The sequence below is a fragment of the Pseudomonas monachiensis genome (assembly GCF_047345015.1).
Lineage (GTDB): Bacteria > Pseudomonadota > Gammaproteobacteria > Pseudomonadales > Pseudomonadaceae > Aquipseudomonas > Aquipseudomonas monachiensis.
The window spans coordinates 4,744,116-4,801,650 of sequence record NZ_CP178857.1 but is presented as its reverse complement, the minus strand read 5'-3'; the positions used below and the strand labels follow the sequence as shown (position 1 = coordinate 4,801,650).

At 58.6% G+C, this 57,535-nt stretch carries 48 protein-coding genes (1 of these 48 running past the window's edge); 29 read left to right on the top strand and 19 right to left on the bottom strand.

The window, feature by feature from the left end; all coding sequences use genetic code 11:
• Positions 1 to 36 precede the first annotated feature (36 nt).
• Positions 37 to 522: a GyrI-like domain-containing protein gene (locus tag ACMDB8_RS21450; RefSeq protein ID WP_056725912.1), complete on the top strand. Its 486-nt coding sequence runs from the start codon at positions 37 to 39 to the stop codon at positions 520 to 522.
• A 97-nt stretch (positions 523 to 619) separates the two neighbouring features.
• Positions 620 to 1,108: a GNAT family N-acetyltransferase gene (locus tag ACMDB8_RS21445; protein ID WP_223541258.1), complete on the top strand. Its 489-nt coding sequence runs from the start codon at positions 620 to 622 to the stop codon at positions 1,106 to 1,108.
• Between the two features lie 136 nt (positions 1,109 to 1,244).
• Here ACMDB8_RS21445 and ACMDB8_RS21440 read toward each other — a convergent pair whose 3' ends face one another.
• Positions 1,245 to 1,730 (bottom strand): GNAT family N-acetyltransferase, encoded by a 486-nt coding sequence (locus ACMDB8_RS21440; protein ID WP_056725909.1) that lies wholly within the window; start codon positions 1,728 to 1,730, stop codon positions 1,245 to 1,247.
• Between the two features lie 141 nt (positions 1,731 to 1,871).
• Here ACMDB8_RS21440 and ACMDB8_RS21435 point away from each other — a divergent pair, with 141 nt between their 5' ends.
• From ACMDB8_RS21435 to ACMDB8_RS21425, 3 genes are all read left to right on the top strand, one after another.
• Positions 1,872 to 2,297: a YybH family protein gene (locus tag ACMDB8_RS21435; protein ID WP_409078368.1), complete on the top strand. Its 426-nt coding sequence runs from the start codon at positions 1,872 to 1,874 to the stop codon at positions 2,295 to 2,297.
• 72 nt (positions 2,298 to 2,369) lie between these two features.
• Positions 2,370 to 2,714: a YciI family protein gene (locus ACMDB8_RS21430; RefSeq protein WP_409078367.1), complete on the top strand. Its 345-nt coding sequence runs from the start codon at positions 2,370 to 2,372 to the stop codon at positions 2,712 to 2,714.
• A gap of 1 nt (position 2,715) precedes the next feature.
• A complete protein-coding gene (locus ACMDB8_RS21425) occupies positions 2,716 to 3,951 on the top strand; it encodes an RNA polymerase sigma factor (protein ID WP_409078366.1) in 1,236 nt (411 codons plus the stop codon).
• A 135-nt stretch (positions 3,952 to 4,086) separates the two neighbouring features.
• Here ACMDB8_RS21425 and ACMDB8_RS21420 read toward each other — a convergent pair whose 3' ends face one another.
• Positions 4,087 to 4,941, bottom strand: coding sequence for a LysR family transcriptional regulator (locus tag ACMDB8_RS21420; protein WP_056725899.1), 855 nt, complete (start codon positions 4,939 to 4,941; stop codon positions 4,087 to 4,089).
• 90 nt (positions 4,942 to 5,031) lie between these two features.
• Here ACMDB8_RS21420 and ACMDB8_RS21415 point away from each other — a divergent pair, with 90 nt between their 5' ends.
• A complete protein-coding gene (locus ACMDB8_RS21415; protein ID WP_056726323.1) occupies positions 5,032 to 5,466 on the top strand; it encodes a multidrug/biocide efflux PACE transporter in 435 nt (144 codons plus the stop codon).
• Positions 5,467 to 5,572: 106 nt separating this feature from the next.
• On the opposite strand, the gene ACMDB8_RS21410 is transcribed toward ACMDB8_RS21415, so the two are convergent.
• From ACMDB8_RS21410 to ACMDB8_RS21390, 5 genes are all read right to left on the bottom strand, one after another.
• A complete protein-coding gene (locus ACMDB8_RS21410) occupies positions 5,573 to 6,295 on the bottom strand; it encodes a TylF/MycF/NovP-related O-methyltransferase (RefSeq protein ID WP_056725897.1) in 723 nt (240 codons plus the stop codon).
• The gene (locus tag ACMDB8_RS21405; RefSeq protein ID WP_056725895.1) at positions 6,292 to 7,158 is read right to left on the bottom strand and encodes a hypothetical protein; all 867 of its coding nucleotides are present in this window, start codon (positions 7,156 to 7,158) and stop codon (positions 6,292 to 6,294) included. Before ACMDB8_RS21405 ends, ACMDB8_RS21410 begins: the two co-directional genes overlap by 4 nt.
• Positions 7,159 to 7,266: 108 nt before the next feature.
• Positions 7,267 to 8,289: a transporter gene (locus ACMDB8_RS21400; RefSeq protein ID WP_409078365.1), complete on the bottom strand. Its 1,023-nt coding sequence runs from the start codon at positions 8,287 to 8,289 to the stop codon at positions 7,267 to 7,269.
• A 146-nt stretch (positions 8,290 to 8,435) separates the two neighbouring features.
• Positions 8,436 to 8,741 carry a PepSY domain-containing protein gene (locus tag ACMDB8_RS21395; RefSeq protein WP_409078364.1) on the bottom strand — a complete coding sequence of 102 codons (306 nt, stop codon included), beginning with the start codon at positions 8,739 to 8,741 and terminating at the stop codon, positions 8,436 to 8,438.
• A gap of 208 nt (positions 8,742 to 8,949) precedes the next feature.
• Positions 8,950 to 10,077 carry a glycerophosphodiester phosphodiesterase gene (locus tag ACMDB8_RS21390; protein ID WP_056725888.1) on the bottom strand — a complete coding sequence of 376 codons (1,128 nt, stop codon included), beginning with the start codon at positions 10,075 to 10,077 and terminating at the stop codon, positions 8,950 to 8,952.
• A 211-nt stretch (positions 10,078 to 10,288) separates the two neighbouring features.
• Here ACMDB8_RS21390 and ACMDB8_RS21385 point away from each other — a divergent pair, with 211 nt between their 5' ends.
• Positions 10,289 to 10,615, top strand: coding sequence for a DUF2025 family protein (locus ACMDB8_RS21385; protein ID WP_409078363.1), 327 nt, complete (start codon positions 10,289 to 10,291; stop codon positions 10,613 to 10,615).
• A gap of 145 nt (positions 10,616 to 10,760) precedes the next feature.
• Here the strand turns inward: ACMDB8_RS21385 and ACMDB8_RS21380 are convergent, their stop codons facing one another.
• On the bottom strand, positions 10,761 to 11,084 hold the full coding sequence (locus ACMDB8_RS21380; protein WP_056725885.1) for an antibiotic biosynthesis monooxygenase family protein: 324 nt from the start codon (positions 11,082 to 11,084) through the stop codon (positions 10,761 to 10,763).
• Positions 11,081 to 11,788, bottom strand: coding sequence for a CTP synthase C-terminal region-related (seleno)protein (locus tag ACMDB8_RS21375; RefSeq protein WP_056725883.1), 708 nt, complete (start codon positions 11,786 to 11,788; stop codon positions 11,081 to 11,083). The genes ACMDB8_RS21380 and ACMDB8_RS21375 overlap by 4 nt, the downstream gene beginning before the upstream one ends.
• A 15-nt stretch (positions 11,789 to 11,803) precedes the next feature.
• On the opposite strand from ACMDB8_RS21375, the gene ACMDB8_RS21370 reads away from it, so the two are divergent.
• Positions 11,804 to 12,745, top strand: a complete 942-nt coding sequence (locus ACMDB8_RS21370) for a LysR family transcriptional regulator (RefSeq protein ID WP_409078429.1) — start codon at positions 11,804 to 11,806, stop codon at positions 12,743 to 12,745.
• 6 nt (positions 12,746 to 12,751) lie between these two features.
• Here ACMDB8_RS21370 and ACMDB8_RS21365 read toward each other — a convergent pair whose 3' ends face one another.
• Positions 12,752 to 13,282 (bottom strand): DUF1003 domain-containing protein, encoded by a 531-nt coding sequence (locus ACMDB8_RS21365; RefSeq protein ID WP_409078362.1) that lies wholly within the window; start codon positions 13,280 to 13,282, stop codon positions 12,752 to 12,754.
• Positions 13,283 to 13,408: 126 nt separating this feature from the next.
• Positions 13,409 to 14,020 carry a TetR/AcrR family transcriptional regulator gene (locus ACMDB8_RS21360; protein WP_056725879.1) on the bottom strand — a complete coding sequence of 204 codons (612 nt, stop codon included), beginning with the start codon at positions 14,018 to 14,020 and terminating at the stop codon, positions 13,409 to 13,411.
• Positions 14,021 to 14,236: 216 nt separating this feature from the next.
• Here ACMDB8_RS21360 and ACMDB8_RS21355 point away from each other — a divergent pair, with 216 nt between their 5' ends.
• A complete protein-coding gene (locus ACMDB8_RS21355; RefSeq protein ID WP_056725877.1) occupies positions 14,237 to 15,292 on the top strand; it encodes an MBL fold metallo-hydrolase in 1,056 nt (351 codons plus the stop codon).
• A 52-nt stretch (positions 15,293 to 15,344) separates the two neighbouring features.
• Here ACMDB8_RS21355 and ACMDB8_RS21350 read toward each other — a convergent pair whose 3' ends face one another.
• The 3 genes from ACMDB8_RS21350 to ACMDB8_RS21340 form a co-directional block, all read right to left on the bottom strand.
• On the bottom strand, positions 15,345 to 15,605 hold the full coding sequence (locus ACMDB8_RS21350) for an XRE family transcriptional regulator (RefSeq protein WP_409078361.1): 261 nt from the start codon (positions 15,603 to 15,605) through the stop codon (positions 15,345 to 15,347).
• 10 nt (positions 15,606 to 15,615) lie between these two features.
• On the bottom strand, positions 15,616 to 15,933 hold the full coding sequence (locus tag ACMDB8_RS21345) for a helix-turn-helix transcriptional regulator (RefSeq protein ID WP_056725875.1): 318 nt from the start codon (positions 15,931 to 15,933) through the stop codon (positions 15,616 to 15,618).
• A gap of 119 nt (positions 15,934 to 16,052) precedes the next feature.
• Entirely contained in the window at positions 16,053 to 17,018 is a 966-nt protein-coding gene (locus ACMDB8_RS21340) for a hypothetical protein (RefSeq protein ID WP_223541266.1), read from the bottom strand.
• A 118-nt stretch (positions 17,019 to 17,136) separates the two neighbouring features.
• On the opposite strand from ACMDB8_RS21340, the gene ACMDB8_RS21335 reads away from it, so the two are divergent.
• A complete protein-coding gene (locus ACMDB8_RS21335; RefSeq protein WP_409078360.1) occupies positions 17,137 to 18,927 on the top strand; it encodes a SulP family inorganic anion transporter in 1,791 nt (596 codons plus the stop codon).
• A gap of 44 nt (positions 18,928 to 18,971) precedes the next feature.
• On the top strand, positions 18,972 to 22,475 hold the full coding sequence (locus ACMDB8_RS21330) for an alkaline phosphatase family protein (protein ID WP_409078359.1): 3,504 nt from the start codon (positions 18,972 to 18,974) through the stop codon (positions 22,473 to 22,475).
• A gap of 390 nt (positions 22,476 to 22,865) precedes the next feature.
• Here ACMDB8_RS21330 and ACMDB8_RS21325 read toward each other — a convergent pair whose 3' ends face one another.
• Positions 22,866 to 23,375, bottom strand: a complete 510-nt coding sequence (locus tag ACMDB8_RS21325) for a BRO-N domain-containing protein (RefSeq protein WP_409078358.1) — start codon at positions 23,373 to 23,375, stop codon at positions 22,866 to 22,868.
• A 606-nt stretch (positions 23,376 to 23,981) separates the two neighbouring features.
• On the opposite strand from ACMDB8_RS21325, the gene dcm reads away from it, so the two are divergent.
• The 8 genes from dcm to drmB all read left to right on the top strand — a co-directional run bounded on the left by dcm (position 23,982) and on the right by drmB (position 37,931).
• Positions 23,982 to 25,412: a DNA (cytosine-5-)-methyltransferase gene (dcm, locus tag ACMDB8_RS21320; RefSeq protein WP_409078357.1), complete on the top strand. Its 1,431-nt coding sequence runs from the start codon at positions 23,982 to 23,984 to the stop codon at positions 25,410 to 25,412.
• A 58-nt stretch (positions 25,413 to 25,470) separates the two neighbouring features.
• Positions 25,471 to 25,953 (top strand): very short patch repair endonuclease, encoded by a 483-nt coding sequence (locus ACMDB8_RS21315; RefSeq protein WP_409078356.1) that lies wholly within the window; start codon positions 25,471 to 25,473, stop codon positions 25,951 to 25,953.
• 351 nt (positions 25,954 to 26,304) lie between these two features.
• The gene (locus ACMDB8_RS21310) at positions 26,305 to 27,639 is read left to right on the top strand and encodes a type II restriction endonuclease (protein WP_409078355.1); all 1,335 of its coding nucleotides are present in this window, start codon (positions 26,305 to 26,307) and stop codon (positions 27,637 to 27,639) included.
• 601 nt (positions 27,640 to 28,240) lie between these two features.
• Positions 28,241 to 29,020, top strand: coding sequence for a hypothetical protein (locus ACMDB8_RS21305; RefSeq protein WP_409078354.1), 780 nt, complete (start codon positions 28,241 to 28,243; stop codon positions 29,018 to 29,020).
• Positions 29,021 to 30,622, top strand: a complete 1,602-nt coding sequence (locus tag ACMDB8_RS21300) for a hypothetical protein (RefSeq protein ID WP_409078353.1) — start codon at positions 29,021 to 29,023, stop codon at positions 30,620 to 30,622.
• Positions 30,622 to 32,343, top strand: a complete 1,722-nt coding sequence (locus ACMDB8_RS21295) for a nuclease-related domain-containing DEAD/DEAH box helicase (RefSeq protein WP_409078352.1) — start codon at positions 30,622 to 30,624, stop codon at positions 32,341 to 32,343. Before ACMDB8_RS21300 ends, ACMDB8_RS21295 begins: the two co-directional genes overlap by 1 nt.
• Complete coding sequence (locus ACMDB8_RS21290; protein ID WP_409078351.1) at positions 32,336 to 36,016, top strand: helicase-related protein; 3,681 nt, start codon at positions 32,336 to 32,338, stop codon at positions 36,014 to 36,016. Before ACMDB8_RS21295 ends, ACMDB8_RS21290 begins: the two co-directional genes overlap by 8 nt.
• Positions 36,006 to 37,931 carry a DrmB family protein gene (gene drmB / locus ACMDB8_RS21285; protein WP_409078350.1) on the top strand — a complete coding sequence of 642 codons (1,926 nt, stop codon included), beginning with the start codon at positions 36,006 to 36,008 and terminating at the stop codon, positions 37,929 to 37,931. The genes ACMDB8_RS21290 and drmB overlap by 11 nt, the downstream gene beginning before the upstream one ends.
• A gap of 248 nt (positions 37,932 to 38,179) precedes the next feature.
• Here the strand turns inward: drmB and ACMDB8_RS21280 are convergent, their stop codons facing one another.
• The 3 genes from ACMDB8_RS21280 to ACMDB8_RS21270 all read right to left on the bottom strand — a co-directional run bounded on the left by ACMDB8_RS21280 (position 38,180) and on the right by ACMDB8_RS21270 (position 40,679).
• Entirely contained in the window at positions 38,180 to 39,427 is a 1,248-nt protein-coding gene (locus ACMDB8_RS21280) for a ribonucleotide-diphosphate reductase subunit beta (protein WP_160389719.1), read from the bottom strand.
• A gap of 526 nt (positions 39,428 to 39,953) precedes the next feature.
• The gene (locus ACMDB8_RS21275; RefSeq protein ID WP_150726075.1) at positions 39,954 to 40,229 is read right to left on the bottom strand and encodes a hypothetical protein; all 276 of its coding nucleotides are present in this window, start codon (positions 40,227 to 40,229) and stop codon (positions 39,954 to 39,956) included.
• A gap of 186 nt (positions 40,230 to 40,415) precedes the next feature.
• On the bottom strand, positions 40,416 to 40,679 hold the full coding sequence (locus ACMDB8_RS21270; protein ID WP_409078349.1) for a DUF2790 domain-containing protein: 264 nt from the start codon (positions 40,677 to 40,679) through the stop codon (positions 40,416 to 40,418).
• A 483-nt stretch (positions 40,680 to 41,162) separates the two neighbouring features.
• Between ACMDB8_RS21270 and acs the strand changes: the two genes are divergently transcribed.
• The 6 genes from acs (at position 41,163) to argR (ending at position 47,996) form a co-directional block, all read left to right on the top strand.
• Complete coding sequence (acs, locus tag ACMDB8_RS21265; RefSeq protein ID WP_409078348.1) at positions 41,163 to 43,118, top strand: acetate--CoA ligase; 1,956 nt, start codon at positions 41,163 to 41,165, stop codon at positions 43,116 to 43,118.
• 639 nt (positions 43,119 to 43,757) lie between these two features.
• Positions 43,758 to 44,534 carry an ABC transporter substrate-binding protein gene (locus ACMDB8_RS21260; RefSeq protein ID WP_056724133.1) on the top strand — a complete coding sequence of 259 codons (777 nt, stop codon included), beginning with the start codon at positions 43,758 to 43,760 and terminating at the stop codon, positions 44,532 to 44,534.
• A gap of 91 nt (positions 44,535 to 44,625) precedes the next feature.
• Positions 44,626 to 45,315 (top strand): ABC transporter permease, encoded by a 690-nt coding sequence (locus tag ACMDB8_RS21255; protein WP_015096506.1) that lies wholly within the window; start codon positions 44,626 to 44,628, stop codon positions 45,313 to 45,315.
• Positions 45,312 to 46,010 carry an ABC transporter permease gene (locus ACMDB8_RS21250; protein ID WP_056724135.1) on the top strand — a complete coding sequence of 233 codons (699 nt, stop codon included), beginning with the start codon at positions 45,312 to 45,314 and terminating at the stop codon, positions 46,008 to 46,010. Before ACMDB8_RS21255 ends, ACMDB8_RS21250 begins: the two co-directional genes overlap by 4 nt.
• A 37-nt stretch (positions 46,011 to 46,047) precedes the next feature.
• A complete protein-coding gene (locus tag ACMDB8_RS21245) occupies positions 46,048 to 46,812 on the top strand; it encodes an ABC transporter ATP-binding protein (RefSeq protein WP_056724137.1) in 765 nt (254 codons plus the stop codon).
• Between the two features lie 203 nt (positions 46,813 to 47,015).
• Entirely contained in the window at positions 47,016 to 47,996 is a 981-nt protein-coding gene (argR, locus tag ACMDB8_RS21240; RefSeq protein WP_056724139.1) for a transcriptional regulator ArgR, read from the top strand.
• 17 nt (positions 47,997 to 48,013) lie between these two features.
• Here the strand turns inward: argR and ACMDB8_RS21235 are convergent, their stop codons facing one another.
• Complete coding sequence (locus ACMDB8_RS21235; protein WP_409078347.1) at positions 48,014 to 53,035, bottom strand: dermonecrotic toxin domain-containing protein; 5,022 nt, start codon at positions 53,033 to 53,035, stop codon at positions 48,014 to 48,016.
• A gap of 309 nt (positions 53,036 to 53,344) precedes the next feature.
• Here ACMDB8_RS21235 and ACMDB8_RS21230 point away from each other — a divergent pair, with 309 nt between their 5' ends.
• From ACMDB8_RS21230 to astD, 4 genes are all read left to right on the top strand, one after another.
• Positions 53,345 to 54,565, top strand: a complete 1,221-nt coding sequence (locus ACMDB8_RS21230; protein WP_056724143.1) for an aspartate aminotransferase family protein — start codon at positions 53,345 to 53,347, stop codon at positions 54,563 to 54,565.
• Positions 54,566 to 54,778: 213 nt separating this feature from the next.
• The gene (gene aruF / locus ACMDB8_RS21225; protein WP_046042322.1) at positions 54,779 to 55,798 is read left to right on the top strand and encodes an arginine/ornithine succinyltransferase subunit alpha; all 1,020 of its coding nucleotides are present in this window, start codon (positions 54,779 to 54,781) and stop codon (positions 55,796 to 55,798) included.
• Between the two features lie 79 nt (positions 55,799 to 55,877).
• Entirely contained in the window at positions 55,878 to 56,903 is a 1,026-nt protein-coding gene (gene astA / locus ACMDB8_RS21220) for an arginine N-succinyltransferase (protein ID WP_056724145.1), read from the top strand.
• Positions 56,900 to 57,535 carry the 5' portion of a succinylglutamate-semialdehyde dehydrogenase gene (gene astD, locus ACMDB8_RS21215; RefSeq protein ID WP_409078428.1) on the top strand. 834 nt of this gene lie beyond the right edge of the window, so 636 of the gene's 1,470 nt are visible here — the first part of the coding sequence; the start codon lies at positions 56,900 to 56,902; its stop codon lies beyond the right edge, outside the window. Before astA ends, astD begins: the two co-directional genes overlap by 4 nt.

Here is a 57,535-nt window from a genome sequence, read left to right as displayed (position 1 = left end):
CAGCCGAACCCATTTTTATGCGTCAGGAGTCGAGCCATGGATGAGCAAACACGCGTCGAAGTGACGGAACCACGCTTTGAACACGGACACTTCCTGCTGATCGCAGGGCTTGGCGGACGGTTTACCCAAGAGACCACTAAAGACATTCCCGATCTCTGGGAAAAGCTCGAGCCCCACATTGGGAACATTCCGGGCCAAAAAGGCGAAGTGACCTACGGCGTCTGCTGCAATTTCGACGGCAAGGGCGGCTTCGATTACATCGCCGGAGTCGAGATCAGCAAGCTCGACGACTTGCCGGAAACCTACCGCTGGGTAGAAGTTCAGCCACAACAGTACGTGGTGTTTGAACACAAGGGATCGCTGGACACCCTGCCGCAAACCTTCCAGTACATCCATGGCACTTGGCTGCCGCAGTCCGGCCACGAGCTATTGGCGGCCCCGGAGTTCGAGCGCTACAGCGAAGACTTCAACCCCAAGCTCAACACCGGCAAGCTGGAAATCTGGCTGCCGATCAAGGCATGACACCTGCACGAGAGGCGGATCGGCCGATTCGTCTCTCGATGTCCCACAGCGGCTGATTTATTATCCCCAGCCTTTCCCATGCTGATTCCGAGCTGCCATGAACACCGTCATCCGCAACGTCACTCCCGCCGATCTGGACCGCTGCTTTGCCATCGAAACCCTTGCCTATGAAGGTGACGAGGCCGCGACCCGCGAGAAGATCGCCACCCGCATCGCGACCTGGCCCGAGGGTTTTATCGTTGCGGAAGTGGACGGGGTAGTCGCCGGATTCATCAATTCCGGTGCGGCGTTCCAGGTGGAAATGTCGGACGAAGCGTTCAAGGAACTGATCGGTCACGACCCGGCCGGACCGCACGTGGTGATCATGTCGGTGGTAGTGCACCCGGATTATCAGGGGCGAGGCTTGGCCAAGCGACTGATGGGTGAGTTCATCGAGCGCATGCGTGGGATGGGCAAGGTCACCATCAACCTGATGTGCAAGGAGCGGCACATTCCGTTGTATGCCGGTTTCGGCTTTGCCTATATCAAGCCTTCGGCGTCCGACCATGGCGGCATGGCGTGGCATGAGATGGTGCTCGAACTCTGATCCGACGTAGATTCCCTGTGGGAGCGAGCTTGCTCGCGATGGGGGCGTAACATTCAACAGAGATGTCGACTGATCATCCGCTATCGCGAGCAAGCTCGCTCCCACAGTGGTTTTGTGGTGTTGGTGGGGGCCGTGTTCAAAACACCAACCCCATCCGCCGCTCATAGCCGATCCGGCCCTTGTATGCCTCGCCGCTGTCGACAAAGCCAAACCTGGCATACAGAGCGATGGCGGCTTCGTTATCGGCATCCACCGACAACTCCAGCCCCCTGATTTCCGGCCAGGCCAGGCGCGCAGCCTCGGGCAGCGCCTGCAGACAGGCCTTGCCATAGCCCTTGCCCTGGGCGCGTTGATCGACTTGCAGCGCATGCAGGGTGGCGCTGTGTTCATCGGCCCAGGCCGGCAACACCGGCGGGCGCTTGAGCAGCAGGAACGCGACGGGCACATCCTCGGCCAGCAGGGCGAACCCCTTGACGCCGGGTCCGGGCCTGGACAGCAGCGTGTGCAAGGCGCCGTGGATGTCACCCGAGAACTTGATTTGCTCCGGATGCACTTCGATGGCCTCGACCTGTTGGCGCTGCAGCGTGTTCAGGCTTTCATAAGGCACGAGTCGGGCTGTCACTGGCGTGTCCTGTTTCCAACTGAAAATGAGTCTCGGATTCTAGCGAGTCTGGCGTTATGGATTATTTTTATTTCTTCTGTCGATTCGCCGGATCGCCAGACGACTAAGGGTGTCTTCCAATAAAAACCACGGAGAACCACCATGAACTCGCAAACCCAGATCCAGAACCTGATCGAAACCTATCGTCAGGCCGTAATGGCCAAGGACGTGGATAAAGTCATGACCCTGTATGCCGACGACATCGTCTCCTTCGACGCGGTCAAGGCCCTGCAATTCAAGGGCAAGGAGGCATACCGCGCGCATTGGGAGGACTGCATGAAAATGTGCCCCGGCCCGCACATTTTCGAGTTCCAGGACATCCGTATCGAGGCGTCCCAGGAGATCGCCTTCGCCCATTGGCTGGCCCATTGCGGCGGCACCAACGACAAGGGCGAGACCCAGTCCTGCTGGATGCGCGGCAGTGCGTGCTATCGCCAGGAAGACGGGTTGTGGCAGATCGTCCATGAGCACTGGTCGGCGCCGTTCGACATGCAGACCGGCGCGGCGCTGTTCGACCTCAAGCCCTGAGTTGTTTTATCGAAAGCTGCGCCAAAGTGCCGATTCGCGGCCATAGTTGATCCGTTCAATAAGGAGAGCGTGATGAAGTACTTATGCCTGGTCTACAGCGATGAGCGCCTGCTGCATTCGCTGCCGGAAAGCCCGAAGGACGAAGAGTGCATGGCCTACGCCGAGTCGGTCCAGGGCAGCGGCCGGATGGTCGCTGCCGAGGCGCTGGAGTCGGTGCAGACCGCCACCACGGTGCGCATGCGCAACGGCAAGATGTCGATCACTGACGGCCCGTTCGCTGAAACCAAGGAGCAGTTGGCCGGTTTTTATCTGATCGATGCCAAGGACCTCAACGAAGCCATCCAGGTCGCCGGCAACATTCCGGCGGCCCGGGTCGGCAGTGTAGAAGTGCGCCCCGTTCGGCAGTTGAATCCCTAAGATGCCTGGGCTGCCGGTTCAGGCGCGGGTCGAGCAGGTCTATCGCGAGGATTCGCGGCGAATCCTCGCAACCTTGATCCGCCTGCTCGGCGACTTCGACCTTGCTGAAGAGGCCTTGCACGAGGCGTTTTTCATCGCGGTCGAACGCTGGCAGCGTGACGGCGTGCCGGACAATCCACGGGCCTGGCTAGTGTCCGCGGGGCGCTTCAAGGCCATCGATGCCTTGCGCCGGCGTGCACGTTTTGCCGCGTCGCAGCCTTTGCTGATCGCGCAGCTGGAGGAACTGGAGCAGGCCGACTGGAGTGATGAAGACGTGGAAGACGATCGCCTGCGGCTGATCTTCACTTGCTGCCACCCGGCCCTGGCGGCGGACGCACAAGTGCCGCTGACGCTGCGCGAAGTCTGCGACCTGACCACTGAAGAAATCGCCCGGGCCTTTCTTTCGGCACCGGCCACCATCGCCCAGCGGATCGTGCGCGCCAAGGCGAAGATCCGCGATGCGAAAATCCCCTATCAAGTGCCGACACTGGCTGAGTTGCCCGAGCGTCTGGACAGCGTATTGCGGGTGATTTACCTGGTGTTCAACGAAGGATACTCGGCGTCCATCGGGGCCGAACTGATCCGCGAGGATTTGACCCGCGAAGCGATCCGTCTCGGCCGGTTGCTGGTGGAGCTGCTGCCGGAGCCTGAGGTGATGGGCTTGCTGGCGTTGATGCTGCTGCACGAGTCGCGCCGCCCGGCCAGGACTTCGGTCAGCGGCGAGCTGATTGTGCTGGACGAACAGGACCGTTCGCTGTGGGACGCCGGGTTGATCAGTGAAGGCTGCACGCTGGTCGAACAGGCGCTGACCATGGGGCGATTCGGACCCTATTGCCTGCAAGCGGCGATCGCGGCGGTACACGCCGAAGCCCCGACGGCGGGGGAAACCGATTGGCCGCAGATTGTCGGTCTGTATGACGTCTTGCTGCGAGCGGTGCCGTCGCCGGTGATCGAGTTGAATCGTGCCGCGGCGATATCGCAACGCGATGGTCCACTGGCGGGGTTGACCTTGGTCGACGCCATCCTGGAGCGGGGAGAACTGCTCGACTACCACCTGGCGCATTCGGCGCGGGCGCAGTTCTGTCGGCAACTGGGCCGCAAGCAAGAGGCGCGGGCTGCGTGGGAGCGGGCGCTGGCGTTGACCCGGCAAGAGCCGGAGCGGCGGTTTATCGAAGAGCGGCTCAAGGCACTGGATTGATGTGTCCTTGCTGGCCTCTTCGCGAGCAAGCCCGCTCCCACAGGGGCAAGTGGTGCACACAAATTTTATGACCGACACAATAACCTGTGGGAGCGGCGGTGCGGCGATCCGACTTGCTCGCGAATGGCCGCGCCGCTATTCCAGCATCTTGCCCAACAACCAGCTACCCGCCGGCCCCGGCGGATTCAGCCGCGACCACAACGCATCCACCGACACCATTTTCGGCCAGCCGCGCACCACCAGTTCCCGCAGCGTGTCGGGCCCGAACCGCTCGACCAGCCAGCGGGGTAACGGCGCCCAGCCGAATCCGCCCTGGGCCATTTCCAGCAGCATCAGATAACTCGGCGCCGACCAGACGCGGCCCTTCGCCCGACTTTCATAGGGATTGATGATGGTGGCCAGACGCAGTTCGCGGTGCAGCTGCAGTACGTCCCGGTCGACGTAGTCCAGCGTCGCCAACGGATGAGTCGGGGACACGAACAAGGCGATTTCCGTGCGCTCGTCCACCGTTGAACTGACCAGGTCCGGCGGGTAGCTGTCCTGCATTTCGGCGAAGGCAATTTGCGCCCGACCGCTTTGCACCAGGGACATCAGGTCATCGCATTCGGCAATCAGGCATTCGAGTTCCAGGTCCGGGTAACGCTGCTCGAAGGCACTGAGCGCGGCTTCGAAGCGGTCCGACTGATAGGTATCGGACAGCGCCACCGTCAGCTTCGCTTCCACCCCTTGGGACAGTTGGCTGGCGGCTATTTCCAGGCGACTGGTGGCGGCCAGGATCTCTTCGGCCCGTTGCAGCATGACGTGCCCGGCCGGGGTCAGCCCGGGCTTGCGGCTGCTGCGGTCGAACAGGGTCAGGTTCAGGTCGATTTCCAGGCTGGCCACCGCCGCGCTGATGGTCGATTGACTGCGGCCCAATTTACGCGCCGCGGCGGAAAACGAGCCTTGGGTCGCGGCTTCGACAAACGCCAGCAACACTTCGTGAGATGCCATGAACTATCGCCATGATCGATGGTTATTGGTTATGAAGTATCGGCTTGATGAAGGATCATGGCAATCATCGTCACCCAAGGGAGTTCGGCCATGAGCGCCAACAAATCCATTACTGAACGTATTTTCCAGGCCATCGGCTTCGAACTGCTGGCCATCCTGATCTGTACCCCGTTGCTGGCCTGGATCATGGACAAACCGATGTTGGACATGGGCGCTGTGACCATCGCCATGGCTGCCCTGGCCCTGGCCTGGAACGTGGTGTTCAACGGTATGTTCGACCGGATGCTCAAGCGCTTTTCCATCGTCCACAACGCCTGGGTCCGTGTGGTGCATGCGCTGTTGTTCGAAGGCGGTCTGGTCGCCCTCGGCGTGCCGCTGATCGCCTGGTGGCTGAATGTCAGCCTGTGGCAGGCGTTCGTGCTGGATATCGGTGTGTTGCTGTTCTTCCTGCCGTACACCTACGTCTACCACTGGGCGTATGACGTGGTTCGGGAGCGGATGCTGGTGACTCGCGAGGTTTGCTGAGTCGTGTTTTTGCGGTGAGGGGGCGGGTCAGAGGTCTGAGACCTGCCCTTGTGGGAGCGAGCAAGCTCGCTCCCACAGGTTGTGCATCAGATTCCAGGTCTTTGGATCAGACGTGGAAGTAACCCACGCACGAATCGAACGGCAGGCGCTTGAGTTCGATCTTGTTCAGGTCGAGCACTTCACGCAGGGCCTTGGTTTCGCCCGGGAAGTTGCGGTAGGCGACTTCGTCGAGCACCACGATCGCGCCTTTGGGCATGTACGGCAGGAAGGTTTCCAGCGCGACTTTGGTCGACTCGTACAGGTCGGTGTCGAGGATCAGCATGGCCACGACCAGGTCCGGACGAGTCTTGACCCACTCCGGTACGGTCTTGACGATGTCGCCCTTGACCAGCTCGCAACGCGGAATGCGGTTGACCGGGCGCAACAGGTCGTTGGCGTCGATCATGTCCTGGATCAGCGACTGGTCGGTGTCGGCGAACATGGTCTCGTTGACGTCGGCCGGGTCCTCTTTCTTGTCGATGCTCTGGAAGCCTTCGAAGGTGTCGAAACCCACGATCGAGCGGTTGATCGCATACGGCTCGAGAATCATCGACAGGTGCATGTAGAGCATCAGCGAGTTGCCCTTGTACACGCCGCACTCAATGATCGCGCCCGGTACTTCGGCGACTTTCTTGAACAGTTCCATACGCGACAATGCGGCGGTCACGCCAATGCGGTTGGCGAAGACGAACGGCGCGTCGGCCACGTATTCGGCATCGACCCGTTTCAGGACGTTGGTACGGGTTTCGTTGTACTGGGCTTCGGCGGGCGTGATGCGACGCTTGGTCATTGCGGGATTCCTCGGAAATTCGAAAAGTCGTGGACGTGGAAGTAGTCTTTGAAACCGGCGCCGACATCCGGGCAGGCGCTGTCGACGTTGATCGCGCCGCGCTGCTGCTTGAGGTCGTCGAGGTGCATCAGGCGAAAGTCCACGCTGAAGCGGGTTTGTTGCGTGTAATTGGGCACGGTGCCGTGCAGGTGCGAACCCGAGAACACCAGCATCTCGGCGGTGTTGCCGGCAATGCGCAGCTCAGAGGCGTTGTTGATCGCTTCGGTGGGTACCGGGTGCTGGCGCGCCTCTTCCTTGACGTTGTCCTTGGCGCGCTGGCGTTGCACGTCGATCCAGTCGGACAGGCTCCACTGCGCCGAGGTGTTTTTCACCGGGACGTCGAAGTAGGCCGGGTTGATCATCATGGTCTGCTCGGGCTGGATCGTGTAGACCGGCATCCAGGTATTGATCTGGCAGTCGACACCGCCGTACCAGGTATCGCGATGGGGCTTGTAGGCGTAGCTGACGCCAGCGTGCAGGTAGTCGTAGTTGGGCACGACACGGATGCGCGGTACGTCGAAAATGAACTCCTGCGCAGCGCCACCGATTTCGTCGGTGAAGCTGCGGATCAGCTCCTTGGCGCGCAGGCTGTTGGTGAACTGACCCTTGAGGCGAGTCACCAGCACCACGAACTCTTCCACCGGCATCAGCGTGTGCAGCGCCTGGTGGTTGGTCTCGCCATCGAAGGCGGCGGTGATGCTTTCCTGGGCAAAGGCACAGAGTTCCTTTGCCGCTTTCAGTTCGGTGTTGAGGAAGATGTCGCCAGCGTAGATCGCACTTCTGAAATCAGTGTGTTTGTGCAACTGATTGATGAATAAGTTCACGGTTCTCACCCAGGAATACTTTGGCTCTCTTAAGAGTCGGCAACGCGCGGACAAACTGAAGTGCCAACTTTGAACGAAAGCACAATGCCTTTGCCCGCCGCGGTGCGTTCAATAATCCTGCTGCTTGCGAAACGCCCAGCGCCCGGCGATCACGGTAAAGGTTGCGACCAGTGCCACCAGGATCCAGAAACCCTCCGGGTCGCCGGCCAGGGGAATGCCGCCGACGTTCATGCCGAAGAAACCGGCGATGATATTGATCGGCAGCGCCAGCACTGTCACCACCGTCAGGGTGAACAGCGTGCGGTTGGTCTGTTCGTTGATGTTGGCGGCGATCTCTTCCTGCAACAGCTTGATCCGCTCACCCAGTGCCGTGAGGTCGTTGATGATCAGCGCGAACTCCTCGGTGGATTTGCGCAACTCCTTCACGTCTTCCTTTTGCAGCCATTGCGGCGGCCGGTTGAGCAGGCGCAGCAACGAACCCGGTTCCAGCGCCAGCAACCGTTGCAATCGCACCAGCACTCGTCGATTGGCGCCCAGCTCGGCGCGGTTGGTCGATAGCCGTGAGGACAGCAATTCATCTTCGATCTGATCCACGCTCTGACTGGTCTTGCGCACGATCTGGGTCAGCACTTCACCCTGGTCGCGCAGCAAATGCACCAGCAACTCCAGCGGGGAGCGAAAGCACTCCCGGGCCTTTACCGACGAGCGCAATTTGTCCACCGAGTGCAGCGGTTGCAGGCGGGCGCTGATGATCAATTGGCTGCGGGCGCACACCCATAGGGTCGAGACATCCGAGGAGACCATGTTGCTGAGGTTGAACACCACGTCGTTGACCACCGCCAGCAATGCGGAGTCGACATGCTCGATACGTGTCGAGCGAGAGCCTTCGTGCAGCGCTTCGAAAAACTCCTCGGGCAACTCCAGATGGCTTTTCATCCAGCGCTCGCACGCGGCGTGGGCGAGGTTCAGGTGCAGCCAGAGAAATTGCTCGTCGCTTTGCGGCTGTTGCAGGTATTGCAAGGCCTCGGCGGAATTGATTTCCCGACCGGCCTCACCGGGGCGAAAGCTGAAACCGTAAAGCAGGCCGAACAGATCCGTGTCGCGATGGCTTTGATCGATGCTGTGGTTCATGAGGACTCGCAAGGGGAGGCGCCTGTCACGTTTTTACAGGTTCACGTGAGCGGCATCATCGCAAGCGCTGATGACTTTTTTGTGACGCTCAGAAAACGCAAAAGCCGCGCGATGTTCCCATCGCGCGGCTTTTATTTGTTTCGGGATTACTTGTCCTGTTTGTTTTCCAGGACCTTGCCGTTGGAGGCATCGATGTCCACATCCCACTCGACGTTCTTGGCGTCACGCAGTTCGATTTCGTACTCGTAACCGTTGAAGTGGTTGTCCAGTTCGGTCTTGGTAATCGTTGCACCCGGGTGCAGATCCAGGGCGATCTTGTTCAGGTCTTCCAGTGGCTTGATCTTGCCGTCCTTGACCAGTTGCGGGATCTGATCGACCCGCACATCGGCCTGGGCCAGGCCGGCGGTGAGGGTCAGGGTTGCAGCGGCAAACAAAGCAGTCAGGGTCTTCATGGGCTTCTTTCCTTGGGTGATCCGTTCAAGTGAGATCAGGTTAGCCTGTGTAACTTAATCCACCCTTAAAACCCCCGGCATGTCTTGCATCAATCCCTGGCGGGAGCGTGGCTTGCCCGCGAAAGCGGAGTGTCAGTCAACGTGGATGTTGAAGCTGATGGCCCTATCGCGAGCAAGCTCGCTCCCACAGGTTTTGCGCAATTGTGGATCAATACCCGTTGTTCTGTAGCACCTGCGCCACACTCGCCGCCGCCGGGCGTTTATAGAACTTCAACAACTCACTGGCGCGATTGGTGAAGATGCCGTCGACACCGGCGTCCATGACTTTGCGGTAGTCCACCGCATCGTCGATGGTGTAGACGTGTACCAGCAGGCCCTGGTCGTGGGTGTACTGGTTCATCCAGGGTTGCACCAGATCCGAGTAGCTCTGGTCGCCACCCTGGGTCAGTGCAGCGGACGGGCCGGTGCCGATGGCGCCCTGGGCCTTGGCGTAGTCGACCCATTGCTGGAATTCGGCCTTGTCCTTCGGTTGCTGTCTGGCGTAGTACGCGGCTTTATCCTGTTCGCCGGACTCGGCAAATGTCACCTTTGACTTGGGCTCGATACTGCCTTCACCGACCCACAACAGCAGGATCTTCGGCACCTTCGGCATCTCCTTTTGCAGCAGTTCGAGGCTGCTCTTCTCGAAGGTCTGCAGGATCACCTTGCCTTTGCCCTGGCCGACCGCCAGCTCGCTTTTTTCCAGTTTCGAAGCGGTCGGGCTCAGCCAGCCACGGTCCTGAAGTTTTTCCTTGAGGTCGTGTTCGATGCCGGGAAACTGCTTGGGCTCCTTGGTCTCGATGTACAGGCCGGGCTTGTGCAGGCTGTTGCCCTCGGCGATGTCGATGATTTCATCGAGGGTCAGGATCTTCAGGCCCGCGAAGGCCGGGCGTGCGCGATCCGGGTACGCGGCATTGAACCAGCTGCCCGCGTCCAGGGTTTTCAGTTCGGCCATGGTGAACGCATTGGCGGGGCTGTCCTTGCGCTCGGGGAATTTGCTGGCGACGTCGGTGGTGCGTTGCAGATTGTTGTCGTGCAGGGCGAACAGCACGCCATCCTTGCTGCGCTGCAGATCCAGTTCCAGGTAGTCGGCGCCCAGGTCGCGGGCAGTTCTGTAGGCGGCGGCGGTGGATTCCGGCGCATCGAACGACGCGCCACGGTGGGCGATCACCGCTGGATGCGGAATGCCCAAGCGGGTCGCCAGTGCCGAGGGGCCAGGTTCGCTGGCGGCCTGTGCGTGGCCGAGACCGAGCAACAGGCTCAGTAACAGGGCGCTTTTGGTAAAGGTTGCGGGCATGGTCGAGATCCTTTCGCAATAAGTGAGCGGTCCCTTTTAACAATTCATCTTTGCAGGCGCTATCGCCAGGCCGACATAAACCTGTCTAAAGCTGATTTTCGTCAGCGCTTTTGTGCGCCCGTTTGCAGTACGCTGGGGCCCTGCAATTTCCCCGACAGAGGGAAACGCAGGCCCTGCGTGCAAACCAATGATCACCATTGCGGGGTTTACCATGCGCATCACTTCCCAGCTCATCTGCCAGGCTGCCGACCAACTCAAAGGCTTTGTCGGCCTCAACCGCAAGACCGGGCACTACATCGTGCGCTTCAGCGAAGACTCGTTTGGCATGGACGTGGCGGACGACGGCATCATCCCGACCAGCGAATTCGTCTGGGCCGCGGGGCCTGAGCAAACCATGACGCTCAAACGCGAATTGATCCAGTTGTTGCTGGACCAGAACATCGATGACCGGATCAACATCACCAAGCCGTTGCGGGTGTACATGAACCGGCGGGAAGTGCCGGAGATTTCGGCGGTTCGCAGTTTGGTTCGGGGGTGAGTTTTTGCGGTGACTGTACTGGTCCCATCGCGAGCAAGCTCGCTCCCACAGTAGATCTTTGTCGCGCACAAATGTTGTGACCGACCGGGATCAAAATGTGGGAGCGAGCTTGCTCGCGATGGCGGCCTGAAGAACTCTAAATCAGTTACTGATTGAATCCGTAAGCCCGCTCAACCCGGCACACCCGCGTATGACACCGCGCATACCAGGTCGAGCGCCCACGCTCGCGAATGGCCGTATGCTCAGGATGATGCTTCCACGCCAGAATCGCCGCTTCACTGACCCAGTACGACACCGTAATCCCAAGCCCATCCTCGCCCCGCGCCGACTCCACTCCAAGAAACCCCGGCTGTTCACGGACCAGTTCCAGCATCCGTGCAGCCGCATCGGCGTAACCCTGGTCACCCTCGGTACGCAGTGAGGTGAAGATCACCGCGTAATAAGGCGCAGCTGGCGTATCGGCGATCATGACGAGCGCCCCGCACAGGCTTCGACAAAGGCGCCAACCAACGGCGGCAAGACGCCCTTGAGCGCTGCCCGCTCGGGCTGGAACAAGGTCGCGACAAAGAATGGATGATCACCGAGTTCGACCGCCCGCAGTCCGTGTTCAGAATCGTGGCCGACGGCGTGAAGTTCGCGCTTGAGCAACTCCTCTTCGAACTGCGGATTCATCCCATAACGACAGCGATAGCCTTCACGAATCTCGGCGTTTTCGTACGCTTGGGCAATCAACGAGCCTTCCTGTAAATGAATGGTATCGACGGCCTCCACCAGTGAGCACGCCAGCGGTGTCAGCAGCGCTCGCGCGGCATCGGGATTTGTCTCGCCGTGTTCGGCATCCGACCAGCCCAGTACATTGCGTGCATATTCCAGCACCGCGTGTTGAAAACCACCGCAGGTGCCGAGGAAAGGTCGCCGTTGTTCGCGGGCAAAGCGGATCGCTTTTAATGCGCCGTCCGTGCTGCGGTAAGGGCTGGCCGGTACACACCAGAAACCGTCGAATCTGTGCAGCGGTGTCTCGGCGTGGATCTCATCGGTGGCCAGCCAATGCCATTGCACGTTCAGGCCGCTGTGTTCAGCGGCCTTTTCCAGAGCTACAGGAATGGCCTGGTGGGCGGTGACTTGCGGGTCGTAGTCGCCGATCAGGGCGATGCGAATCGGGCGGGTTTCCATGTGGGGCCTCTGCACTTGTTGATTGCCGGTGCCCACTATAGATTGGCGTTCACGCACTCAATATTGGCGTTTATCCAAGTGATCAATGCAGCGACGCACTATCGACTGGACTACCCGGACCTGGCGCTGATCCTCGCCCTGGTGCGCGGCGGCTCTCTGGCCCGGGCCGCGCAACTGCTCAAGGTGGATGTCTCGACGGTGTTTCGAGCGGTGCGCCGGCTGGAGGCTGCGCTGGGCCAGCAACTGTTCGAAAAAAGCCGCGCCGGTTACCTGCCCACCACCCTGGCGCAGTCCCTGGCGGAACAGGCCGAGCGCGCTGAGCAGGCACTGGAGGCGGCGCGCATCGGTGTGGAGCAGGGCGGTGAAGTGATCAGCGGCATCGTGCGCCTGACCTGTACCGATTCGGTCCTGCAAGGTTTGCTGTTGCCGGCGCTGGCGCAGTTCATGCCGAACTATCCGGCGCTGACCCTCGAGCTCAGCACGTCCAATGATTTTGCCAACCTCAGCCGTCGGGATGCCGATATCGCCCTGCGCCTGACCCGCACGCCACCGGAGCATCTGGTGGGACGGCGGCTGGCGGATATTTCCTACCGAGTGTGTGCCAGTGAGCGATACCTGCAAACGGTCAATAGCACTGACCTGGCCTCATTGGCCTGGATCGCCCCGGATGACTTCCTGCCTGATCACCCGACCGTTACCTGGCGTCGCCAGGCCTTGCCGGGCGTAACGCCGGGCTATCGCTGCAACAGCATGCTGTCGGTGACCGAGTTGGTCAGGGCGGGGCTGGGTGTAGCGGCGTTACCGGACTTCTTGATCGGCGACGGTTTACAGCCGCTGAGCGAACCGCTGCACGGATACGACACTGCGCTATGGCTGCTGACCCGTCCCGACTGCCGCGCCTTGCGCTCGGTGGTTACCTTGTTCGATGAGTTGGGGCGGGCGCTGAAACTGCCGTGAAACCGTTCAAGCCTTCGGCTTATCCTTGCGCACGAACTGCTGGTGCATTTCCGTTGTCAGGTTTTCGATGCGCTCGGTGAGGGTCTTGGTCATCTCTGTGAGACGGGTGTTCTGCTCGAGCAACTCCAGCAGTTGCGCAGAGTTTTTCGCGGCCTCCGCCTGCCGCTCACTGTTGGCGGTCGCCAGCGCTTCGCGGTGCTGCGCATCGGCATCGGACTGGGCTTTGTCTCGCGCGGCCTGACGCGTCTGGGCCAACAGAATCAATGGCGCGGCATAGGCCGATTGCAGGCTGAAAGCCAGGTTGAGCAGGATGAACGGGTACGCATCGAAGTGGGTGAAACCGGAGAGGTTGAGGCACACCCAGATCACCACGATCAGCGTTTGTGCGCCGAGAAAGGTCGGTGTACCGAAGAATCGTGCAAAGGCTTCGGCGCGCAAGGCAAACTTGTCATTGCCAAAGGTCGGTGCGAGGTGGGCATGAGGGCGATGGAAACGCAGGTGATCGACGTGGGCGGCGGTTTCGTGGCTGGTGGTCATGATGCTCTCTGTCTGGCGCTGGGACTGAAGCTCACTATAGCCTCAGCGCCGGTTTCATTCTGAAACACATCGTGCCGTTCAAATCCGAGTCATCAATCCTTCTAACACCACCTTCGACCTTGTCATTTATTGCAACTGATAGCAGGCCAGAAACATGTCCAGCGCGGAATCCGCCACCGTGTGTTGCTCCTTGGCTGACAAGCTGGGTTGCCCCATGGAAATCTGCGGCCAGAATGCAAAAGACTTGAGCAGGCCATGGATCTGTTGAGCGGCGAATTCGGGAGCCACGGCTTTCAAGCGACCATCGGCCTGAGCGGCACGAATCCATACCGTCAGCCCTTCTTCGCGTTCGCCCATTCGCGCCACCATATCCTGCGCCCGCTCCGGGGAATGAATCGTCGCCGCTATCGCCACCCGCGCCAGGTCGAGAAAATTGTCATCGCCCAACATTTGCAGCTTGGCCATCAGCAATCCGCGCAATTGCTCGCGCAACGGCAGGTCGGGGCTGTAGGTCGCTTCCTGTTCTGCCGTCACCCGGATCCATAACTGATTGAGGATCTCGGCGAACAACTCTTCCTTGCTGGGAAAGTGGTTGTATACCGTGCGCTTCGACACACCGGCAGTGGCAGCAATCTTGTCCATGCTGGTGATCTCGAAACCGTTTTCACGGAATTCGTTGATCGCGGCTTGAATGATCGCTTGGCGTTTTCGGTCGGTGAGACGCTGTGGAGCTGTCATAAGTACGCTTCGGCAGGGGAGAAGGTGGGAATTACACTCGGTAGTTTACTTGTCATCGACTTTGATGCAACCTAGAAACTACACTGTGCAGTGTAATGTTTTGTTAACCCTGCCCAGCAAAAATAGAACGTCCGGCTGATGCGTGCGTGCCTTGGCCATTTATCGTCCCAAAACGGAAAGTCGCGCGATGCGCGGTTTTTCTGGAGTCATTCAGTCATGGCCAATTCAAACTCCCCGGCGGACAACGCCTCCACACCTGAAGCGTCCCGACAGGCCCAAGGGCAGTATCAAAACTTCACGCCGGTTCAACGTTTAAGCTTTGGCAAAACCATGGGCATCCTGTGGACCGCGCTGTTCCACAAACCGCAGAACACCCGCCCAAGCGCACCCGTGCCGGTGCAAGCCCTGACTCAAGCCGCGCTGATCGCAGCGCCCAACCACAGCGTCTATCGTCTGGGCCACTCCACGGTGCTGCTCAAGCTGCGCGACAAATTCTGGATCACCGATCCGGTCTTCGCCGAGCGCGCCTCCCCCGTGCAATGGGCCGGCCCCAAGCGTTTTCATCAGCCACCGATCAGCCTGGAACAATTGCCACCGATCGAAGCGGTGATCCTGTCCCACGACCACTATGACCACCTGGATTATCGGGCGGTGCTCAAGCTCGCGGACAAGACCAAACACTTCCTTACCCCATTGGGCGTAGGCGACACCCTGATCAAGTGGGGCATCGACGCCAGCAAAGTCCGCCAACTGGATTGGTGGCAAGGCACGGAAGTCGATGGCATCCAGTTCATCGCCACCCCGTCGCAGCACTTTTCCGGCCGTGGCCTGTTCGACAGCAACAGCACCCTGTGGGCCTCGTGGGTGATGATCGACGGCGACACACGCCTTTTCTTCAGCGGCGACAGCGGCTACTTCGACGGCTTCAAACGCATCGGCGAACAGTACGGCCCATTCGACCTGACCCTGATGGAAACCGGTGCCTACAACGTCGACTGGCCGCACGTGCACATGCAACCCGAACAAACCCTGCAAGCCCACCTCGACCTCAAGGGCCGCTGGCTACTGCCGATCCACAACGGCACCTTCGACCTGTCGATGCACGCCTGGTACGAACCCTTCGACCGCATCCTGGCCCTGGCCTGGGAGCGCAACGTATCGATCACCACACCGCAGATGGGCGAGGCGTTCAACTTGATGCATCCGCAGCGTGGTGGGGCGTGGTGGATGGCGGTGGAAGGGGAGAGTGAGCGAGTGGTGCAGAACGCGTGAAGTTGTGACCCCGGCCGGTCTGCGGACCGGCTTGGGAGTTCAACTAAATCAGTTAGCCACGCGAGTTCTTTAACTGCTCAAGGAACCCCGAGATCTTTGCCACGCTCAGGTCGCGAAACTTCCCTCGAAATATTTCGTTTAGTTCTTCGACAGATAATCCGAGCTTCTGCGCAGCATCCGTCTTACTCAGCCGGCCGCTTTCCAGCAGAAGGCCAATTTTCATAACGCAATCAGATTTGGCCCGCATATCACCAGCATCGGGAATGCCCAGTGCCTGATAAACGCAGTTATCGCCATCGTCGATTTCGTTCATCTGTTAACCCTCACTCCACCATCGCAAAATCCGCCCGCCCAACCGGATTCGGCGTCGACCCTCTCACATTCATCCCTCGACCCGGCGCAAACCCCGGGAAGAACACCAACCCTTCGGCTTCAAGCCGATAGGCCAGCGCCAGGCGCGTGACATCCCGCACCTCCTGTCGCGCCTCGAAGCGTTGAATGGCATCCACCGAGACCCGGGATTCCCGCGATAGCTCCTCCACGCTCCAGCCCAGCATCGCTCGGGCCTGGGCGCAGTGGGCCGGGGTGAATTGGAAGAGGGCGATACGTTCCAGGGTGATTTTCATCGCTTGAGAGGCCATGGTGTTCTCCGGGCTCGAGAGTGTTGGTCAAAATATACTGTGTTTTTGTACAGTTGTTTTGAGCCCGGATCAAACGCATTTTTTAATTTTTCTTTTCAGACAGACGAACGGCACTGCGCTTATTTACCCGCCAACCCCGGCGCTTCGCGAACAATAAAGTGATCCAGGTTTTCAATGTTGGCGCTGAACACCCCGAATGTCTGCTCGGGGTTTTTCTTGCTCGGCACCTGCTTCAGCTCGGGCGTTACGCCATAAAAGAAGCAGTACAACGCCCGCCCGCTCTCGATGGCGTGCTTGATCTCCTCCAGGAACGCCTTGCGCTTGCGGTAGCTGTCGATCAGTTTCTTGCTCAGGTAGACATTGACCGAGTAGGGCTTTTTCTCGAACCAGACCTTCTTCTCGAAGTCGATGCGAAAGCTCTGGGTGTAGTCCTTGATCTCCTTGACTTTGCCCCAGTAAATCAGCCCCTTGTTGTCTTGCAGGTATTCGATCTTCTTGAAAAACGACCCGTAAGGCGCGGTGTGCTCGCCAATTTTCAGCGGCACGCGCTTGAGCAAATCCTTGTCGTCGAAGTTCGACACGAAACACTCCACCGGATGGGCGAAGACGCTGGTCTTGTCCGGGGTCGACTCCTTGCTCGGTTGCTCGACATGACTAGCCGCCTTGGGCGCCAATAGTTCATCCCGAACCACATCGGCAATCACCACCGGGCTGGACGGCCTACGCACATATTCGCGCCGAGTCAGTAACAATTCCGACGGGAAATTTTCCTCGCGACTGTCATCCGTTTCCGTCTCATCCACACCCGACGTCGGCGTCTTCAGGCTGACATAAGGGCAGCCCTCGACATGCCGCGTACTCGGCAGGTTCTTGAAGTGCGGCGTGCGCACGTAATTCACGTTCTTGGCGTTGAACGTGCCCAGCTCATTGGCCGTATCGAACGCCAGGCGACAGGCATCGTTGGGGCACTGGAAGTGTTCCCTGGCGGAGTCGAAATCCATCGTCTCGTCGAAATTCAGATCCCGCACGTCGTAGATCGACAACTTGTCGTTGAGGCTGAGGCAGTAGGCGAGGTCGAATTTCATGTCGGGTTCCAAGTCCTTTAGATGAACAGCTTCCAGTGATGGCGCATTCGAAGCAATAGCTACACTGAGATCACTTCGATATCCCGGAGTTTGCACAGTCCATCAACGAGGGCGGTTCATGAGCCATTCAGATGCTTCGCCCCCTCTCCCGGAACCGGGCCGCATAGCTCGCCGCGATGAACAGACCGGTTGGCGCCGCTGGCTACCGGGGCTGGGCATACTGCGGGAATACCAACCGGAATGGTTGCGTTACGACATCGTCGCCGGCCTGGTGCTGACCACGATGCTGGTGCCCGTCGGTATCGCCTATGCGGTGGCTTCGGGCGTGCCGGGCATCTATGGCCTCTACGCGACCATCGTTCCGCTGCTGTTCTATGCCTTGTTCGGCCCCAGCCGCATTCTGGTGATGGGGCCGGATTCCTCCCTGGTGGCCGTCATCCTTGCCGTCATCATTCCACTCTCCGGCGGCGACCCGCAGCGTGCCGTCGCCCTGGCGGGGATGATGGCGATCGTCTCGGGAGCGGTGTGTATCCTGGCCGGTATCGCGCGGCTGGGATTCATCACCGAGCTGCTGTCCAAACCAATCCGCTACGGCTACATGAACGGCATCGCACTGACCGTCTTGATCAGCCAGTTGCCCAAGCTGTTCGGTTTTTCGATTGAATCCGACGGCCCATTGAGAAACATCGCGGCCATCGCCTCAGGGGTGATGGAGGGAAAGATCAACTGGACCACCTTCACGGTGGGCGGGCTCACCCTGGCGGCGATCCTGCTGCTCAAACGATGGCCGCGATTGCCGGGCATTCTGATCGCCGTGGTAGGCGCGACAGTCGCCGTGGGTGTGCTCGACCTTGCGACACGCGCCGGTGTGTCGGTCCTCGGCTCGCTCCCCCAAGGCTTGCCCGGTTTCGCCATCCCCTGGATCACCCGCGCCGACATCGTCCCGGTGCTGATCGGCGGTTGCGCCGTCGCACTCGTCTCGTTCGCCGACACCAGCGTGCTCTCCCGCGTCTATGCGGCGCGGACCCGCACCTACGTCAACCCGAACCAGGAAATGGTAGGCCTGGGCATCGCCAACCTCGCAGCCGGTTTTTTCCAGGGCTTCCCGATCAGTAGCAGCTCGTCACGAACCCCCGTGGCGGAGGCGGCCGGCGCCAAAACCCAACTGACCGGCGTTGTCGGCGCACTGGCGGTTGCCTTGCTGCTGGTGGTGGCACCGGACCTGCTGCAACATCTACCGTCCAGCGCCCTGGCGGCCGTCGTGATCGCCTCGGCCATTGGCCTGATCGAGATCACCGACCTGCGCCGGATCTACCGTATCCAGCGTTGGGAATGCTGGCTATCGATTGTCTGTACCGTCGGCGTGGCCGTGTTCGGCGCGATCGAGGGCATCGGCCTGGCCATCGTGATTGCCGTCATTGAATTCCTCTGGGACGGCTGGCGCCCGTACTCCGCGGTATTGGGCCGCGCCGACGGGGTCAAGGGCTACCACGACATCAAACGCTACCCCGAAGCGCGCCTGATCCCCGGCCTGGTCCTGTTTCGCTGGGATGCGCCCTTGTTTTTCGCCAACGCCGAACTGTTCAGTGATCGAGTGCTGGACGCCGTGGCTGCATCGCCCACACCCGTGCGCTGGCTGGTGGTCGCCGCAGAACCGGTTACCAGCGTCGACGTGACCTCCGCCGACATGCTGGCCGAACTGGGCGACACGTTGCATGCGGCGGGTATCGAGTTGTGCATTGCGGAGATGAAGGATCCGGTGAAGGACAAGCTGAAGCGGTTTGGGTTGTTTGCACGGTTGGGGGAGACGGCGTTTTTTCCAACGATTGGGACGGCTGTGGATAGTTATGTGGCGAATTATCGGGTGGATTACAGGGAGCGGGAAGATGAAGGGAACCGGTTGCCGTGAAACCCGCGAGATCGAAATAGAGACTTCATATCAAGGAGCGAACCATGGCGAACAACTGGCCCGCCGGGATTGAGCACGTTGTCGTATTGATGATGGAAAACCGTTCGTTCGACCATTTGCTGGGGGATTACACAAGCATCAATCCCGCGTGTGACGGTATCAACCGCAAGGCGCCCAGCACCAACCCGCTGAAGCTGGCCAATGGCAATTCGACGGTGATCACCCAGGCCTCGGAGTTTCCGGAGAACTACAGCCTGTGGGCGCCGCCGCCCCCTCTGCCTCCGGCGCTGCCGCCGGGCAACAGCGAGGGTTTCGACCTTGGCCACGAGTTCGTCAATGTAGAGAAACAACTGGGCGTCTCCTTTAAGACCAGCCCGGCCAACCCCACGCTCAAGGGTTTTGCCCAGGACGCCTACGACAAGGCCCGCACAGACCTGAAGGTGTACAAAACCTGGTCGCAATCCATGGCCCAACGGGCGATGAACTACATCCCGTTCGGCGCTACGCCAGCGAAGGATACGCTGCCGGCGATCCACGGATTGGCGCGTAACTTCACCGTGTGCGACCGCTGGTTTTCCTCGGTCCCAGGGCCAACCTGGCCGAACCGCTTTTTTGCCATGCTCGGCAGTTGCAATGGCCACTTGCTGATGCCCTCCACCGGCACGGTACTGGCCGGCATCAAAAGCCTGATCGCACAGTTTGGTGGCGAAAGTATTTTTTCGCTGCTGCGCAACAACGGCCATGACGCACGCATTTATTCCGACGGCGCCGTTCCTTTGGCGGCGCTGGTGAAGGGTGGTTTGCAGCACCTGAGCATCGACGACTTCAAGTCAGACGTCGCCGGCAACAAACTCCCCGAGCTGTCCTGGATCGAACCGAGTTATGGCCTGCTCAACGGTAAGCTCGGGCCAAACGTGTCCCATCATCCACCTGAAGATTTGCGCTTTGGCGATCAGTTTGTCGGTGAGGTGTTCAATGCGTTGTCGGCCAATCCCGCTGTCTGGAACAAAACCCTGTTCGTGTTGCTGTACGACGAACATGGCGGCTTCCATGACCACGTGGTGCCGCCAACTTGCGTGGCGACCGGTTCAACAGTCGATGTCCCTTGGAAGAACCCCTTCACCCGTCTCGGCGTGCGTGTACCGGCGATCCTGGCTTCGCCGTGGCTCAAGCCGGGTTTGATCCCCTGGACGGGCGATGTCCAGGCGCAGCACTACGATCACACCAGTTTGCTGGCGTTTCTTTGCGATCACTTCAAATTGCCGCGCAGTGCCCTCGGCCCACGGGTGGTCGCCGCGCAGCACTTCGGCAATGCACCCATCTGGCGTGCCGCACCGGGCGTAACGGCTGCGCCAAAATTGGCGGCCACCGTAGTGCCGAGTCGCGCCGGGTTGCCATTGATCGAGTCCGAACTGGCGACTCAAAGCCGACAGGTGGTGGACAGCGCCACCGGTTACCTAGACGGCCTTGATCCAGAGCAGATCTGGAAGAGCAGCGCGCAATGGGTCAGCGGTTTTCTCGGCAATCGCAGCCGAGCCTTGGCTGATCCGGGTCAGGCGGCACTCACGCCTGCCGCACCCAGTGCGGACAGTCTGGAGGCGAAACTGCGGCGCCTGCAGGATTTGATGGTCACCGCCCAAGGGCAAACGGTGCCTCCGGTTGCGACGCCGGCCAGCAAAGCCTTGGTCGAGCCGGGATCGGAGGTCGCGCCAACACGGCTGCGCGTCCTGTGCCTGCCCGGTGTCGGGTTCAGCCGGGCAGCAGGCGGGCAGGGCGGTATCGATGCGAACTGGCAGGAGCAATGGCGCACATTGATCCGTACTCAACTGGCACAGAGCGGGCGCCTCATCGATGACCAGGACATCGACTTTCTTTCCTTCGATGAGCAACTCAAGGAAGGACCGGACTTCGCCCAGATCACCCGAGGCCTGGCGATGCTGAGGGCCGACGCCAGGGGCAAGGCCGATGAGAATTTCGGCAGTTGGGGCCTGCCGGTCAACCAGATGTTGCGCACCACGGTTGGCGCCCTCGTGCAATGGATCGAAGACGCCGATTTGCGTACGGAGTTGACTCAACTTCTGTTGGCGAAGATCGAGGCATTCAATCCACAGATCATCTTCGCCCAAGGCCTGGGCAGCCTGATCGGCTACGACGCCCTGCGCCGTTCGGTGGCGAAAAAGGGGGCGGCGCTCAAGCGCATCGATGGCCGAGTGTTCGTCAGCTTCGGCTCACCGATCGCATTGCCGCTGGTGATGCGCGAAGTATGGGGTGGGCGAGTCCCGCGGCTGAGCGAAAACGGCCGAGGCATCCGCCGCTGGTTCCACCTCCATAACCCCAACGACGGCTTGCTGACCCGGCCAATCACCTCACCGGATTCCGCGCGAGTCGACCTGCAAACCGAATTCACCTTGCCATTGCGCGATGACCTGCTCGACCTCAATCACGCCGCCCAGGCCTACTTGTCGTCACCCACTAGCCAGACTGGCCTCTGGCCGCAACTGGCCCGCGATGTGGTGGCCGCACGGGCACTTGAAGTGCCGGCGTTCCTGTCCCGCAGCGGCCAGCGCAAACGCCGCGCGCTGGTGGTCGGCATCAACGATTACCTCGACCCGAGCGCACGCCTCGACGGCTGCATCAACGACACCTACCTGATCAGCCGCATGCTCCAGGAAAGCGGCTACGACGCCGGCGACATCCGGTTGCTGCACGACGCCCGAGCGACCCGGGCCAACTTCGTCGAGCGCCTCGAATGGCTGGTGGAAGGCGCCCGCGCCGGCGACGAGCGCGTGTTGTTCTACTCCGGCCACGGCACCCAGCTGCCGGTCTACAGCAGCAGCGGCGAAGCCGACTGCATGGACGAAACCCTGGTGCTCCACGACTTCGACTGGGACGACGACAGCACCCACTTCACCGACAAACTGTTCCGCCAGTTCTACAGCCACCTGCCCTTCGACCCGGACGGCCACGGCGCCAAACTCACCGTCATGTTCGACTGCTGCTACGCCGGCGGCATGACCCGCGGCAACGGCCGCGTGCGCGGCATCACCCCACCCAGCGACATCCGCCACCGCATGCTGCGCTGGGACCCCTACGCCGGAGACTGGGACCGCCGCGTCTACGCCGTCGACAGCGACCGCCGCGACTTCAGCGAACAAGACAACAAAACCCGCGGCCTTACCCGCACCCGCACCACCCAAGGCGCCGCCACGGGCCTTCGCCCCGAGAAAAAAGCCCAACTGCTGCGCCAGGGCAAACTCTACGGCCACCACGGCCCCTACATGCCCCTGATGCTCTACGCCGCGCGGGAGAACGAAAAAGCCAATGAGTATGAGGTGGGGTCCAACAGCTATGGCGCCTTTACCTACGCCCTGGTCGAACAACTGCGGAAATTGCATCAGGAGGATGCGACGTTGGGGTTTGATCAGTTGATTGAGCGGGTGGGGAGTGTGCTGAGCGCCAGGTCGTTGGGGCAGACGCCGGAGATTGTTGGGCCGAGTGGGGTGAGGGCGGCGGTGTGTCCTTGGCGGATTAGTGGGTTGGGGAGGTGAGATTTTAGCCTTGTTACGGGCAAAGAAAAGGGCCGCAGGAAATTCTACGGCCCTGATAACACCGACGTTCCCAAGCCAGCCGCAGACCCCCTGTGGGAGCGAGCTTGCTCGCGATGGCGTAGGTGAATATGTCGCATAAACAAAGTCCGCCACCGAGTCCCTAAGTGGACTTGCTCTGCAGAACGACTCGATTCGCAAGACCAACGCAGCAACCAAGCTAGCCACCAACCTTGTGGCGAGGGGGCTTGCCCCCGTTGGGCTGCGAAGCAGCCCCAAATACTGCAACTCAGGTGCATCAGATAAACCGAGCGGTGCGGATTGGAGGCTGCCCGCCTCAAAAAAACTGGCTGTCTGAAACTCGGACAGCCAGTTTTTTTGAGGGGTGAACAATCAGTACCCACGCATCACTCGTGAAGCCTTCCGCCACCACGATTCACGCCGATTGAATGGATCATCCGCCAGAACACACGGCATATCCCGCAACCGAATCCACGGTTCATCCTGCCAATGCAACATACAGAGCGACATCTTCGGCCAATCAAGCAAGCTCAACGTCGGGCGCTCCACCATTCGCGACGGCCGTGCATCCCGCAGTGCAGGCACCACCTGATGAGTCAGCCACTCTCGCAGCAATCGATTCTCAGGGCAGTAGTGATAAATCAACAACGCATACACACCTGACTCGCTCACCATCAAACGCTCTTTAGCGGCGCCATAGAGGTCAACATGCATCATTTGCCTCTGGTCCGCATCGAGCTTGCGTGTCACGCGCTCATCAAGGTGTTTACCCATCAGTCGCCCGAGATCATGCGCACAGAACCAAGCCTGATTCTCCAAAAGAAGGGCATGCAAGTGGACGTTGTGACGAGTGAAAACGGTAGGGGTGAGTGATTCAGGCATGGCGGGCCTCGTGGAACGGAAGCGCGTGGCTGGATCTGTGAGTACGGCGATTCACCTTCATCGTGAAGGTCGGATAGTCAGGCATTTCCTTTACCTCTGGCTGCTTTCTTAGGGCATTCGTTAAGGGTGTCGGGAGCTAAGAAACCCACCAGAGACGGGCCGGACATATTCCCCTTTCGGGTCTTGTATTCGCCCACTCCCGACATAACGGGGATTTTCTCGCAGGCGTAGAGAAACCGCAGACGAAAAAAAGCCGCATGACTGTCGGGTGCGGAGGACCGCTCTGGTTTGTAGAGTTTCTTAGGCTCTGAGACGGGAGGTTAGGAGGAATGCGGGGGAGGGTCAAGTCATGGGCTGAGTGGGGTAGGCCATACCGAGCTATTAGCCTCATCACCAATCTAATGACGCGGTAGCCTCGACAAAATTTTGAGTCGGCATATACTGTATTTATATACAGCTAATTCTGTGTGCTAGGTCACATTTATTTCGTTCCCACCATGTGGCTGTCATTTCGTGATTTAGCGAAATGATAAATTTACATTGGCTGCGCAAGGGATAGAATAGTGATCATTCGTCACAGATTTGACCCAGAGGAAAGCAGGGCTCATGAACCTTTTTGAAACCGCATTTACACAAGCCGACGAGACGAGCCCGCATTCATTTCAGCCAGATCCTCATCCGGCTCAAGACCTGGCACTTCTGTACAAACTGCTTGAGATCTACGACCAAGGTCAACTGGCCGAAAAGCTCAGTGAGATTGGTTCGCCTCACTGTCGCGAAACGGTCAACCGCTGGGTGAAGGGTAAAGCGTCTCCGAAGCTGACCCACGCTGAGTACACTCATCTGGAGTCTCTACTTCCTAAGCGGTTGAACCATAAACCTTCCTTTACATTCATTGATCTGTTCGCAGGGATCGGAGGCATTCGAAAGGGATTTGAAGCAATTGGTGGTGAGTGCCTATTCACTTCAGAGTGGAACAAATACGCCGTTAAAACCTACAAGGCGAATCACTACTGTGATCCTGACCGGCACAGCTTCAATCTGGATATCCGCTCGGTAACTCTGTCCGACAAACCAGAGGTAAGTGAAGACGAAGCCTATTTCAACATTGATCGCAAAATCCCGGATCATGACGTATTGCTTGCCGGCTTCCCTTGCCAGCCGTTTTCGCTGGCTGGTGTCTCCAAGAAAAACTCGCTAGGCCGTAAACACGGCTTTGAGTGCGAAACCCAGGGCACCCTCTTTTTTGACGTGGCACGGATCATTGCCGCTAAACGTCCAGCTGCTTTCCTGCTGGAGAACGTGAAAAATCTCAAGAGTCATGACAAAGGCAATACATTCAGAATCATCTGCGAAGCGCTTGATGAGCTTGGGTATGAGGTTGCAGACGTAAATGCCCCGAAGGGGACAGATCCGAAAGTTATCGATGCCAAACATTTCCTTCCCCAGCACCGTGAGCGGATTGTGCTGGTGGGCTTCCGCCGCGATTTGAATGTTCACCAAGGCTTCACCCTGAGTGAAATCAGCAAACTCATTCCGAAGCAAAAACCGACGTTTGGCGATTTGCTAGATAAAGAAGTAGATAGTAAATACATCCTGACGCCAAAGCTCTGGGATTACCTGTACCGCTATGCTGCGAAGCATCGTGAGAAAGGTAATGGCTTCGGTTTTGGGTTGACTCGGTCTGATGATGTGGCGCGTACACTGTCAGCTAGGTATCACAAGGACGGCTCTGAAATCCTTGTTGACCGAGGCTTTGTCGAAACTCTGGACTTCAATAGCGAATTGAACCAGATTAATCGACCTCGTCGATTGACGCCTCACGAGTGTTCACGCTTGATGGGATTTGATAAGCCTGGTGAGAGCTCCTTCATTATTCCGGTTTCTGATACACAGGCTTATCGTCAGTTTGGCAACTCTGTTGCCGTACCCGTTTTCGAGGCGGTAGCTCGATTGATGAAGGACCGTATCCTGAAAGCGAAAGAGAAAATGGCCGACACTGGGCAACCCCAGCTGGAGTTCGCCCTTCCAGCCTGATGAGGTAGCCGCGTGGGCCTTTACTCAGGAGCGCCCAGCGCTCCGTTATGGAGGTTATTTGACTGATGTAGTGGATTTAGCTACACGCTCAAGAATGATGGCTGGGATTCAGGGTAAAAACACCAAGCCTGAACTTCTAATCCGCAAAGCCCTGCATGCACGGGGCTTTCGCTTCCGTTTACATGTCAAAGACCTTCCCGGTAAGCCTGATCTGGTGTTACCGAAATACCATGCACTTGTCTTCATCCATGGCTGTTTTTGGCATGGGCATGCATGCAGGTATTTTAAGGTTCCCCAAACTCGTCCTGAGTTCTGGTTAGAGAAAATCGGAAAAAATAAGGCTCGGGACAGCCTTCAGGAAGGTGCCCTTAAAGCAATGGGCTGGAGGGTACTTATCGTGTGGGAATGTGCTGTACGGTCGATGAAAAAAGAAAAGTCCCCATTGCTTGTTGACCTGATAGCGAGCTGGCTGATAAATGGATCGGAATATTTCCAGATCGATGAAGATGCGTTGGAACTAGGATGCAGGTCTTCACACTAGGGAGAGTTGATTGTGGCTCATTGGCAGTTCCGCCCGCTAAATCCGAACGAAATTTCGGGGGCAAGCATTTCCGACGACAACTTCGCAGACGAAGAGCGCACCAGTGTTGAAGTCCGTGTCCGTGAAACTCTCCAGAACCCATTGGATGCGCGAAGCAGAGATTCGCTTGATCGATTTTCTCTGACGAATGTGGCAGAGACTTTCTAGCCAGCGAACTGATCGAAACCGATGAGCAACCTGCCAAGATGACGTTTCTTGTGATCTAGGATTTCGGAACGATTGGTCTGGAAGGGGGCTACACAGACTCCTCGTGTGAAGGCTCGTCCCCGATATCAGAAATAAGGAATAACAATGGGCTTCCATCCGGAATGGAATGATATTTCCACTTTGATCAATCAAAGTGAGAGTCTCTTCATCAAAAAACTGTCACGCAATGACACATCTTGGGCAGATAGTCCAAAGAATGGGCATCAGAATGGCTTTTTTATCCCTCGTCCTGTTGCAGAGTCTGATTTCTTTCCAAGGCTGAAGAACTCCAACCCGGACAAACCGCACATTTACGATGTCGAATATCCAACGTTCTGGCCAGCCTCTGGCGAGATAAAGACATCGATGATCAAATATTTTTCGATGCGCAATCCAACCAATAAAGAGAAAGCAAAGCCAAGGTACGAGTGGCAGCACACGGGTATACCCAAGGAGCAATTCCAGCTGCTTTCTCCAGCCTCGCTGCTCGTTATCGGAAAACTCAAACAAGATAGGTTTGGTTCCAGATATTGGTTCATCGTCGTCGATTCGGTAAGCGAAGAAGCGGAAATTATCGAGACCGCATTCGAGCTGGATGCCGATTTCCACTACGGCCTGTTCGATCCTGCTTCGCTTGCTGAGCCTGCTTCCGAAACGGATCAGCTCATTGCAGAGCTGTCGCAGGCGCTCAAGGATGGAACCTTGGAGCAATTCATTAAGCAGCAGACTCTTCCATCCCCGGAGATGCTGGCAGGAAAAGCGCAGAGCAAATGGCTTAATGAGAAGGGTTTCTGCGACATGAATCCATTCTCCCTCTCCCAGCCTGGTGACGCGGTCATGCGCATCAGCAGGGACATTGAATATTCCATCTACAAGCAGGCAGAACTCCGCTTTCGTGCAGCTCTAGTCGCCCGAATTCTCCTCCAGGGGGGAGGCGATCCTGTTGGCAATCTTGTTCGGGCATTCTCTGAGCTCGATTCGATATTCCTCAGCGCGGCGCAAACCAGAAAGAGCAGAGCTGGGCTTTCGTTTGAGCATCATGTAGCAAGGCTATTCAAGGATGGTCGAATTCGTCACGAAGCGCAGGCTGTCTTCGGTGGCCGGCGCCCGGATTTCGTTTTACCGGACGTCAAGGAGCTCAACATGAAAGGTGATGCGGTAATTGTTTCCTTGAAGACAACACTGCGCGAACGATGGAAGCAGTTGGCCTTAGAGAAGCCGCTTGGAGCAATTTTTCTCGCTACTGTTGATGATCGAGTGTCGGGTGAGGCCATTGATGAGATGGATAGGAATTCGATTTCGCTGGTTGTGCCGGAGTCTTTGAAAAAAGCTAAAGAATCTGCTTACGAGGGCTACGAAAACGTAATCACTTTCAGACAGTTTTTCGATAATGAGGTGAGATTGAAGCGCCCTTCATTGATCCTTCCGCTGTACCCCTGACTAGCTCATTAGTCAGGGGTTTGCCTCAACTCCTGCCTACCACCGTAGCCGACTTGGATGACGTTGGTGGGTGCAAAAAATGAGTGAAAACCTGTTTTTCCGTTGTTCTATTGACCTGCGGTTATTTCTCACAGGCCCAGCTTGGCAGCAGTTCTTTACTACACTCTCCTTGGCCTCACGCAGCCAGCCGTGCTTCATCGGATCCTCGAATTGATTCAATGGTGTCGAATGGCTCATTTAGCCTCAGTTGAGAACGGCCTTTAAATGTACAGCTGAGTGTTGGCTAGTAGCAGGAGGCACTATTTGAGCGCCTCGCTCTTCAAAGGATGCTTGAGAAAGTCAGGGGCGGCAGATGCGGTATTTCGAAGGGGATGTGTTACATGAGGCTGCCCCGACGTGGGTAGAAGCAGCGCTCAGTCTGGGTTATAGCTGGCGCCAGAGCTGCAATGACACTCGTCGAATCGGGCTATTGTCGATGCCGTGCGGTTCGGAGGTGGCTGGTCTCGTCGCGTTGGGGGCGCTGCGGAGCGATCTTGAGCGTGCTACAGCAAACCATGTTGATACGCACTTTGACCTACTTCTGCGGAGGTGCCGTGAGCGCATGGCTGCACTGAGGCGCGGTGACTCCACCGGGCTGCCCTCGTGGGATGTGCGCAATGTCGTCGAGAATACCTGCTGGCGGTTTGCTTCTGACAATGAGAGCCCCGATGAAATTGTGATTGAGGACAGCACGCACCAGCGGCTTATCAAGCGTGGTGGAAAACTCACTCCCAATCCGAACGGACCATGCCGCCGTTACATCAGGCGAGAAAGCGCCCTTGGCTGGCAGCTACACAATCTTCCGCTCCCACAGATAAGCCCCAGTGGATCAGCACTGGAATTGTCAATTTATAGTGCTCTGCCTGGCTGCAACGGGCCGATCATTGAAGACAACCTGCGTCGCTCCTATGACGGTCTGGTGCTGGTCGGGCAGGGCGCTGCGCGCGACACAACCTATATGCAAAAGTTTTATGCCGCGGGTTTCGCGTCCGATAATTGCCAGGTGCCGCTGGGCGAGCTGCTGACCCTGCATTCCAAGGAAAGGAAGTATATACGGCGTCTGGTTTTTTTTAATGAGCGTGCTCCAGATAATTCTGGACACGAAGCCTGGCTGGTTGTTGCCGATGGCCTGCCCGCGCTGCTCTCTGCGGAGAGACTGTTTCCTGCCAGCGACATTATCGGTGTCTGCAACCGCGATGCCGCTATCGAAGCCATCGATCAGCTAAGAGACCGGATGAACGAAATCATCCGCTACTACACCGATATATACACGGACAATTGTCTGTCTAGCGTACTGCCAGAGGGCATGTTGCTGCGCGTGCTGCAACGGAAGGCAACCTAAATGACGTACATCTCGACGACTGAGCGCATGAGTTTCCTGGCAGACAACCCTCCAGTTCAGGAGCTCCATGTGTGCGACTCGCAGCTGTTTTCAGCTATTCGTAGTCATATGCGGGCGCTGTTTGCCGCCATCTATTCGCCAGAAGACGATGCGCGACAGAATGCACCCGCACTGGCGCTGCGCATGGAGATGATGAAATGGCTGACATCGCCGTTGATACCGAATACCGATTTTCTCCAGAGTTGTGGTTTGGCCAACGAACTCCACATTCGCCACAGGTGGGGCGAGTACGCTGTGCGCGAAGTTATGGCGCTGAAAGCCCTAATCAGCCGCTACCGCGAAGAAGGCTCGGTGCTGAATAAGGAGTTCGTACAGGTATTTTGCAACCTGACAGTGGAATTTGGTCAGGACCGGCTCAAAATTTGGTGCCACCGTAATGAGCGTGATCTTTTCCGCGCGTTGCTCGAGGGGCTGGCCGAGCTTGAAGATCATGCGTTCATTTGCTCGCTTGCCGAATATCGCAGCTGTCCGCCAGTCGATGCGCTGATCAGGTTAGGGCCGCTGCGCGCCCACGGAATGGCAAAAACACCGGAGGCACTGATCACTTCGCCGGTTTACCGCAGGCTGGTCAGGTTTGTCTGGAAAGGGTTGACAGATGAGGAAGAGTTCGCGGCCGATCCTTTGGTCCCGGAACACAACTGGCTAACAACCATGCGGTCCGTGAGACACAGCGTCACCGACAGCGCTAGGGTAGGTGCATCTCTGCCGGTGGAGGAGCCAGCCGACGACATTGTTTTCTTTGCCGGAACCAAGGGCTCCGATCGAGGCATGCATCGCTGTGTACTAGTGGAATTGCCCGGTGATTGCGGGGTTCTGCTACGGCCCGGAACAAGCCAGCTGATTTTTTCCCCTCTTCGAAATGACTGCGATGCAATCGCCTACCGCCATATCATTGACGTGGAAGAAGGCGATTATCTGCTGATCCACGACGCTGATGCGGATTTTGGGGAGATCAGTGTTGACGCCGCGAAAGCGCCACTGGCGGCCGTCTGGAAAAAGGCGCTGGCCGACCTGTACAAACGACAGTCGGGCTTGTGTGTCCAGAAAATGAGGGATGCTGGCATTTCACTGCGCCATCTTCACCGCGCGGTAGAGAGCTGGATGTCGCTGAATGGCAGCGTGATTCACGCGCCTCAACGCCGTGATCATTTTCAGGCGCTGCTTACCTGTGTGATTGATCCGGAACTCATCCCTCCACGGAACCACAATGGACAAACGGTTCCAGGCTGGCGTCTGGCTTGGGCCGAAGTGGCGGCCTCACGGTCGACAGCAATCGAGCACGGTGTCATGGAGTCCGCCATCGTCAATGAGCAGCTCATTGTGGAGTTGCGCAAAGAGCTCGGCCATCTGCGGGACATGATTTCGCCCGATGGGGGTTACCACCACTTGTTGACTCCGGAGAGCGGACTGGCTGGCAGTGTGAGGTTTGATCCGGTCATCAGCATTGCACCAGGCTTTGCCGCACCGCCGGAGGAGTTTGGTAAGCCGATGAAGCTGCTGGTCGCGGAACAGTATCGATATGAATCAGGAGATGCGCTGTAATGCACATGATCCCCGTTTTCATCGATGAGTCTGCTCCGTTAGGTGAAATAGACGTGTTCCGCAAGCTGGAAAGCTCGGGACACGACTGGATCGTGATTCACTCACTCGATCTTGCTCCATACAACAATTATCGTCGCACCGAGATCGACTTTGTCATTCTGATTCCCGACGTCGGTATTCTCTGCGTTGAGGTAAAATCGCATCGTGAAATCGGGTTCGACGGCAGCCGCTGGTATCCAGACAGCGTCACTAAGTCGCCATTTCGCCAGGCACAGGATGCGCGATTCGCGCTGCGTCGTCGTTTAGTGGGCCGGCTATCCGCGTTTGCGCATGTGCCGGTCATTCATTGCTGCATTTTCCCGCGAGCGGACTTCGCCGTTCCGGCGAATGTGTCCATTCAGTCGTTCGAAGTGATGGATCGCCGCCGGTTTGCCGGCTGCGGTACCGGCGAGGCATTCTGCGACGCACTCAAGCGCATGGCACAGCTGGCCATCGGCGCCGATCCACAGATCTCCCCGCTGAAGGTGCTGTTGTCGGCATTTCATCGTGACGAGTTTATCAATTTCTGTTTTCCGATCCGTAAGCGCCGACCCGAAAAAGCTGCCGAAATACTCCATCGCGAGGCGGAGCTCGAGAAGCTACTGCGCGAGCAGCAGCGGCCGGTTCTCAGGTTGACGGACAACAACCCTAGAGTTCTGGTGGAAGGGGGAGCAGGGACAGGAAAATCCCTGATAGGCATTGAGGTCGCCCGGCGCAAGGCCGCCCAAGGGCTTCGCGTCGGTTATCTATGTTTCAACCGGTTGATCGGCAACTGGGCCGCTCGTGAGTTAGCGGCCGATAACCATCCCGATCTGATCGGCGGCTCCGCATTCAGCGTATTGATGTCGTTGACCGGGATTGACCCCCCGAATGATCCAGATGCCGATTTCTGGGCGCAGCTTCCGCTGCTGATTCAGGACCGTCTGACTGATCCAGCTTGCGCACATGATGCGCGATTTGACTATCTGGTGATTGATGAGGCGCAGGATATTCTCGCGCGGCCCGACCTTCTGGACTGTGTCCGCCTGTTGATCGACGGAGATCTGATCGGTGGTAGTTATCTGATGCTGGGTGACTTTCGAAATCAGGTGCTAACAGGAGCTGACGAACTCAAGGCGAATCTTGTCGAAGTGCGGCATCAAGCCGCCCGTTGGCTGCTCACGGAAAACTGCCGGAACTACAAGTCCATCGGGCAAGTTGCAATGACCCTGTCGATGGCTGACCGGAGCACGTATTCAGGCTATATGCGTCAGGGAGGTGGCCTGCAGACGTGGGATCTGACCATGTACGAAGACGCGAAGGATCAGGTCCGTAAAATTAGCGAGTGCATTGACTTGGCCCTGGACAGTGGTTTCCGCGATGAGGAGATAACGGTGCTGAGTTTCGGTGCAGAACAAAAATCGGTGCTGCCACTGCTGTGGGAACAGTCTCAACGACGCTTTGTTTCCGCAGCGCAGTTCGAAGCCAAGGGTATCCGGTGGTCCACTGTTTCTGCTTACAAGGGCCTTGAGAACAAGGTCATCATTATTACCGACGTGATGCCGTCCGACAGCGGGTTCAACCGCCATCGTTTTTACACGGGCATTACCCGTGCGATAGAGCGGCTTTACATCCTCTGTCACGCTTCAGGTAAGTCACAGTTGGTCGAATGGGTGGCCTTTGCGGGGAAAGATAATGAATAGGGAGCGTTCTGCCGAGATCGAATTTCTGCGCGGTGAGCTGGTGGGACCTGCGCGACCTTTGGCTGCCGGCCAGCCTGCCACCACGGTGGCCTTTGATGCGCAGCGCGCTTTCCAGGCGCCGGCCGACGCCAGCGGGACGCTGTACTGGACGCCTGAAGGTACTGAGATCCCGCAGGAGATCGTGTACTACCGCGGAGAAACTCCACTGCAGCGTTATGGTGCGGGACTGTTGCACCCGCGCAATGATGTGCCCGGGACAAGAAGCGACGAACCGGCGGCTACGCAAGCAGCAGAAGAGCTTGCTGGCGATGCGGCGGTTGAAACCGCACAGGCGGTTGTCATCGAGATAGAAGAACCGGCATTACCTGATATAGGAGGCGAGAGCGTCGATGCAGCGACAGTGGGGCTGGATGACGATTTCGAAATCGCCAATGCCGACATGTATCAGCCCTCGGTCTTGGGCATCAGTTTTTGTATCGAAGATGAGCCGGGCGATATAGTGGTGGCGCTGCCTGCGCAGAAAAAATTCTACTGGCAACTGCCCGATGCGACACCTTTCCCGGTCAATGGCCGCTATGAACGCTGTGTCAAAGTCGTACGGACGGAGGGCGGCGGCGAGCAGTCTTTCGATGCGTGGCGACGAGTGCCGGCGACCACCGCAGAGACTTGCGAGCGATTTGAGCTCGGCAAGCTGAAACCCGGTGTTACCGAATCCAGAACGCTGGATCTTCCCTGCGGATTGCGCCTGGAGATCCAGCTGTTTCCCCGGCGGATGCATGACAAGTGGCTCATCACCTGTGTACTGCGTAATCTGCAGGACGCCGGTACCCTGAAAACGCAGGAGGAGCGCATCCGCAGTGTGCTCTATCAGGCTCATTTCGAAGTGCGTGTGCAGGCCGGGGCAAAGTTCAGTCGCTACCCTGAAGGCGTCAGGCCGTTCGAGCAGTTTGACGACGACGAGCAGACCCTCGCACTGCTCTACCGCGATGCGGCCACCTGGGCGATTGGACATGGCTGTGCGGCAGGTTGGGAGGGGGGCGACACGCCGGAAGTGGTTTTCGCAGATGTGATGCCGGCCGTGGAGCTCCCTAGCATGACGCCCGACATCAGGGGACTCGATGGTCAGCTGATCACTCTGTCGATGCGTGAACTCGCCGGACTGCCTTCCTTCGCTGAGGGCGGGGCGGGCTGGCAGACACTCACACATCTCGCAAACGAGTACGCGGCGTGGATTACGGCAAGGGAGCGAGAGCGCGTAGGGTTGGATGCACATTATCAGGATGTGGCCGAGCGCCATCTTGATGCCTGCCAGCAGTGTCTGACGCGTATCCAGCGTGGGATTGCCATCCTGCAGAAGGATGAAACTGCACTGGAAGCGTTCCGGTTGGCAAATCAGGGCATGCTGTTGCAGCAGATCGCATCCAAGCAGATCGAGCGCCGCTCCCTCAGTCGTCTTGACGGTTACGTCGCGGCCGAGGAACTGGCGCTCGGTAAACCGCGCACCGCTTGGGATGTCTGGGCCACCAGCACGGAAAGGCCCGATGTAGGACGCTGGCGCGCATTCCAGGCGGCCTTCCTGTTGATGAGCATCGCTGGACTTGTCGACAGGTATTCCGGAGACCGCGAAATCGTCGATCTGATCTGGTTCCCCACAGGAGGTGGCAAGACAGAGGCCTATCTCGCTGTTGCCGCCTTCTACATGTTCCACCAGCGCCTGATTACACGCCCCGACGATGCGTTGCGCCGCGATGGAACCAACGTTTTCATGCGCTATACCCTGCGCATGCTGACTACGCAGCAGTTCCAAAGGGCGGCCAGTCTGATCTGCGCCATGGAGCAGATCCGTGTGCGCCTGCGTGCGGAAAACGCGCGTCCCCAGCTCGGAGAAAGCCGATTCTCGCTGGGGTTATGGATTGGAGGAGATGGTTCTCCGAACACTTGGGATGACGCCCGCGCGGAGATCAGGAAGTACAGCCGGGGTGAGGTGGAGGGTAATCCGCTGGTACTCACCGAATGCCCTTGGTGTCGCAGCGAGATTGGGCGCTTGGCGTCTGACCGGCCCGCCCGATATGCAAGGCGCAACGAGAACAACCTTGCCGGACTGGTCGAGTCCAACAAGCGCCCTTATCTCAAGTGCTCCGACACCCGTTGCTCGTACGGTGGCGAGCACGACAGTCTTCCCGTCGAAGTGGTCGACCAGTCCATCTACGACACGCCGCCGTCCATGTTCATCGGTACGGCGGACAAGTTCGCAATGATGGCATGGAAGCCGGAAGCCGGCGCGCTGTTCGGTTTCCATCATGGGGCTGCCGGGACAGTCACGCGTATTAGCCAGCCACCGGGTCTGATCATCCAGGATGAATTCCACCTGATCTCGGGTCCGCTGGGCACGATCTACGGACTGTATGAAGGCGTGATCGAAAGATTTTGTAGCGCGGAGGACCGTACGGGCATGATCCGACCCAAGATCATTGCTTCAACGGCCACCATCCGTGGTGCGACGGAGCAAGTGCGGGCCGTTTATGCACGCGAAGGGCTGCAGCTGTTTCCCAGTCCCGGACTGCAGATGGGCGATTCGTTTTTCGGCCGTTACGCGAAGGAGGGCGACCGGTTTGCCGAGGGGCGCCTGTACCTTGGCATTCATGCCAGCGGTTACCGGTCTTTCCTGACTACGCAGGTCCGGACATTCTCTGCGGCGTTGTTCAGGGCCTGGATGTTCGATGGTGATGACAAGGATGCGTGGTGGACCTTGCTGACGTTCTATAACAGCCTTCGTGAACTTGGTGGCGCCCGGACACTGTTCGACTCGGACATCGCGTCGCGCCTGAAGGATTACTCGTTCCGCTATGGCCTCAAGGGAAGCGAGCAACGCTATCTCAATACGGTCGAGGAACTGACCAGCCGTCGTGGCCAGGCGGAACTAGTGCAGTTGATGGACAGGCTGGCACTGGACTGGAACGAAAAGGGTTCCATCGACGCCTGCCTGGCTTCCAACATCATCGAGGTAGGGATCGACATCGACCGGCTAGCGCTGATGGCCGTCGTCGGCCAGCCCAAGTCGACCGCGCAGTACATTCAGGTGACGGGCCGTGTCGGGCGGCGCTGGAGCGAGCGGCCAGGTTTGATTCTGAGCATGTTCAATCCGGCCAAGAGCCGTGATCGCTCGCACTTCGAGCAGTTTCACAGCTACCACCGCCGGTTGTACGAGCGCGTCGAACCGACATCGGCAACCCCCTATTCGGTTGAGGCGGTGGAGCGTGCTCTCGCCGGGGTCCTGTTGGTCTGGGCCAGGCAGTGTCATGAAGCCGATTCGCCCGGCGAGGCCTTCGGTAGCTATGACGGCTACCTGCAAGATGCGCTTGATCTGCTCATTGAACGCTGCATGGCCATCATGGAGCAGCAGCCCGATGAGGCGCGTCGTGTCTGCAACGCCATGCAAAAGGTTTTCGACAGACTCCGCAGAAAGTGGCAGGGCAATCCGCAGCAATGGTGGGCCTTTCCGCAGAGGCCGGACGGCGAGTATCTGATGCTGTGGTCGGGCGAATACGCCACACCCGGACAGAAACTGAAGGGGGAGCGGATCCTCAGTAGCATGCGCAACGTCGACGGCAATGCCCGAGCGGCGATCAGCAACGATTATTTCGCGGAGGAGCAGACCGAGCATGGCCAGTGAGATTCGCTTGGGGCAACTAATTGCGCCCTTTGGCCCAGGGAGCATTTACACCGACAAGAACGGTGTTCCGAACATTATCTGCGGACTGGACTTCTGGTACCGGAAGACGGATGAGCGGGGGCAGTGGCAGGTGGGTGAAACGGCCTTGCGTAAGCATGTGATCGATGAGCCTAGGCTTTCCGCGCTGCTCAACGTTCCGCAATTTCGCCAGCCGCCGCAGTATTGTTCCGACGACCAGAACCCCGACCTTTCGTATCTACAAGTTCAGACGCATCGGTTTCCAACTTGGTATGTCAACAGCATCAGTGGAAAGCTGCGCAGGTTTAGCTTAAATACGGAGAAGCTGGCACCTCTGGAAAAGGGCCAAGGACGATGGCGGCCAGTTCGCTTCATCAGTGTCTGCGCCCATGGTCATATAACGGACTTTCCTTGGAAACAGTGGTTTGGATGTGTCTGTCCTGGTGATGAAGGTCTGGTCCTGAATGATTCGGGCGGCCCAGATCTGCGCTCTGTGAAAGTTTCCTGCAAGACTTGTTTGAAATCGAAGACGCTTGCTGGCGCGATGTTCATGGAACGCGATCTTACCAATGACACTATCATCGCTTCCGGACTTGGAAATGCAAATATTACATGCGGAGGTGATCGTCCATGGCTGGGGAGGACTGCGGGAACGTGCACCGAACACCCTGTGGCCGTGTTGGTCAACCAGTCAAACATCTACTTCGGCAAGACTATTTCCTCGATCTATCTGCCTGATCTCGCCGGTCAGCGGGAAATTGTCGACATACAGGAGATACTGAGGCAACAGGACCTGGATCTGACCACCGTAAAGATCTTCCTCAAAATGGGACGACGTCCCAACGCCCTGGAAATGCTTCGGGAGATCCTGAAACCCCATTACACGGTGCTTCCCGAAGACGATGCGATCCTGAAGGCCTTCGAATCCCTCAGTCAGGGAATCACAGCGACCACCGGCACCCTTAAACCTGTCTCTCATGAATCGGAGAGTCTGATGTTCCGGCGGGCTGAGTACAATGTCCTCCGGAATGAGGTTGGGCCGGGTAAGAGTAGTGAATTGCGTGTCATACCTAGCCAGGTTCCCGCAACCTTCACGTCGTGGCTGGGGACGGTCAACCTAGTGGAGCGATTGCGCGAAACGCGTGTGTTTTATGGATTCGAACGTCTGGTGCGGTCGAAGGATCCGCTCGAAGGCATGCCGTCATCCGCAATGGGCCAGCTTTTTCTGCATCCGCCAGAGCCCGAGTACCAGTGGCTGCCCGCCATCAAGAATTATGGCGAAGGGTTGTTCATCGAGCTGCGCGAGGAGGCAATCAGCGACTGGCTACACAGGGACGCCGATTGGCTACAAAAGCGGCTCGGCCAAGGGTTTGTGGATCGCATGGCCAACGAAACGTGGCTACTGCCCCCGCTGAGTAAGGGGTGCACGTGGCAATGGGCTGCGCGTTACCTCCTAGTCCATACGCTTGCCCATATTCTCATCAATCAATTGGTTTTCGAGTGCGGCTACTCCTCCGCTTCATTGAAAGAACGCATATTTGTGTCAAATGACGATGGCGCGCCCATGGCATCCTTCCTCATTTATACGGCTGCAGGTGATTCGGAGGGTAGCTTAGGTGGGCTGGTCCGCCTCGGTCGTCCTGAGTTGTTTGAGCCAATGGTTCGCAGGGCCGTCTCTCGTGCGTCTTGGTGTTCCGCGGATCCTGTGTGTTCAGAAGATCTGGGAGGCAATGGTTCGAGGCAGGTGAACAAGGCGGCCTGTCATGCTTGTGTGCTGTTGCCGGAAACAGCATGTGAGACGATCAACAGTGGGCTGGACCGAGCGATGGTCGTTGGGACACCGGAGGCGCCCCAAGCTGGATTCCTGTCTGATCTGATTCAGGGATTCGCCATCTGAAAGGGTTTTACACGCGAACCAAGTGGTCTTCTCACGAAGTGCAAAGTCTAGAAGTAGGCTTGTTGTTCGATTGACGAGATGTAGCCGTCTTACGTTCGAATATCGGGTTGTGCTCTCGTGTTTCGGTCTATGTCGCCAGATCTCGGTACTGATGGCCACAAAAAAGCCCTGAACACGTTCAGGGCTTTTTGAATTTTCCAATCTGCCGATTCAAATAACAACCGGCAAATCGTGGCTAGTTCCGAAAATCAATCCCAGCTCAAAGCCCCACCAGTCTGATACTCAATAACCCGAGTCTCAAAGAAGTTCTTCTCTTTCTTCAAGTCCATAATCTCGCTCATCCAAGGGAACGGGTTAGTCGTCCCCGGATACTCTTCCTTCAACCCAATCTGCGACAGACGACGGTTAGCGATGAACTTCAGGTAGTCCTCCATCATCGCCGCGTTCATGCCCAGCACGCCGCGAGGCATGGTGTCACGCGCGTATTCGATCTCCAGCTGAGTACCTTGCAGAATCATCTGCGAAGCTTCTTCCTTCATCTCGGCATCCCACAAATGCGGGTTTTCGATTTTGATCTGGTTGATCACGTCGATGCCGAAGTTCAGGTGCATGGATTCGTCGCGCAGGATGTACTGGAACTGCTCGGCGACGCCGGTCATTTTGTTGCGGCGGCCCATGGAGAGGATCTGGGTGAAGCCGCAGTAGAAGAAGATCCCTTCCAGGACGCAGTAGTAGGCGATCAGGTTGCGCAGCAGTTCTTTGTCGGTTTCGACGGTGCCGGTTTCGAACTTCGGATCGGAGATCGAGCGGGTGTATTTCAGGCCCCAGGTGGCTTTTTTCGCGACCGACGGGATCTCGTGGTACATGTTGAAGATTTCGCCTTCATCCATGGCCAGCGATTCGATGCAGTACTGGTAGGCGTGGGTGTGGATCGCCTCTTCGAAGGCCTGGCGCAGGATGTACTGGCGGCATTCCGGGTTGGTGATCAGGCGGTACACGGCCAGGACCAGGTTGTTGGCAACCAGGGAGTCGGCGGTGGAGAAGAAGCCGAGGTTGCGCATCACGATGCGGCGCTCGTCGTCGGTCAGGCCTTCCGGGTCTTTCCAGAGGGCGATGTCGGCGGTCATGTTGACTTCTTGCGGCATCCAGTGGTTTGCGCAGCCGTCCAGGTACTTCTGCCAGGCCCAGTCGTACTTGAAGGGTACGAGTTGGTTGAGGTCGGCGCGGCAGTTGATCATGCGCTTTTCGTCAACGGCGACACGGGCGGAGGCGCCTTCGAGTTCGGCGAGGCCTTCGGCGACGTCGAGGGAGTCCAGGGCGGCTTTGGCGCGGGCAACGGCGGCGGAGTCAGCGGCGGTCACGGCACGGGCTTCCAGGGCGGCGGCACCGCCGGCGCTGTCGAGACGGTCCATGTTGGCTTCGGTGGCGTGGCCAGCGTTGGCGCTCTTGACTGCTACTTCCGTGTCTTCTTTGTCGAATTCGTCCCAGCTCAGCATGACGTGTCGTCTCCTGCGTGAGGGCCAGTGTGCCCGTGTGAAATTGGATGGTCGGTTTTTCACACGGCCTTACTGGCCGCGTTGGATCTAAAGGAATCGTTTTTTGCGGCAGCTAAACGCAGGCATCAAACAGAATTTTGTACGGGGTTCCGAGAGCCACTGATGGGCGCAGCAAGCGTTGATCGCATGTGCGGGGCTTCAGACTGGCTTTTCGTCCCTGTAAGGGAATATTGCAGGCCCGTTTAAGGCCGCATTATAGGGAAGTTTTGCGTGCTGTGGTGCGGCGAAATGGCTCACGGATCGGTCGACGGGGGCCGTTTTTCGGTTGGAGTGAGGGTTTACAGGGCTTTGAAGGGCGTTGGCGGGGGAAGATTTTTTTTCCTGATTTTTTGCCCCGGATTATTTTTGTTCAAGAAATAACCAAAAAAGGCTTTTTTCACTACATCTTGTGTTTCGGTGGGGTTTTCTCAGGTTCCAGACACAACTAAGCCCGACCGAAGTCGGGCTGTGAAGTCACGCTGGCGGATCAGCTCAGGCGAGCGGCACCGACGTGATCAGCGCCATCGGCAGCGAGGCGGGCGGCACCGGTGTGGTCAGCGCCATCGGAAGCCAGTTTGCCTGCACCAACGTGATCGGCACCATCGGCGGCGAGGCGGGCAGCGCCGGTGTGGTCAGAACCGTCGGAAGCGACAGCGGCTTCAGTGGTGTAAGCCGCCGAGCCAGTGCGGTCGTAACCATCGGCGGCGAAGGTGTTGGCAGCCAGTACGGAGAGGGTCAGGGCGAGGATCAGTTGGGTTTTCATGGTCGTTACTCCAGTTTCGCAGGTGTTGTTTGTCTTGGGTTGCATTCGATACTACGCAGAATTTTTCGATTAAAAAGCGCAAAAAAATGCTTAAAAGAATCGATTTAATCGATCATTAAGGTTCGGCGCTTCATCTGCCTGATCGCGGCGGGTGGCTCGAACCTTATTGGGGGGTGAAGCAGGAGGTCAGCCGTTAGAGCAGCCGTTGCCCATGGCGCTGTAACGCAGGATGTGTCGTTGGCCGTGAGAGTCTTCGTATTCCATTTTCATCGGTACAACTTCACACACGTTCGGCGTTTCGCTCATGGAGATCACTTTGGCGATGTCCAGATGGGTGGAGTAGGTGTATTCCTCTATTGCCGGTTGTTGCTGCGCGACATCAGCCGGGACCTCGTTTGCCATGGCGGTTGCGCACAGACTGCTGAGGGCCAGAACTAATAAAGCTTTCATTTCGGATTTACCTTTTGGAGGTCGAAAGGGGGCACGCAATCTTGTTGGGATTGCGCGTGGAGCTTCGGTATCAGGGTTTTGATTAACTGCCTTCGTGGGGGCTGCAACTGGGTTAATCAGGTTGCCTTGTTGGCGTGGCTGATTTTAGGTGTACGCGCCTCGTCCATATAGCCGTGGATTTGATAAACACTTTTGACGTATTTCGTAACAATCCCCGAAAACTGGGTAATTACGCCCTGTGTAGGAGCTGGCGCAGGCTGCGATCTTTTGATCCCGTTTTTTAAGAGCAAGGTCAAAAGATCGCAGCCTGCGGCAGCTCCTACCTCGTTTGGGGGACGACGAAACGTCTGCGGTTTGGCAGGCTGGGGACCTATTTACGACATTTTGTAGGGGCTTGTTACTACCATCGTCGAATGGTTCTATAGCCCCGGCCCGGCTAAAACAGGGTCATACAAAAACAACTATTCCACCGAGGTAAGAAAGATGAGTGCGGCTTCCCTGTATCCCGTTCGTCCCGAGGTTCTGGCTAACACGCTGACCGACGAGGCGACCTACAAGGCCATGTACCAGCAGTCGGTCGTCAACCCGGACGGCTTCTGGCGCGAGCAAGCCAAGCGCCTCGACTGGATCAAGCCTTTCACCACGGTGAAGCAGACTTCCTTCGACGATCACCATGTCGACATCAAATGGTTCGCCGACGGCACCCTGAACGTTTCCTACAACTGCCTCGACCGTCATCTGGCCGAGCGCGGTGATCAGGTCGCGATCATCTGGGAAGGCGATGACCCTGCCGAAAGCCGCAACATCACTTACCGCGAACTGCACGAGCAAGTGTGCAAGTTCGCCAACGCCCTGCGTGGCCAGGACGTACACCGCGGCGACGTGGTGACTATCTATATGCCGATGATCCCCGAAGCCGTGGTCGCCATGCTGGCCTGTACCCGGATCGGCGCGATTCACTCGGTGGTGTTCGGCGGTTTCTCGCCGGAAGCCCTGGCCGGTCGTATCATCGACTGCAAATCCAAAGTGGTGATCACGGCCGACGAAGGCATTCGTGCCGGCAAGAAGATCCCGCTCAAGGCCAACGTCGACGACGCCCTGACCAACCCGGAAACCAGCAGCATCCAGAAAGTCATCGTGTGCAAGCGCACCGGCGGCGACATCAAGTGGAACCAGCATCGCGACATCTGGTTCGAGGACCTGATGAAAGTGGCCGGCACCGTGTGCGCGCCGAAAGAGATGGGCGCCGAAGAAGCGCTGTTCATCCTTTACACCTCGGGTTCCACCGGCAAGCCGAAGGGCGTGCAGCACACCACTGGCGGCTATCTGCTGTACGCAGCCATGACCCACGAGCGCGTGTTCGACTACCGCCCGGGTGAAATCTACTGGTGCACCGCCGACGTCGGCTGGGTCACCGGCCACAGTTACATCGTCTACGGCCCGCTGGCCAACGGCGCGACCACGCTGCTGTTCGAAGGCGTGCCGAACTACCCGGACATCACCCGGGTGGCGAAGATCGTCGACAAGCACAAGGTCAACATCCTCTACACCGCACCGACCGCGATCCGCGCCATGATGGCTTCGGGCACCGCCGCTGTTGAAGGCGCCGATGGCAGCAGCCTGCGCCTGTTGGGTTCGGTGGGCGAGCCGATCAACCCGGAAGCCTGGGACTGGTACTACAAGAATGTCGGCAAGTCCCGTTGCCCGATCGTCGATACCTGGTGGCAGACCGAGACCGGCGGCAACATGATGAGCCCGCTACCGGGGGCGCACGCGCTCAAGCCAGGTTCTGCGGCGCGTCCGTTCTTCGGCGTGGTGCCGGCCCTGGTGGACAACCTGGGCAACATCGTCGAAGGCGAGGCCGAGGGCAACCTGGTGATTCTCGATTCCTGGCCAGGCCAGGCACGTACGCTGTTTGGCGACCATGACCGTTTCGTCGACACTTACTTCAAGACCTTCCGTGGCATGTACTTCACCGGTGACGGTGCGCGTCGTGACGCTGACGGTTACTACTGGATCACCGGTCGCGTGGACGACGTGCTCAACGTATCCGGCCACCGCATGGGCACCGCCGAGATCGAAAGCGCGATGGTCGCTCACCCGAAAGTCGCCGAAGCCGCAGTGGTCGGTGTGCCGCACGACATCAAGGGGCAGGGCATTTATGTTTATGTCACTCTTAAAAACGGTGAAGAGCCGAGCGAGCAGCTGCGCCTGGAACTGAAAAACTGGGTGCGCAAGGAGATCGGTCCGATTGCTTCGCCTGATGTGATCCAGTGGGCGCCGGGGCTGCCGAAGACTCGTTCGGGCAAGATCATGCGCCGGATTCTGCGCAAGATTGCGACGGCTGAGTACGATGGGTTGGGTGATATTTCCACCCTGGCTGATCCGAGTGTGGTGCAGCATTTGATTGATACCCACAAGACGATGAATGTCGCGTAAGCGCGGGTTCTGAGTCACTGAAAGCCCTGTCAGGTGTTGAGCCTGGCGGGGCTTTTGTTTTTGAAGATCAAAAGATCGCAGCCTTCGGCAGCTCCTACAGAGGAACGCGATTCATGTAGGAGCTGCCGAAGGCTGCGATCATTTGATCTTCAACCAATAATTATCGGCTTCCTCTGTGGGCGGTTTCCTACTGTTACCTGCGTTCTTTCAGGTTACTGAATGTGTAACCGCGTCGCGCCAATACGGGGCATTGGGAAACGTCGGTACTCAAATCCGGTCCTTAAATGCCCTTGAAAAAAATAAGCCATTACACTGCGCTTGCCGGATTAGAAGGGTTTGCCAATAATAGGCCCGCAATTTGCAATATAGATCGGTTCAATATCTTTTGCTCTTGCATGATTTTGCAGGGCTGTCAACGTGCTAAAACGGCTTTCTCAGTGCTTCTGTAATTAGTTGTCGCATTGAAGAAATATCGGCCTCGGGCCTGTCGTTAGAATGCCGATCACTCGCTCGTCGTTGCTCGTGTTGAATTTCAACACCCGCTTCCCAGGACGCAGCACTGCTTTCCGGTTCCACTCACTCGCATATTGGGCTGTTGCTCACTCTGCCGTTTTTGCCCTTTACCGATGGAGTCCCAAGATGAAGAAACTCGTGCTGCTTGGCGCCCTGGCACTGTCCGTGCTGTCCTTGCCAACCTTCGCCGATGAAAAACCTCTGAAAATCGGTATCGAGGCGGCTTACCCTCCGTTCGCGTCCAAGGCACCGGACGGCAGCATCGTTGGTTTCGACTACGACATCGGCAACGCGCTGTGTGAAGAAATGAAGGTCAAGTGCGTGTGGGTCGAGCAAGAGTTCGACGGTCTGATCCCTGCGCTCAAGGTGCGCAAGATCGACGCGATCCTGTCGTCCATGTCGATCACTGAAGATCGCAAGAAGTCCGTGGACTTCACCAACAAGTACTACAACACCCCGGCTCGCCTGGTCATGAAAGCCGGCACTCAGGTCAGCGAAGGCCTGACCGAGCTCAAGGGCAAGAACATCGGTGTGCAGCGTGGTTCCATCCACGAGCGTTTCGCCCGCGAAGTCCTGGCCCCGCTGGGTGCCGAGATCAAGCCTTACGGTTCGCAGAACGAGATTTACCTTGACGTGGCCGCCGGCCGCCTCGACGGCACCGTGGCAGACGCTACGCTTCTGGATGACGGTTTCCTGAAAACCGACGCCGGTAAAGGTTTCGCCTTCGTCGGCCCTGCGTTCACCGACGTCAAATACTTCGGCGACGGCGTAGGCATCGCGGTTCGCAAGGGTGACAAGGAAGATCTGGACAAGCTCAACAATGCTATCGCGGCCATCCGTGCGAACGGCAAATACAAGCAAATCCAGGACAAGTACTTCGCCTTCGATATCTACGGCAAGTAACTCGTCCCAGCGACAAGTCCGAAATGGCGCAAGCAACAGGATCTCTGAGGTTTGCGCCATTTTTTCATCCCAACTTTCGAGGACCTGAATCATGTTGAAAGGCTACGGGGCTGTCATCCTCGATGGCGCTTGGCTGACGCTTCAGCTCGCCTTGTCGTCCATGGCCATGGCCATCGTTCTGGGCCTGATCGGCGTGGCACTGCGTCTGTCGCCGGTGCGCTGGCTGGCCTGGCTGGGCGACCTGTATTCCACGGTGATCCGCGGTATTCCCGACCTGGTGCTGATCCTGCTGATTTTCTACGGTGGCCAGGACCTGCTCAACCGCGTCGCACCGCTGCTCGGCTTTGACGAGTACATCGACCTGAACCCGTTGGCGGCCGGTATCGGCACCTTGGGCTTCATCTTCGGTGCGTACCTGTCGGAAACCTTCCGTGGCGCCTTCATGGCGATCCCCAAGGGCCAGGCCGAAGCCGGCATGGCTTACGGCATGAGCAGTTTCCAGGTGTTCTTCCGGGTGTTGGTGCCGCAGATGATTCGTCTGGCGATTCCGGGTTTCACCAACAACTGGCTGGTATTGACCAAGGCTACCGCGCTGATTTCGGTGGTGGGTCTGCAAGACATGATGTTCAAGGCCAAGCAGGCGGCCGATGCCACCCGCGAGCCTTTCACCTTCTTCCTCGCAGTGGCGGCGATGTACCTGGTGATCACCAGTGTGTCGTTGCTGGCATTGCGTCACCTTGAGAAGCGCTACTCGGTAGGCGTAAGGGCGGCTGATCTATGATCTTCGACTACAACGTCATCTGGGAGGCCATGCCGCTGTACCTCGGCGGCCTGGTGACCACCCTCAAACTGCTCGCGCTGTCGCTGTTCTTCGGCTTGCTGTGCGCCTTGCCGCTGGGCCTGATGCGCGTCTCGAAGAACTCGGTCGTCAACATGTCGGCCTGGCTCTACACCTATGTGATCCGTGGCACGCCGATGCTGGTGCAGCTGTTCTTGATCTACTACGGTCTGGCGCAGTTCGAAGCGGTGCGTGAAAGCTTCCTCTGGCCGTGGCTGTCCAGCGCAACGTTCTGTGCGTGCCTGGCGTTCGCGATCAACACCAGCGCCTACACCGCCGAAATCATCGCCGGCAGCCTGCGTGCCACGCCGAACGGCGAGATCGAAGCGGCCAAGGCCATGGGCATGTCGCGGGTCAAGATGTACAAGCGCATTCTGCTGCCGTCGGCCCTGCGCCGTGCGCTGCCGCAGTACAGCAACGAGGTGATCATGATGCTGCAGACCACCAGTCTGGCGTCCATCGTGACCCTGATCGACATCACCGGTGCCGCGCGCACGGTCAACGCCCAGTTCTACCTGCCGTTCGAGGCGTACATCACGGCCGGCGTGTTCTACCTGTGCCTGACCTTCATCCTGGTGAAGCTGTTCAAGATGGCCGAGCGCCGCTGGCTGGGCTACCTGGCCCCGCGCAAGCACTGAATACCACTGACTGACTGTTTTTGTGAGAACCGACAGCATGTACAAACTTGAAGTCCAAGACCTGCATAAACGCTATGGCAGTCACGAAGTGCTCAAGGGCGTGTCCCTGAAAGCGGCAGCCGGCGATGTAATCAGCATCATCGGTTCCAGTGGCTCCGGCAAAAGTACTTTCCTGCGCTGCATCAACCTGCTGGAGCAGCCGCACGCGGGCAAGATCCTGCTCAACAACGAAGAGCTCAAGCTGGTGGCGAACAAGGACGGCGCGCTGAAGGCTGCCGACCCGAAACAGCTGCAACGCATGCGTTCGCGCCTGTCGATGGTGTTCCAGCATTTCAACCTGTGGTCGCACATGACCGCGCTGGAAAACATCATGGAAGCGCCGGTGCATGTGCTGGGCATGTCCAAGGCCGAGGCCCGCGACAAGGCCGAGCACTACCTGAACAAGGTAGGCGTGGCCCATCGCAAGGATGCTTACCCTGGGCACATGTCCGGCGGCGAGCAGCAGCGCGTGGCCATTGCCCGTGCGTTGGCGATGGAGCCGGAAGTGATGCTGTTCGACGAACCGACTTCCGCCCTCGACCCGGAGCTGGTCGGCGACGTGCTGAAAGTCATGCAGGCCCTGGCCCAGGAAGGCCGGACCATGGTCGTGGTGACCCACGAAATGGGCTTTGCCCGTGAAGTGTCGAACCAGTTGGTGTTCCTGCACAAAGGTGTGGTCGAAGAAAGCGGCAACCCGCGCGAAGTGCTGGTGAACCCGCAATCCGAGCGTTTGCAGCAATTTCTCTCGGGTAGCCTGAAGTAATCAGGGCTGCCGTTGTGCACCTTGTAGGAGCTGCCGAAGGCTGCGATCTTTTGATCTTGATTTTTCGAGTCAAAAGATCGCAGCCTCGTTTCACTCGACAGCTCCTACAGGTTTGATCTCTGCTGGTTTTAAGATTTGCGTTCATTTACGGGCTAGCATTGGCCCATGCCTTCATCACTGTTCTCCGCTTCGGATTGCCCACCATGACTGCCCATCGAATTGGTTTCCTGATTTGGCCCAGCACTAAAGCACTGACGCTTGCGCTGGCTGAGGAGGCCTTGCGTGTTGCCCAGCGTGTGCATCCGGACGTGGTTTACGAGTTGTCGTTCCTGCAGGCCGAACCGCCGGCCGAAAGCGCCTGGCAATTGCCGGGCGAGGCGTGGGCCGGCAAGCTCGAAAACTTCCAGAAACTGTTCCTGCTCGCTGACGAACCACCGACCGCACTGGCGCCGGCGCTCAGCAGTGCGCTCAAGCAACTGGTGCGTTCCGGTTGCGTGATCGGCGGTCTGTCGGCCGGTGTTTACCCGTTGGCACAGCTGGGTTTGCTCGACGGTTATCGCGCGGCGGTGCATTGGCGCTGGCAGGACGATTTCGCCGAGCGCTTTCCGAAGGTCATTGCCACCAGCCACCTGTTCGACTGGGATCGCGATCGCCTGACGGCGTGCGGCGGCATGTCGGTGCTCGACTTGTTGCTGGCGGTGCTGGCCCGCGACCACGGTGCGGAACTGGCCGGGGCGGTGTCCGAGGAACTGGTGGTCGAGCGCATCCGTGAGGGCGGCGAACGCCAGCGTATTCCGTTGCAGAACCGCCTCGGTTCCAGCCATCCGAAGCTCACCCAGGCGGTGTTGCTGATGGAAGCCAACATCGAAGAGCCGCTGACCACCGACGAAATCGCCCAGCACGTGTGCGTGTCCCGTCGGCAACTGGAGCGCATTTTCAAGCAATACCTCAACCGTGTGCCGAGCCAGTACTACCTGGAACTGCGCCTGAACAAGGCCCGGCAGATGTTGATGCAAACCAGCAAGTCGATCATCCAGATCGGCCTGTCCTGTGGCTTCTCCTCGGGGCCGCATTTCTCCAGCGCCTATCGCAATTTCTTCGGTGCCACGCCGCGGGAAGATCGCAACCAGCGGCGCAGCAGCAGCCCGTTCGAGTTGTCATCGGTGCCGCCGGAGCGCGGTTGATCCGCGCCTGATACCGATCAGTCTTCCGGTTCGGACGCCTCGGAAGTCGACATCTCCAATTCTGCCCGATCAATCACTTCCTGAACCCCGAAGTCGACGCTGGTCAACCTGAAGTACTCAAGCAGGATTTGCAGGCTTTCTTCAGAGAGCGGATTACCCCGCAGGCTGATGCTTTCGGCGACCTCCAACGGCATTTCGAGGAGGTCGGCGGGTATCTGGCTGATCGTGTTGCCGCTCAGGTCTACGATTTCCAGGCTCTTGAGTTGCATCAGCCCGGCGGGTAATTCGGGGAGCCCGCAGTTGTCCAGTTGCAGGGTTGCCAGGTCCGTCATCTGGCTGATATCCGGAGCCAGCCCCAGGGGATTGTTTCTCAAATCGATGAATTCCAGGCGGGCCATCTCGGCCAGGTTCAGGACCGACTCCGGGGACAGGGTGATGTTGCAGTCAGGGAGATTGAGCGAGCTCAAATCGCTCATCCGGAAGATCGCCTCCGGGATATTGCCCAGCCTGAAGTCGTTGATAACGAGGGTCTTGAGTTTGGGGAAGCACTCCAGGAACCCCGTGACACCCGAAGTCAGGCCACTCTCGCTCTCCAGGTAGACCAGAGAAACATGGCTGAAATCTGCGCTAAGTGTCGGAAGGTGACCGGTAATCCACGTGTTCAGGCTCAGGTCATAAGTAGTCGCTTGCAGCGAGTCGTTGAGGTTCACTGGATCGGTTTCCCGGCGCCAGCAGCGCAGTACGGACTCTCTGAATGCGTCCCGCGTCGAATGTTCGATCAGCAGTTGCTGGGCAGTGAACGGTTGATTGCTGTGGGGGTGGACGGCTGGAATATTGCCGGTCCAGGCCGACAGGTCGTGTTCAAGGGTGGTGAGTTCGGCTTCCAGGCGGGTCAATGCGATTCGCCCCTCGTCCAGTGTGCCGGGTAGCAGGAACACGAATTTGCTGGCGTCCTCCTGGTCCATCATGGGGTACAGCGCCTGGGTGCGGTCGATATCTGCTTGCTCGGCAAAGATACCGAAGTCCTGATGGGTCTGTTGGAAGTGCTGTTTGAGGCGTTCACGGGTTGCGCTGGAAAACGGATTGTTGGCCAGGTCGAAACCCTCCTGGGTGCGTTGTTGCAGCGTGAACAGTGCGCTGGGCAACTCTTTGATCTGGTTATCATTGAGTAGGGCGGTGCGCAGGCGCGGACGAGTCAGCAAGTTGCGCGGTAGTTCAGTGATGCCCGTCTGCGATAAATCGATGTAGTTCAAGTCCGGCATGCTGCCGAAATCGGGTGTCAGGCCCAAGGGGTTGTTGTACAAGTCCAAAGTGGTCAACTGATGCAGGCCCTCGAGCCCGAGCTGGCTTTCGGGGCTGAGGGTGATCGAGCAATTGCTCAGAATGAGCTCTTCGAGTCGCAGCGATGGAAGGGTGTCTGGCAAGCGGCCAAGGTTGAAGTCTCGCAGTTTCAGGATGCGTAGGCCCGTAAAGCCGCGCAGAAACTCGTGCAGGCCCCGCGTGGCGCTACCACCATCGAGCCTTAGCATTGTGACGCCGCTGAAGTCGGTGTCCAGTGTTGGCAATTGGCCAATGATGGCTTGGGAGAAGTTGAAGTCGACTGTTTCAAGAGTCGTTTCGGGAAGGGTCCATTGCTGGCGCCAACAGTCGGCCAGATCGATAGTGAATTGACGGCGGACCTGCTGTTGCGCAGCGAACTGCCCGGGCGTGATCCTGATTTGCGTGTCTGGAATAAACAGCGGAATTTCATCTCGCCAGGATGAAAGTGCCTCCAGCAGTTGCGTGTGTTGAGTCATGAGTCGACTCAGCTCTGCTCGCGGTCCGCCGGGATGCAGTTGCAAGCGTTCGATGAAGGCGTCGAGTTCTTCGGCGGATAGATGGGGAAACAGTGTCTGTGCCCGACCTTGCAAGGTGGGTATGTTGCGTGGCATTTGACGATACCCGTCACCGCCACCGAGCAAGCGCATCACTTTTGGGTCGTAGGTGGGTTTGAGGTCGGGGTGTTGAATCAGCAGTGCGCGCAATGCATCGCGGCTCAAGGCGTGCTGGCGAATCAGCTGCTTGAGCCGTTCACCTTCACCGATATTCAGATTCAAGGCCGCCCGTTCGCTGTCCGGCATGGCCTGTAGCAGGCAGGTGTAGAGCGAGCCCATGCCGCTGAGTTCTTCGCCGTCATGATCGAAGGGCTGATAGGAACCCTCTTCTCCGAGCACCAGCACTTTACGCAGGGGCGCGTCGATACGGCCAAGGCTGTCGATCAGCGGGCCCTCATGGGCGTACTGGCGGATTTCCAGTCGTAGCTCTGCCGTCCAGCCCGGCAGTTTTTCCAGGGTGTGCAAGGCCAGCCGGTCGGTGTCGAGGTTGTTCTCGGTCGATGGCAGATCAAGCCCCTCGTAGGCGCGTGTCACCCGTACTTGCAATCCGGCCTCCCGGCTCAACTCGACCAGGCGAGGGGCAAGGATTGAGTTTTTCAGCTGCTGCAGTTCCTGATCGCTTGCCGTGTCCACAATCGCTTGTGCAACGCTGCGTGGCAATCCGGGCTCGGCATCCATGACCACTTGTATGGCTGCGCGAGCGCCACGTTCGAGTCTGCGGTAACGTTGATCGAACAGGCTTTGCCGTTTCTGTTCGGCAAGCCGCGCGAGTATCTTGCGCAATCGCTGCACCCGCTTTTCCAGGCCAGGGGAGGGGTGGCCGAATTCTTCGCTCATCAGCGTTCTGGCTTCGCTGTCCGACAGGGTCTGGAGGAAGGTTTTCAGCAGGTCGCCGTCGGTGAGGCGGGTGGTATCGATTTGCACCACGGGTACATCGGGCGCCGGGCTTTGCCAAAGGGTTTGCGCTTTTTTGTCGATCAGTCGCAAGCCTTTGTTTGCCGGCCAGTAACCGTTTTCATTGAGCAGTTCCAGCTGTGTCACCGGATCCGCCTTGAGGAAGTGCTCCGGCTGGTCACTGCCGATCTGATCGATAAAGGTCTGTATGTCCTGATCGATCCCGAAGCGTTTGAGTGTGTCGGCCAATAGCGGCGGTACCCGCCCGGTATTCACGTGCATCTTGCGCAGGACATCTTCGTGGCTGCCGCTGATGCTGAGGATGCGTTCGCGAGTACTGGCCGAAAATCGCTGCATGTCCGGGCCGACACGGTGCAGTACGGTGGCCTGGTCCCAGCTCAACGGCTGGTCGAGTTCGGTTTGCCAGGCACCGGCACCGTTGTGTCGCAGTTTTGGTTTGTAGGCGTCAGGGCGGGAGGGGTGGTCGATGTGGTACCCGCCGGTTAGTGGATCCTTGCTCACGGCGTAGTGCTTGTTTTCCAGGAGTAGCAGGTTTTTGCCCTGATACGGGTGCTGGCCCAGTTCATTCGGTTTTGCATCCTTGGGTAACGCCGAGGGATGTTCATAGCCGGTCAGGTCGGGCTGCCAGTAGCGGGTGTCGCCGTTTGGCCGTTTTACCGTATTGAAGCCGTCGATGAATTCAACGATCTCCCGGGGCAATACCGAACGAAATTCGCCAGCGGCGATCGCCCCTCCTGCGGCAAAGGTCCCCAGTTGCACTGCGGACTCCACCACACCCATCAAGTGCCCGAAGGCCTCGCGACTCCGCTCCTCGGCCCAGTCGACCACGCTTTCGAAGGTTTCGTCGAGCAACTGGTAGGCCATGTAGCCGAGCATCAGTTCGCCGAGAAACGGCACGAATGGCAGTGCCACGAAAGCGGCGATGTTCAGCAGTGCCGAGGCGATCTCCGTGAAGGAATCCCACAGCGCCCAGCGGGCTTTCTGGTCGACCGTTGCAGTGGACACCGCGATCACCCGCGCATCGTTGAGGATTTTGTTGAGCTTGCTCTGGTAGAGGTGAGTCCACAGTTCTGCTGTGACAGGCGTTGCCACGATCTTCAGGTCCGCGCGCGGGTTGGGCTGTTGCCGCCAGGTTGGACGAGGATCGCCTGGCTGGACCGGTTGCCAGGTGATCGGGACAAGCAGTTGGTTCAGCTGTGCGAAAAAGTGACCGCGATCTTCATGGTTAATGAAGCGACTGAAAAGCTGTTGATAGGCGGGGTCGAGCAGGCGTCGGCCCAGTTCCTCGGCGAAGGCCGCAGACGAGGGGTATTCCTTGATCGGCTGTTCGGGGTCGCCCGGTATATAAGCCACCACGCGAACCACTTCCCGGGCGCGCTCCAGGTCCGGGGCAAACAGCAGGATGCCGGTGAGGCTCGCGTTGAGGATCTTCAGGTCATGACAGCGCCATGGCTGCTTGTGCTGCGGCAGGTTGTCGAGCAGGCCGAGAATAAGGCTGTGGGTGTCGCTGCCCAGGTTTTTTTGCATCTGCGCCAGGTGCAATGCAGCGGTGATTGCGGATTTCTGGCTGTCGCGGATTTTCCCTCGCAGCAGCGCCGAGTCCACCGGATTGCCGATACTCAGATTGTCTTCCAGATAGGTTTTATAGCGCTGGCCGATGTCCAGCTCCCGGCACATGGCGGTAAAGACCGTGACAGGCATTTTTTCCAGGATCTGCGGCAAGGTCAGGAATTGCCCGTTGGAGGATGGCGCGGTGATGTACGTCGAGGCGGGTTCGAAGGCATCTGCAAGGGTCTCGGCACTTTCGAAATTGTGCAGTGCGGCATCCAGCAGCGATACCGTCCAGGTGCGCGCAGCGCCTGACTTCAGGCGTAACCACGGCAGGTGATCAGGCAGGTAGAGGCGCAAAAACGTTTCGCGCACATTCAGATCCAGGCCGAAGCGGCGCTTGATTTCGGCCTGGAGCAGCGGCTCGGCGAAATCCGCGGGGTTTTGCAGGTTGGCCAGCGCCTTGTCGACCTGATTCTGGCTGGAGATCTGTCGGGCGATCAGCCTGGGGAGTTTCGTGTGGTGATGTTTCGATGCAGCCTTTAGTCCGGCGGGCAGAGTGGGAGTGATGTTGCGCAGCGCCTCGCGTCTGTGAGGCGCCGCCTGGCGCAGCCAAGGGGGGATCACATTTTGCAGATGCTGGAAATGAGCGTCCGGCCTGAAAGCGTCGCAGGCAATAGTGGCAGTGGATTCGGTAATCATGGGGGCAGTGGCCGTTGGTTTTGAAAGGCCACTAGGAAAACCCGCGAACCTGGACGCTGTGCGGTACATATTTACCGCACTCGGGCCATTGGCAGGCGTTACAGCGCAGCAAGCCTGCCGCAAACGTCCGCCGCCAGTTAAACTGCGCCTTTGCGACCCTATATGTCGCATTGCCGTAAACCCGGGAAAATCCGGGGTTTGCGCTATAAGAAGTTGTCGCTTGGCGGCAAGGCCGGGCTGAAAACTGTCCTTACAATCCTCACCAAGCTCGCCAGTTTCAGGCGAGTGTTTTCTCTTCAGGAGACTCCGATGTCCGTTGAGCACGCTGCGGTACAACGCGCCGATTTCGATCAGGTAATGGTTCCCAACTATGCGCCTGCCGCATTCATTCCTGTGCGTGGCGCCGGTTCCCGCGTTTGGGACCAGTCCGGCCGCGAGCTGATCGACTTTGCCGGCGGGATTGCCGTCAACGTATTGGGTCACGCCCATCCGGCGCTGGTCGGTGCCTTGACCGAGCAGGCGAACAAGCTGTGGCACGTGTCCAACGTGTTCACCAATGAGCCGGCCCTGCGCCTGGCACACAAGCTGGTCGACGCCACCTTTGCCGAGCGCGCTTTCTTCTGCAACTCCGGCGCCGAAGCCAACGAGGCCGCCTTCAAGCTGGCCCGTCGTGTCGCGTTCGACCGTTATGGCAGCGAGAAGTACGAAATCATCGCCGCGCTCAACAGCTTCCACGGCCGTACCTTGTTCACCGTGAACGTCGGTGGCCAGTCGAAGTACTCCGATGGCTTCGGTCCGAAGATCACCGGCATCACCCACGTGCCGTACAACGATCTGGCCGCGTTGAAAGCTGCCGTTTCCGACAAGACCTGCGCCGTGGTCCTGGAGCCTATTCAGGGTGAGGGCGGCGTACTGCCGGCCGAACTGGCCTACCTGCAAGGCGCCCGCGAACTGTGCAACGAGCACAACGCGCTGCTGGTGTTCGACGAAGTGCAAACCGGCATGGGCCGTACCGGCCACCTGTTCGCCTACCAGCATTACGGTGTGATCCCGGACATCCTGACCAGCGCCAAGAGCCTGGGCGGTGGTTTCCCGATCGCCGCCATGCTGACCACCGAAGACCTGGCCAAGCACCTGGTCGTCGGCACCCACGGCACCACTTACGGCGGCAACCCGCTGGCGTGTGCTGTCGCCGAAGCCGTGATCGACGTGATCAACACCCCTGAGGTGCTGGCTGGTGTCAACGCCAAGCATGACAAGTTCAAGGCCCGCCTTGAGCAGATCGGCGAGAAGTACGGCCTGTTCACCCAGGTCCGTGGCCTGGGCCTGTTGATCGGCTGTGTGCTGAGCGATGCCTGGAAAGGCAAGGCCAAGGACATTTTCAACGCCGCTGAGCAAGAAGGCCTGATGATTCTGCAAGCCGGCCCGGACGTGGTGCGTTTCGCCCCGAGCCTGGTGGTGGAAGACGCCGATATCGATGCCGGTCTGGACCGCTTCGAACGTGCCGCGGCAAAACTGACGCAAGCCTGATAGACCCTTCGACGCCTGACCTTTCAGGCGTCGAACCCAATTTTTTATGCCGGCCCCGCTTTTATGTGAGAGCGAGCTTGCTCGCGATGAGGGCCTGACAGCCAACATCTTCGTTGCCTGACAGGACGCCATCGCGAGCAAGCTCGCTCCCACAGTGTCTCTCAGGCAGGCCAGGTTTTTTTCTCTGTAATTTTTGGATAAAGGAGTGACACCATGCTGGTGATGCGCCCCGCGCAAATGGCTGATCTGGGCGAGGTACAGCGTCTGGCTGCGGACAGTCCGATTGGTGTTACTTCCTTGCCGGATGACGTTGAACGCCTGAGCGACAAGATCGCGGCAAGCGAAGCTTCGTTCGCCGCCGAAGTGAGTTTCAACGGTGAGGAAAGCTATTTCTTCGTCCTCGAAGACTCCGCCACCGGCAAGCTGGTCGGTTGCTCGGCCATCGTGGCGTCGGCCGGTTACTCCGAGCCGTTCTACAGCTTTCGCAACGAAACCTTCGTGCACGCTTCCCGCGAGCTGAAGATTCACAACAAGATCCACGTGCTCTCGCAGTGCCATGACCTGACCGGCAACAGCTTGCTGACCAGTTTCTATGTGCAGCGCGAGCTGGTGGGTTCGCCGTGGTCGGAGCTCAACTCCCGTGGCCGCTTGCTGTTCGTGGCCAGCCATCCGGAGCGTTTTGCCGATTCCGTGGTGACCGAGATCGTCGGTTACAGCGATGAAAACGGCGACTCGCCATTCTGGGATGCCATCGGTCGCAACTTCTTCGACCTCAACTACGCCGAGGCCGAGCGTCTGTGCGGGCTGAAAAGCCGTACGTTCCTCGCCGAACTGATGCCGCATTACCCGATCTACGTGCCACTGCTGCCGGACTCCGCTCAGGAAGCCATGGGCCAGGTGCACCCGCGGGCGCAGATCACCTTCGACATCCTGATGCGCGAAGGCTTCGAGACCGATCACTACATCGACATTTTCGACGGTGGCCCGACCCTGCATGCCCGTGTCTCGGGGATCCGTTCGATCGCCCAGAGCCGTGTGGTGCCGGTGAAGATCGGCGAACCGGTCAAAGGTGTCGGTCGCCAGTATCTGGTGGCCAATGCCCAGTTGCAGGATTACCGCGCAGTGATGCTCGAGCTCGATTACGCGCCGGGCAAACCGGTGACCCTGGACCTGGAAGCGGCCGAAGCCCTGGGCGTCGGCGAGGGTGCCAGCGTGCGCCTGGTGGCGGTTTAACAGCGGCCTGGCCTGATTGCTTGTTTAGAAAGCAGCGAAGTTTCACGGGTGGCGCAAGCGGCCCGTTTGAGGAGATAGCATGATCGTTCGTCCCGTACGCAGCAGCGATTTACCCGCTCTGATCGACCTGGCCCGCAGCACCGGTACCGGCCTGACCACCTTGCCGGCCAACGAAGAGCGGCTGGCCCATCGGGTCGGCTGGGCCGAGAAGACCTTTCGCGGCGAAGCCGGGCGGGGCGATGCGGACTACCTGTTCGTGCTCGAAGATGACGACGGTCGCGTGGTGGGTATTTCCGCCATTGCCGGCGCCGTCGGCCTGCGTGAGCCCTGGTACAACTTCCGGGTCGGTCTGACGGTCAGCGCTTCGCAAGAGCTGAACATCTATCGCGAAATCCCGACGCTGTTCCTGGCCAACGACCTGACCGGCAACTCCGAGCTGTGCTCGCTGTTCCTGCACGCCGATTATCGTACCGGCCTCAACGGCCGCATGTTGTCCAAGGCGCGGATGCTGTTTATCGCCGAATTCCCGCAACTGTTCGGCAACAAGATCATTGCCGAGATGCGCGGTGTTTCCGACGAGGCCGGGCGTTCGCCGTTCTGGGAAAGTCTGGGGCGGCACTTCTTCAAGATGGAATTCAGCCAGGCTGACTACCTGACCGGTGTCGGCAACAAGGCGTTCATCGCCGAACTGATGCCGAAATTCCCGCTGTACACCTGCTTCCTGTCGCCGGACGCGCGCAACGTGATCGGTCAGGTTCATCCGGACACCGAGCCGGCGCTGGCCATGCTCAAGAGCGAAGGTTTCAGCTACCAGGGCTACGTCGACATTTTCGACGCAGGTCCTGCGATCGAGTGCGAAACCGGCAAGATCCGCGCCGTGCGTGACAGCCAGGCACTGGTGCTGGCCGTCGGCACGCCGGGTGACGATGCCACGCCATTTATCATTCACAACCGCAAGCGCGAGGACTGCCGGATCACTGCTGCGCCGGCACGTCTGGCCGCCGGTACCCTGGTGGTCGATCCGCAGACCGCCAAACGTCTTCAACTCAACGCTGGCGACCAAGTACGCGCCGTGGCGTTGTCCGCTGCTCGGGAGTCGAAATAATGAAGTCGCTTTACATTGCAGGTGAATGGCTGGCAGGTGGGGGCGAAGCCTTCGAATCGCTGAACCCGGTGACCCAGCAGGTGCTGTGGTCCGGCGTTGGCGCCACCGCCGGTCAAGTCGAGTCGGCTGTGCAAGCTGCGCGTCAGGCGTTCCCGGACTGGGCGCGGCGTACCCTGCAAGAGCGTATCTCGGTGCTGGAAGCCTTTGCCGCCGCGCTGAAGAATCACGCTGACGAACTGGCTCATACCATCGGCGAAGAAACCGGCAAACCCCTGTGGGAAGCGGCGACCGAAGTCACCAGCATGGTCAACAAGGTTGCCATCTCGGTGCAGAGCTACCGCGAACGTACCGGCGAGAAGAGCGGCCCGCTGGGTGACGCCACCGCAGTGCTGCGCCACAAGCCCCACGGTGTGGTGGCGGTGTTTGGTCCTTACAACTTCCCGGGTCACCTGCCGAACGGTCATATCGTGCCGGCACTGCTGGCCGGTAACAGCGTGCTGTTCAAGCCAAGCGAACTGACACCGAAAGTCGCCGAGCTGACGGTCAAGTGCTGGATCGAGGCTGGCCTGCCAGCAGGCGTATTGAACCTGCTGCAAGGCGCTCGCGAAACCGGCATCGCCCTGGCGGCGAAC

Bases quoted from the DNA above. Each gene is read 5' to 3' on its own strand.
- ACMDB8_RS21450 (WP_056725912.1), top strand. From the start codon at position 37: ATGGATGAGCAAACACGCGTCGAAGTGACGGAACCACGCTTTGAACAC.
- ACMDB8_RS21445 (WP_223541258.1), top strand. From the start codon at position 620: ATGAACACCGTCATCCGCAACGTCACTCCCGCCGATCTGGACCGCTGC.
- ACMDB8_RS21435 (WP_409078368.1), top strand. From the start codon at position 1,872: ATGAACTCGCAAACCCAGATCCAGAACCTGATCGAAACCTATCGTCAG.
- ACMDB8_RS21430 (WP_409078367.1), top strand. From the start codon at position 2,370: ATGAAGTACTTATGCCTGGTCTACAGCGATGAGCGCCTGCTGCATTCG.
- ACMDB8_RS21425 (WP_409078366.1), top strand. From the start codon at position 2,716: ATGCCTGGGCTGCCGGTTCAGGCGCGGGTCGAGCAGGTCTATCGCGAG.
- ACMDB8_RS21420 (WP_056725899.1), bottom strand. From the start codon at position 4,941: ATGGCATCTCACGAAGTGTTGCTGGCGTTTGTCGAAGCCGCGACCCAA.
- ACMDB8_RS21415 (WP_056726323.1), top strand. From the start codon at position 5,032: ATGAGCGCCAACAAATCCATTACTGAACGTATTTTCCAGGCCATCGGC.
- ACMDB8_RS21410 (WP_056725897.1), bottom strand. From the start codon at position 6,295: ATGACCAAGCGTCGCATCACGCCCGCCGAAGCCCAGTACAACGAAACC.
- ACMDB8_RS21400 (WP_409078365.1), bottom strand. From the start codon at position 8,289: ATGAACCACAGCATCGATCAAAGCCATCGCGACACGGATCTGTTCGGC.
- ACMDB8_RS21395 (WP_409078364.1), bottom strand. From the start codon at position 8,741: ATGAAGACCCTGACTGCTTTGTTTGCCGCTGCAACCCTGACCCTCACC.
- ACMDB8_RS21390 (WP_056725888.1), bottom strand. From the start codon at position 10,077: ATGCCCGCAACCTTTACCAAAAGCGCCCTGTTACTGAGCCTGTTGCTC.
- ACMDB8_RS21385 (WP_409078363.1), top strand. From the start codon at position 10,289: ATGCGCATCACTTCCCAGCTCATCTGCCAGGCTGCCGACCAACTCAAA.
- ACMDB8_RS21380 (WP_056725885.1), bottom strand. From the start codon at position 11,084: ATGATCGCCGATACGCCAGCTGCGCCTTATTACGCGGTGATCTTCACC.
- ACMDB8_RS21375 (WP_056725883.1), bottom strand. From the start codon at position 11,788: ATGGAAACCCGCCCGATTCGCATCGCCCTGATCGGCGACTACGACCCG.
- ACMDB8_RS21365 (WP_409078362.1), bottom strand. From the start codon at position 13,282: ATGACCACCAGCCACGAAACCGCCGCCCACGTCGATCACCTGCGTTTC.
- ACMDB8_RS21360 (WP_056725879.1), bottom strand. From the start codon at position 14,020: ATGACAGCTCCACAGCGTCTCACCGACCGAAAACGCCAAGCGATCATT.
- ACMDB8_RS21355 (WP_056725877.1), top strand. From the start codon at position 14,237: ATGGCCAATTCAAACTCCCCGGCGGACAACGCCTCCACACCTGAAGCG.
- ACMDB8_RS21350 (WP_409078361.1), bottom strand. From the start codon at position 15,605: ATGAACGAAATCGACGATGGCGATAACTGCGTTTATCAGGCACTGGGC.
- ACMDB8_RS21345 (WP_056725875.1), bottom strand. From the start codon at position 15,933: ATGGCCTCTCAAGCGATGAAAATCACCCTGGAACGTATCGCCCTCTTC.
- ACMDB8_RS21340 (WP_223541266.1), bottom strand. From the start codon at position 17,018: ATGAAATTCGACCTCGCCTACTGCCTCAGCCTCAACGACAAGTTGTCG.
- ACMDB8_RS21335 (WP_409078360.1), top strand. From the start codon at position 17,137: ATGAGCCATTCAGATGCTTCGCCCCCTCTCCCGGAACCGGGCCGCATA.
- ACMDB8_RS21330 (WP_409078359.1), top strand. From the start codon at position 18,972: ATGGCGAACAACTGGCCCGCCGGGATTGAGCACGTTGTCGTATTGATG.
- ACMDB8_RS21325 (WP_409078358.1), bottom strand. From the start codon at position 23,375: ATGCCTGAATCACTCACCCCTACCGTTTTCACTCGTCACAACGTCCAC.
- dcm (WP_409078357.1), top strand. From the start codon at position 23,982: ATGAACCTTTTTGAAACCGCATTTACACAAGCCGACGAGACGAGCCCG.
- ACMDB8_RS21310 (WP_409078355.1), top strand. From the start codon at position 26,305: ATGGGCTTCCATCCGGAATGGAATGATATTTCCACTTTGATCAATCAA.
- ACMDB8_RS21305 (WP_409078354.1), top strand. From the start codon at position 28,241: ATGGCTGCACTGAGGCGCGGTGACTCCACCGGGCTGCCCTCGTGGGAT.
- ACMDB8_RS21300 (WP_409078353.1), top strand. From the start codon at position 29,021: ATGACGTACATCTCGACGACTGAGCGCATGAGTTTCCTGGCAGACAAC.
- ACMDB8_RS21295 (WP_409078352.1), top strand. From the start codon at position 30,622: ATGCACATGATCCCCGTTTTCATCGATGAGTCTGCTCCGTTAGGTGAA.
- ACMDB8_RS21290 (WP_409078351.1), top strand. From the start codon at position 32,336: ATGAATAGGGAGCGTTCTGCCGAGATCGAATTTCTGCGCGGTGAGCTG.
- drmB (WP_409078350.1), top strand. From the start codon at position 36,006: ATGGCCAGTGAGATTCGCTTGGGGCAACTAATTGCGCCCTTTGGCCCA.
- ACMDB8_RS21280 (WP_160389719.1), bottom strand. From the start codon at position 39,427: ATGCTGAGCTGGGACGAATTCGACAAAGAAGACACGGAAGTAGCAGTC.
- ACMDB8_RS21275 (WP_150726075.1), bottom strand. From the start codon at position 40,229: ATGAAAACCCAACTGATCCTCGCCCTGACCCTCTCCGTACTGGCTGCC.
- ACMDB8_RS21270 (WP_409078349.1), bottom strand. From the start codon at position 40,679: ATGAAAGCTTTATTAGTTCTGGCCCTCAGCAGTCTGTGCGCAACCGCC.
- acs (WP_409078348.1), top strand. From the start codon at position 41,163: ATGAGTGCGGCTTCCCTGTATCCCGTTCGTCCCGAGGTTCTGGCTAAC.
- ACMDB8_RS21260 (WP_056724133.1), top strand. From the start codon at position 43,758: ATGAAGAAACTCGTGCTGCTTGGCGCCCTGGCACTGTCCGTGCTGTCC.
- ACMDB8_RS21255 (WP_015096506.1), top strand. From the start codon at position 44,626: ATGTTGAAAGGCTACGGGGCTGTCATCCTCGATGGCGCTTGGCTGACG.
- ACMDB8_RS21250 (WP_056724135.1), top strand. From the start codon at position 45,312: ATGATCTTCGACTACAACGTCATCTGGGAGGCCATGCCGCTGTACCTC.
- ACMDB8_RS21245 (WP_056724137.1), top strand. From the start codon at position 46,048: ATGTACAAACTTGAAGTCCAAGACCTGCATAAACGCTATGGCAGTCAC.
- argR (WP_056724139.1), top strand. From the start codon at position 47,016: ATGACTGCCCATCGAATTGGTTTCCTGATTTGGCCCAGCACTAAAGCA.
- ACMDB8_RS21235 (WP_409078347.1), bottom strand. From the start codon at position 53,035: ATGATTACCGAATCCACTGCCACTATTGCCTGCGACGCTTTCAGGCCG.
- ACMDB8_RS21230 (WP_056724143.1), top strand. From the start codon at position 53,345: ATGTCCGTTGAGCACGCTGCGGTACAACGCGCCGATTTCGATCAGGTA.
- aruF (WP_046042322.1), top strand. From the start codon at position 54,779: ATGCTGGTGATGCGCCCCGCGCAAATGGCTGATCTGGGCGAGGTACAG.
- astA (WP_056724145.1), top strand. From the start codon at position 55,878: ATGATCGTTCGTCCCGTACGCAGCAGCGATTTACCCGCTCTGATCGAC.